The sequence below is a fragment of the Campylobacter sp. JMF_01 NE2 genome, from assembly GCF_027737365.1.
In the GTDB taxonomy this organism is placed as follows: Bacteria; Campylobacterota; Campylobacteria; order Campylobacterales; family Campylobacteraceae; genus Campylobacter_B.
The window spans coordinates 115,344-173,014 of record NZ_JAOVTR010000003.1; the positions used below are offsets into that span (position 1 = coordinate 115,344).

At 39.4% G+C, this 57,671-nt stretch carries 60 protein-coding genes (2 of these 60 cut by a window edge); 47 read left to right on the forward strand and 13 right to left on the reverse strand.

Annotated features, from left to right (window positions below; all coding sequences use genetic code 11):
* The 5 genes in view from OFO01_RS06205 to OFO01_RS06225 are tightly spaced (at most 24 nt apart) and all read right to left on the reverse strand, a layout consistent with a single transcriptional unit that may run on beyond the window.
* Window positions 1–10, reverse strand: the 5' portion of a protein-coding gene (locus OFO01_RS06205) for a hypothetical protein (RefSeq protein ID WP_270859332.1). The gene continues 221 nt to the left of window position 1, outside the view; only the first 10 of its 231 coding nucleotides appear in the window; it begins with the start codon at window positions 8–10; the stop codon falls past the left edge of the window.
* Window positions 11–28: 18 nt separating this feature from the next.
* On the reverse strand, window positions 29–292 hold the full coding sequence (locus tag OFO01_RS06210) for a hypothetical protein (protein WP_270859333.1): 264 nt from the start codon (window positions 290–292) through the stop codon (window positions 29–31).
* A gap of 3 nt (window positions 293–295) precedes the next feature.
* A complete protein-coding gene (gene hisB, locus OFO01_RS06215; protein ID WP_270859334.1) occupies window positions 296–868 on the reverse strand; it encodes an imidazoleglycerol-phosphate dehydratase HisB in 573 nt (190 codons plus the stop codon).
* Window positions 869–892: 24 nt separating this feature from the next.
* Window positions 893–3,289, reverse strand: a complete 2,397-nt coding sequence (gene lon, locus OFO01_RS06220) for an endopeptidase La (RefSeq protein ID WP_270859335.1) — start codon at window positions 3,287–3,289, stop codon at window positions 893–895.
* A 10-nt stretch (window positions 3,290–3,299) separates the two neighbouring features.
* Window positions 3,300–3,947: an outer membrane protein assembly factor BamD gene (locus tag OFO01_RS06225; RefSeq protein ID WP_270859336.1), complete on the reverse strand. Its 648-nt coding sequence runs from the start codon at window positions 3,945–3,947 to the stop codon at window positions 3,300–3,302.
* 189 nt (window positions 3,948–4,136) lie between these two features.
* Here OFO01_RS06225 and OFO01_RS06230 point away from each other — a divergent pair, with 189 nt between their 5' ends.
* The 6 genes from OFO01_RS06230 to OFO01_RS06255 all read left to right on the forward strand — a co-directional run bounded on the left by OFO01_RS06230 (window position 4,137) and on the right by OFO01_RS06255 (window position 10,117).
* Window positions 4,137–4,844, forward strand: coding sequence for a pilus assembly FimT family protein (locus OFO01_RS06230; protein ID WP_270859337.1), 708 nt, complete (start codon window positions 4,137–4,139; stop codon window positions 4,842–4,844).
* A 14-nt stretch (window positions 4,845–4,858) separates the two neighbouring features.
* Complete coding sequence (locus tag OFO01_RS06235; RefSeq protein ID WP_270859338.1) at window positions 4,859–5,866, forward strand: prepilin-type N-terminal cleavage/methylation domain-containing protein; 1,008 nt, start codon at window positions 4,859–4,861, stop codon at window positions 5,864–5,866.
* Window positions 5,866–6,342, forward strand: coding sequence for a type II secretion system protein (locus OFO01_RS06240; protein ID WP_270875521.1), 477 nt, complete (start codon window positions 5,866–5,868; stop codon window positions 6,340–6,342). The genes OFO01_RS06235 and OFO01_RS06240 overlap by 1 nt, the downstream gene beginning before the upstream one ends.
* Window positions 6,343–6,359: 17 nt before the next feature.
* Complete coding sequence (gene hpf, locus OFO01_RS06245) at window positions 6,360–6,902, forward strand: ribosome hibernation-promoting factor, HPF/YfiA family (RefSeq protein WP_270859340.1); 543 nt, start codon at window positions 6,360–6,362, stop codon at window positions 6,900–6,902.
* A 235-nt stretch (window positions 6,903–7,137) separates the two neighbouring features.
* Window positions 7,138–7,962, forward strand: coding sequence for a YihY family inner membrane protein (locus tag OFO01_RS06250; RefSeq protein WP_270861963.1), 825 nt, complete (start codon window positions 7,138–7,140; stop codon window positions 7,960–7,962).
* Window positions 7,963–8,002: 40 nt separating this feature from the next.
* Window positions 8,003–10,117 carry an RNA degradosome polyphosphate kinase gene (locus OFO01_RS06255; protein WP_270859470.1) on the forward strand — a complete coding sequence of 705 codons (2,115 nt, stop codon included), beginning with the start codon at window positions 8,003–8,005 and terminating at the stop codon, window positions 10,115–10,117.
* Window positions 10,118–10,176: 59 nt separating this feature from the next.
* On the opposite strand, the gene OFO01_RS06260 is transcribed toward OFO01_RS06255, so the two are convergent.
* On the reverse strand, window positions 10,177–11,280 hold the full coding sequence (locus OFO01_RS06260) for an FtsW/RodA/SpoVE family cell cycle protein (RefSeq protein ID WP_270859342.1): 1,104 nt from the start codon (window positions 11,278–11,280) through the stop codon (window positions 10,177–10,179).
* Between the two features lie 49 nt (window positions 11,281–11,329).
* Between OFO01_RS06260 and OFO01_RS06265 the strand changes: the two genes are divergently transcribed.
* From OFO01_RS06265 to OFO01_RS06290, 6 genes are read left to right on the forward strand one after another with little or no spacing between them, the layout of a single operon-like run.
* Window positions 11,330–12,352: an RluA family pseudouridine synthase gene (locus tag OFO01_RS06265; protein ID WP_270859343.1), complete on the forward strand. Its 1,023-nt coding sequence runs from the start codon at window positions 11,330–11,332 to the stop codon at window positions 12,350–12,352.
* Window positions 12,282–12,947, forward strand: coding sequence for a hypothetical protein (locus OFO01_RS06270; protein WP_270859344.1), 666 nt, complete (start codon window positions 12,282–12,284; stop codon window positions 12,945–12,947). Before OFO01_RS06265 ends, OFO01_RS06270 begins: the two co-directional genes overlap by 71 nt.
* A gap of 1 nt (window position 12,948) precedes the next feature.
* The gene (trmB, locus tag OFO01_RS06275) at window positions 12,949–14,133 is read left to right on the forward strand and encodes a tRNA (guanosine(46)-N7)-methyltransferase TrmB (RefSeq protein WP_270859345.1); all 1,185 of its coding nucleotides are present in this window, start codon (window positions 12,949–12,951) and stop codon (window positions 14,131–14,133) included.
* Window positions 14,121–14,807 (forward strand): cell division ATP-binding protein FtsE, encoded by a 687-nt coding sequence (locus tag OFO01_RS06280; protein ID WP_270859346.1) that lies wholly within the window; start codon window positions 14,121–14,123, stop codon window positions 14,805–14,807. Before trmB ends, OFO01_RS06280 begins: the two co-directional genes overlap by 13 nt.
* Complete coding sequence (locus OFO01_RS06285; RefSeq protein ID WP_270859347.1) at window positions 14,788–15,612, forward strand: hypothetical protein; 825 nt, start codon at window positions 14,788–14,790, stop codon at window positions 15,610–15,612. The genes OFO01_RS06280 and OFO01_RS06285 overlap by 20 nt, the downstream gene beginning before the upstream one ends.
* Window positions 15,609–16,994, forward strand: coding sequence for a murein hydrolase activator EnvC family protein (locus OFO01_RS06290; protein WP_270861956.1), 1,386 nt, complete (start codon window positions 15,609–15,611; stop codon window positions 16,992–16,994). Before OFO01_RS06285 ends, OFO01_RS06290 begins: the two co-directional genes overlap by 4 nt.
* 84 nt (window positions 16,995–17,078) lie before the next feature.
* Here the strand turns inward: OFO01_RS06290 and OFO01_RS06295 are convergent, their stop codons facing one another.
* The 3 genes from OFO01_RS06295 to mraY form a co-directional block, all read right to left on the reverse strand.
* Window positions 17,079–17,912, reverse strand: coding sequence for a hypothetical protein (locus tag OFO01_RS06295; RefSeq protein WP_270859349.1), 834 nt, complete (start codon window positions 17,910–17,912; stop codon window positions 17,079–17,081).
* A gap of 432 nt (window positions 17,913–18,344) precedes the next feature.
* Window positions 18,345–19,565 carry a UDP-N-acetylmuramoyl-L-alanine--D-glutamate ligase gene (gene murD / locus OFO01_RS06300; protein WP_270859350.1) on the reverse strand — a complete coding sequence of 407 codons (1,221 nt, stop codon included), beginning with the start codon at window positions 19,563–19,565 and terminating at the stop codon, window positions 18,345–18,347.
* Window positions 19,566–19,574: 9 nt separating this feature from the next.
* Window positions 19,575–20,636: a phospho-N-acetylmuramoyl-pentapeptide-transferase gene (gene mraY / locus OFO01_RS06305; protein WP_270859351.1), complete on the reverse strand. Its 1,062-nt coding sequence runs from the start codon at window positions 20,634–20,636 to the stop codon at window positions 19,575–19,577.
* A gap of 148 nt (window positions 20,637–20,784) precedes the next feature.
* On the opposite strand from mraY, the gene gpmI reads away from it, so the two are divergent.
* The 3 genes from gpmI to OFO01_RS06320 all read left to right on the forward strand — a co-directional run bounded on the left by gpmI (window position 20,785) and on the right by OFO01_RS06320 (window position 23,765).
* Window positions 20,785–22,251, forward strand: coding sequence for a 2,3-bisphosphoglycerate-independent phosphoglycerate mutase (gene gpmI, locus OFO01_RS06310; protein ID WP_270859352.1), 1,467 nt, complete (start codon window positions 20,785–20,787; stop codon window positions 22,249–22,251).
* Between the two features lie 28 nt (window positions 22,252–22,279).
* Window positions 22,280–23,023, forward strand: a complete 744-nt coding sequence (fabG, locus tag OFO01_RS06315; protein WP_270859353.1) for a 3-oxoacyl-ACP reductase FabG — start codon at window positions 22,280–22,282, stop codon at window positions 23,021–23,023.
* A 127-nt stretch (window positions 23,024–23,150) separates the two neighbouring features.
* On the forward strand, window positions 23,151–23,765 hold the full coding sequence (locus tag OFO01_RS06320) for a hypothetical protein (RefSeq protein WP_270859354.1): 615 nt from the start codon (window positions 23,151–23,153) through the stop codon (window positions 23,763–23,765).
* 471 nt (window positions 23,766–24,236) lie between these two features.
* Here the strand turns inward: OFO01_RS06320 and OFO01_RS06325 are convergent, their stop codons facing one another.
* Window positions 24,237–25,217, reverse strand: coding sequence for a helix-turn-helix transcriptional regulator (locus OFO01_RS06325; protein ID WP_270859355.1), 981 nt, complete (start codon window positions 25,215–25,217; stop codon window positions 24,237–24,239).
* Window positions 25,218–25,334: 117 nt separating this feature from the next.
* On the opposite strand from OFO01_RS06325, the gene acpP reads away from it, so the two are divergent.
* The 4 genes from acpP to rho all read left to right on the forward strand — a co-directional run bounded on the left by acpP (window position 25,335) and on the right by rho (window position 29,167).
* On the forward strand, window positions 25,335–25,568 hold the full coding sequence (gene acpP, locus OFO01_RS06330; RefSeq protein WP_270859356.1) for an acyl carrier protein: 234 nt from the start codon (window positions 25,335–25,337) through the stop codon (window positions 25,566–25,568).
* 29 nt (window positions 25,569–25,597) lie between these two features.
* Complete coding sequence (locus OFO01_RS06335; RefSeq protein ID WP_270859357.1) at window positions 25,598–26,812, forward strand: beta-ketoacyl-ACP synthase II; 1,215 nt, start codon at window positions 25,598–25,600, stop codon at window positions 26,810–26,812.
* Window positions 26,812–27,747, forward strand: a complete 936-nt coding sequence (gene accA, locus OFO01_RS06340) for an acetyl-CoA carboxylase carboxyl transferase subunit alpha (protein WP_270859358.1) — start codon at window positions 26,812–26,814, stop codon at window positions 27,745–27,747. Before OFO01_RS06335 ends, accA begins: the two co-directional genes overlap by 1 nt.
* A gap of 64 nt (window positions 27,748–27,811) precedes the next feature.
* Window positions 27,812–29,167, forward strand: coding sequence for a transcription termination factor Rho (rho, locus tag OFO01_RS06345; RefSeq protein ID WP_270859359.1), 1,356 nt, complete (start codon window positions 27,812–27,814; stop codon window positions 29,165–29,167).
* Between the two features lie 56 nt (window positions 29,168–29,223).
* Here rho and OFO01_RS06350 read toward each other — a convergent pair whose 3' ends face one another.
* The 3 genes from OFO01_RS06350 to OFO01_RS06360 form a co-directional block, all read right to left on the reverse strand.
* Complete coding sequence (locus OFO01_RS06350) at window positions 29,224–29,847, reverse strand: hypothetical protein (RefSeq protein ID WP_270859360.1); 624 nt, start codon at window positions 29,845–29,847, stop codon at window positions 29,224–29,226.
* 200 nt (window positions 29,848–30,047) lie between these two features.
* Entirely contained in the window at window positions 30,048–30,911 is an 864-nt protein-coding gene (gene ftsY / locus OFO01_RS06355) for a signal recognition particle-docking protein FtsY (protein ID WP_270859361.1), read from the reverse strand.
* Window positions 30,911–31,498: a TlpA family protein disulfide reductase gene (locus OFO01_RS06360; RefSeq protein WP_270859362.1), complete on the reverse strand. Its 588-nt coding sequence runs from the start codon at window positions 31,496–31,498 to the stop codon at window positions 30,911–30,913. The genes ftsY and OFO01_RS06360 overlap by 1 nt, the downstream gene beginning before the upstream one ends.
* An 81-nt stretch (window positions 31,499–31,579) precedes the next feature.
* Here OFO01_RS06360 and OFO01_RS06365 point away from each other — a divergent pair, with 81 nt between their 5' ends.
* The 28 genes from OFO01_RS06365 to pglE form a co-directional block, all read left to right on the forward strand.
* Window positions 31,580–32,197: a 5-formyltetrahydrofolate cyclo-ligase gene (locus OFO01_RS06365; protein WP_270859363.1), complete on the forward strand. Its 618-nt coding sequence runs from the start codon at window positions 31,580–31,582 to the stop codon at window positions 32,195–32,197.
* Window positions 32,130–33,683: a ribonuclease Y gene (gene rny / locus OFO01_RS06370; RefSeq protein ID WP_270859364.1), complete on the forward strand. Its 1,554-nt coding sequence runs from the start codon at window positions 32,130–32,132 to the stop codon at window positions 33,681–33,683. Before OFO01_RS06365 ends, rny begins: the two co-directional genes overlap by 68 nt.
* 19 nt (window positions 33,684–33,702) lie before the next feature.
* Window positions 33,703–34,275 carry a lipid-binding SYLF domain-containing protein gene (locus tag OFO01_RS06375; protein WP_270859365.1) on the forward strand — a complete coding sequence of 191 codons (573 nt, stop codon included), beginning with the start codon at window positions 33,703–33,705 and terminating at the stop codon, window positions 34,273–34,275.
* Window positions 34,276–34,307: 32 nt separating this feature from the next.
* Window positions 34,308–34,871, forward strand: a complete 564-nt coding sequence (locus OFO01_RS06380; RefSeq protein WP_333720325.1) for a DedA family protein — start codon at window positions 34,308–34,310, stop codon at window positions 34,869–34,871.
* Complete coding sequence (locus tag OFO01_RS06385; RefSeq protein WP_270859367.1) at window positions 34,864–35,313, forward strand: ribonuclease domain-containing protein; 450 nt, start codon at window positions 34,864–34,866, stop codon at window positions 35,311–35,313. The genes OFO01_RS06380 and OFO01_RS06385 overlap by 8 nt, the downstream gene beginning before the upstream one ends.
* On the forward strand, window positions 35,313–35,570 hold the full coding sequence (locus tag OFO01_RS06390) for a barstar family protein (RefSeq protein WP_270859368.1): 258 nt from the start codon (window positions 35,313–35,315) through the stop codon (window positions 35,568–35,570). The genes OFO01_RS06385 and OFO01_RS06390 overlap by 1 nt, the downstream gene beginning before the upstream one ends.
* A gap of 81 nt (window positions 35,571–35,651) precedes the next feature.
* Complete coding sequence (gene gap, locus OFO01_RS06395) at window positions 35,652–36,656, forward strand: type I glyceraldehyde-3-phosphate dehydrogenase (protein ID WP_270859369.1); 1,005 nt, start codon at window positions 35,652–35,654, stop codon at window positions 36,654–36,656.
* A gap of 1 nt (window position 36,657) precedes the next feature.
* Complete coding sequence (locus OFO01_RS06400) at window positions 36,658–37,869, forward strand: phosphoglycerate kinase (protein WP_270859370.1); 1,212 nt, start codon at window positions 36,658–36,660, stop codon at window positions 37,867–37,869.
* Entirely contained in the window at window positions 37,866–38,558 is a 693-nt protein-coding gene (locus tag OFO01_RS06405) for a triose-phosphate isomerase (protein ID WP_270859371.1), read from the forward strand. The genes OFO01_RS06400 and OFO01_RS06405 overlap by 4 nt, the downstream gene beginning before the upstream one ends.
* Complete coding sequence (fabI, locus tag OFO01_RS06410; protein ID WP_270859372.1) at window positions 38,555–39,373, forward strand: enoyl-ACP reductase FabI; 819 nt, start codon at window positions 38,555–38,557, stop codon at window positions 39,371–39,373. The genes OFO01_RS06405 and fabI overlap by 4 nt, the downstream gene beginning before the upstream one ends.
* Window positions 39,374–39,426: 53 nt before the next feature.
* Complete coding sequence (locus OFO01_RS06415) at window positions 39,427–40,407, forward strand: 3'-5' exonuclease (RefSeq protein WP_270859373.1); 981 nt, start codon at window positions 39,427–39,429, stop codon at window positions 40,405–40,407.
* Window positions 40,400–41,236 (forward strand): DNA ligase, encoded by an 837-nt coding sequence (locus OFO01_RS06420; protein WP_270875522.1) that lies wholly within the window; start codon window positions 40,400–40,402, stop codon window positions 41,234–41,236. Before OFO01_RS06415 ends, OFO01_RS06420 begins: the two co-directional genes overlap by 8 nt.
* 44 nt (window positions 41,237–41,280) lie before the next feature.
* Window positions 41,281–42,270, forward strand: coding sequence for a UDP-glucose 4-epimerase GalE (gene galE, locus OFO01_RS06425; protein ID WP_270859375.1), 990 nt, complete (start codon window positions 41,281–41,283; stop codon window positions 42,268–42,270).
* Window positions 42,270–43,544, forward strand: a complete 1,275-nt coding sequence (locus OFO01_RS06430; RefSeq protein WP_270859376.1) for a hypothetical protein — start codon at window positions 42,270–42,272, stop codon at window positions 43,542–43,544. The genes galE and OFO01_RS06430 overlap by 1 nt, the downstream gene beginning before the upstream one ends.
* Entirely contained in the window at window positions 43,541–44,911 is a 1,371-nt protein-coding gene (locus OFO01_RS06435; protein WP_270859377.1) for a bifunctional cytidylyltransferase/SDR family oxidoreductase, read from the forward strand. Before OFO01_RS06430 ends, OFO01_RS06435 begins: the two co-directional genes overlap by 4 nt.
* 6 nt (window positions 44,912–44,917) lie before the next feature.
* Window positions 44,918–46,393 (forward strand): lipopolysaccharide biosynthesis protein, encoded by a 1,476-nt coding sequence (locus OFO01_RS06440; protein ID WP_270859378.1) that lies wholly within the window; start codon window positions 44,918–44,920, stop codon window positions 46,391–46,393.
* Complete coding sequence (locus OFO01_RS06445) at window positions 46,390–47,565, forward strand: CDP-glycerol glycerophosphotransferase family protein (RefSeq protein ID WP_270859379.1); 1,176 nt, start codon at window positions 46,390–46,392, stop codon at window positions 47,563–47,565. The genes OFO01_RS06440 and OFO01_RS06445 overlap by 4 nt, the downstream gene beginning before the upstream one ends.
* Window positions 47,553–48,515 (forward strand): glycosyltransferase family 2 protein, encoded by a 963-nt coding sequence (locus tag OFO01_RS06450; protein ID WP_270859380.1) that lies wholly within the window; start codon window positions 47,553–47,555, stop codon window positions 48,513–48,515. The genes OFO01_RS06445 and OFO01_RS06450 overlap by 13 nt, the downstream gene beginning before the upstream one ends.
* A 150-nt stretch (window positions 48,516–48,665) precedes the next feature.
* The gene (locus OFO01_RS06455) at window positions 48,666–49,682 is read left to right on the forward strand and encodes a glycosyltransferase family 2 protein (RefSeq protein WP_270859381.1); all 1,017 of its coding nucleotides are present in this window, start codon (window positions 48,666–48,668) and stop codon (window positions 49,680–49,682) included.
* 27 nt (window positions 49,683–49,709) lie between these two features.
* The gene (locus OFO01_RS06460; RefSeq protein ID WP_270859382.1) at window positions 49,710–50,477 is read left to right on the forward strand and encodes a glycosyltransferase family 32 protein; all 768 of its coding nucleotides are present in this window, start codon (window positions 49,710–49,712) and stop codon (window positions 50,475–50,477) included.
* Between the two features lie 107 nt (window positions 50,478–50,584).
* Complete coding sequence (locus OFO01_RS06465) at window positions 50,585–51,385, forward strand: glycosyltransferase family 32 protein (protein ID WP_270859383.1); 801 nt, start codon at window positions 50,585–50,587, stop codon at window positions 51,383–51,385.
* 137 nt (window positions 51,386–51,522) lie between these two features.
* The gene (locus OFO01_RS06470; RefSeq protein ID WP_270859384.1) at window positions 51,523–53,697 is read left to right on the forward strand and encodes an STT3 domain-containing protein; all 2,175 of its coding nucleotides are present in this window, start codon (window positions 51,523–51,525) and stop codon (window positions 53,695–53,697) included.
* Window position 53,698: 1 nt separating this feature from the next.
* On the forward strand, window positions 53,699–53,950 hold the full coding sequence (locus OFO01_RS06475) for a hypothetical protein (RefSeq protein ID WP_270859385.1): 252 nt from the start codon (window positions 53,699–53,701) through the stop codon (window positions 53,948–53,950).
* Window positions 53,951–55,078 (forward strand): glycosyltransferase family 4 protein, encoded by a 1,128-nt coding sequence (locus OFO01_RS06480; RefSeq protein WP_270859386.1) that lies wholly within the window; start codon window positions 53,951–53,953, stop codon window positions 55,076–55,078.
* Window positions 55,071–55,676 (forward strand): undecaprenyl phosphate N,N'-diacetylbacillosamine 1-phosphate transferase, encoded by a 606-nt coding sequence (gene pglC, locus OFO01_RS06485; protein ID WP_270859387.1) that lies wholly within the window; start codon window positions 55,071–55,073, stop codon window positions 55,674–55,676. Before OFO01_RS06480 ends, pglC begins: the two co-directional genes overlap by 8 nt.
* The gene (locus OFO01_RS06490; RefSeq protein WP_270859388.1) at window positions 55,663–56,250 is read left to right on the forward strand and encodes an acetyltransferase; all 588 of its coding nucleotides are present in this window, start codon (window positions 55,663–55,665) and stop codon (window positions 56,248–56,250) included. The genes pglC and OFO01_RS06490 overlap by 14 nt, the downstream gene beginning before the upstream one ends.
* Before the next feature lie 149 nt (window positions 56,251–56,399).
* Window positions 56,400–56,969, forward strand: coding sequence for a hypothetical protein (locus tag OFO01_RS06495; protein ID WP_270859389.1), 570 nt, complete (start codon window positions 56,400–56,402; stop codon window positions 56,967–56,969).
* A gap of 231 nt (window positions 56,970–57,200) precedes the next feature.
* Window positions 57,201–57,671: the 5' portion of a UDP-N-acetylbacillosamine transaminase gene (gene pglE, locus OFO01_RS06500; protein WP_270859390.1), read on the forward strand. Its footprint extends 624 nt past the window's final position; 471 of the gene's 1,095 nt are visible here — the first part of the coding sequence; it begins with the start codon at window positions 57,201–57,203; the stop codon falls past the right edge of the window.

The window sequence follows — 57,671 nt, forward strand, 5'->3', positions numbered from 1 at the left end:
AATCGCCCATTTTAAAACTTTCCTAAATTTACATATGAAAAATTGGCTCTTGGAATATTAAATTTGTGATATATAAATCAATTGTAATAACTGCACAAATGCAGGTTATAATGGCAAATTTTAAGACTACTTTTTTTAAATTTTGATAATCCAAATTTTCTTTATCGCTTCTTTTTAGCTCAATAAAACCATATAATGAAATGATTAACAAAACTATTGTTATACTAATTGGGATAAATAAAGAATACGAAAGTATCCAAAAAAATTCAAAAAGCCAAAGTAATGTATCCATACGCTACAACACGCCTTTTGTGCTTGGCGTTCCTGTGCGTGAATTTTTGGCGACGGCTCGTCTAAATGCGACTGCAAATGCCTTAAATGTGGCTTCTGCTATGTGATGAGCGTTTTCGCCACGCAAATTTATGAGATGTAGCGTGATACCAGCGTTAAACGCAAGGGCCCTAAAAAACTCAGCGATTAACTCAGCGTCAAATTCGCCGATTTTGCCCGTTTTAAGCCCTTCATAAACTAAATACGCTCTATTTGATAAATCCAACGCACAGCTAGTCGCCGCTTCGTCCATGACAACCACGCTATCGCCGTATCTCTCGACATTTTGAATCGGATAAATCGCTTCTTTTATCGCTTCACCCAGCACGATTCCGCAGTCTTCGACGCTGTGGTGAAAATCCACCTCCAAATCGCCCTTACAAACAAGCTTTATATCCATTAGCGAGTGCTTACACAAAGCCGTTAGCATGTGATCAAAAAAGCCAATTCCTGTGCTAATCTCAGCCTTGCCTGAGCCGTAAATTTCAAGCTCTAAGCTTATGTCGGTTTCTTTCGTTTTTCTAGTTTTGCTTATCATTTCATCTCCTTTACAAGGCTAAATTTAGACCAATGCGATTTTTAGCACATCTTCTATGTGATCGACTGGCGTGATTTGCATGGCGTTTTTGACTTCATCTGGAATCTCGTCCAAATCGCGCTCGAAATTTTTGCGCGGGATTAGGGCGTGGGTGATTTTGGCTTTGTGCGCGGCGATTAGCTTTTCTTTTAATCCGCCGATTGCAAGCACGGCCCCACTTAGCGTAATCTCGCCCGTCATCGCCACATCGAAGTGTACCTTTTTCTCGCTTAAAATCGATGCAATCGCCGTTGCTAGCGTGATTCCAGCACTTGGGCCGTCTTTTGGCGTAGCGCCCTCTGGGACATGGATATGCAGGTCAAATTTGTTATAAATTTGCTCGTCTTTCGCTAAATTTGTGCTTTTTTCAAATTTTAATTTTCCATTATCGATTAGGACTTTTACCACGCTAAATGCGATTTGAGCGGATTCCTTCATCACATCGCCAAGCTGACCGGTAATCGTCATCGCACCCTTGCCCTTGATTTTAATCGCTTCGATTTTTAGGACATCGCCACCCACGCTCGTCCAAGCTAGGCCATTTACAATGCCGATTTGGTTCGTTTTTTTCACGGCGTCGATTTCAAAAACCTTTTTATCCAAAAATTCTTCTAAATTTTTGGTTGTTATGGCAAGTTTTTTAAATTCACTATCTTTTAGAATTCTAACGGCGATTTTACGGCAAATCGCAGCGATTTGGCGGCGCAGGTTACGCACGCCTGACTCTCTGGTGTATTCGGCGATGATTTTTTCAAGCGCAGTAGAGTGAAAGCTGATATCGGCTGGTTTGAGCCCGTGTCGCTCTAATTCCTGCGGGATTAGATAGTTTTTTGCGATTTGAAATTTCTCTTGCGGGGTGTATGAGCTAAGCCCGATAAACTCCATTCTGTCGCGAAGTGGGGCAGGTATTTGGGAAATATCGTTCGCTGTGGCGATAAAAATAATCTTGCTTAAATCGATATCAAAATTTAGGTAATAATCCCTAAATGCTGAATTTTGCTCTGGATCTAAAATTTCGAGTAAAACAGCGGTCGGATCGCCTTTATACGAGGTGGATACCTTGTCGATTTCATCTAGCACGACGACTGGATTCATCTGTTTTGCGCCGATTAAACCCTGCACCAAACGCCCTGGCATGGCGCCTACATAGGTGCGACGATGGCCACGAAGCTCATTGACATCTTCTAATCCGCCAAGCGCGATACGGATCAATTTGCGTTTTAGTGCAGTTGCGATTGAGTTTGCCAGGCTGGTTTTACCCACGCCAGGAGGTCCGTAAAAGCACAAAATCGCGCCGTTATTTACGCGTTTGCCCTCTTTATCCACGCTTCCGCGAAGCTCTAAAAGCTCTTTTAGCGCGAAATACTCTTCGATACGCTCTTTTGGCTTTTCTAGGGAATAATGGTCTTTGTTTAGCTGTTTGCTTACGCTTTGGATTGAAAGTTTTTCCTTTGCCATTTGCTCAAATGGGATTTCCAAAACCCAGTCGAGATAGCTTTGCGAAAGCCCTGCGTCTGCGCTGTCTGGGTGAAGGCGCGCAAATTTGTCGATTTGCTTTTTTATCTCTTTGTAGGCTTCATCGCTGATAAATGGCTTTTTTAGGTCTAGTTTTTTTCTGTATTCTTCGATTTCGACCTCTCTATCGCTATCTGAGCCAAGCTCTTTTTGAATCTGTTTTAACTGCTCTTTTAAAAAATACTCTTTGTTGGTTTGATCGATTTTGCTATGAACCTTGCTTTTGATCTCTTTTTCGAGGCGATAAGATTCGATTTCATCGGCAATGTAGGCGATGAGATCGAAAATTCTTTTTTCTAAATTTAACTGCGAAAAAAACGAATACGCTATCTCTTTTTTGACCCTGAGCGCGCTTAGTGTTAAATCGCAAATTCGCGATGCGTCTGTGTTTTCCTCGATAGTTTTAAGCAGATCGTTTGGGAAAAAGTGCGTTAGGCTACTTAGGGCTTTGACTCTCTCTTTTAAAACATTGATTGATGCGTCGATTTTCGCCTCATCTCCTCGCTCGTCATGGACGATACCGATAGTGGCAAATAGCGGGTTTTGCGAAATTTCGTGCAGAATTTTGCCCTTTGCAGAGCCTTGGAATAAAATTTTAACCCTGCCATCAGGAAGTGGCACTGTGCGCATGATAGTGCCGATTACGCCGATATGATAAATCCCGCCGAAGCTTCTGTCGCCGTTAAATTCGGGCGTCGAGCTTACTACCATTATCATGGATTCGTTTTTTATCGCAAGATCGATGGCTCTTTTGTTTTTTTCATCGCTTATGAAAAGCGGAGTTATCATAAACGGGTATAAAAACAGCTCGTCCTCGACCAAAATCGGCAAATCTGTGGGAAATTTTTTATTTTGTGATAACTGCATTAGAAATTTCCTACTCAAATATCGCGCGATACCATGGGGATTGCGGTTTGATAATCTCGGTGCTGTTCATCGGCGAATTTTCGATTCTGCTTTCATAAATTTTAGCTGATTCGTCCTTACCAGTGCGCTCGTAAAGGTCTTTTATGTCTTTATTGAGCTGGTGTTCGGCTAAGCGAAGCTTGGTCATCATAGTCTCTAATAGCGGTCTATACTGGCTTTGAGGGTATTCGATGATAAATTTGCGAATTTCATCTATGCTATTTAGCATTAATCGCTGATTGCGACCTGGGCGTGAAAATGAGTCGAAATTTGCTCTGATTTTTAGGTATCTTGCATACTCGATTTTTCTCGCGGTGCCGTATCTGCGGATATATTCGTCTAGATATTTGTTTGCTTTTTCGTAATTTTCGTCATCGACGAAGGCTTGTGCCATAATCAGCGTCATTTCTTCCAAAAGCGGTGAAGCGATGTGCTCGCTAGCAAAGCTCGTGTAGTGCGTCTCGGCATCATCGTATGAAAGCGAGTTTAAATCGTCTAGGATTTGCGCATACCATGCTTCTTGGCTGAGGTTAAAAAGTGTGCCATCGCCCTTCGAGCTACAACCGCCGATAAATGCGACAAACAAGGCACAAAGTAGAAATTTGATTAAATTTTGCATATTTTTTCCTTGTGAAATTTTAACCCGCAATTCTATAATATTTAGGTAAATATACACCAAAATTTCACTCAAATTTTAAAAATTTCATTTTGTATGCGTAAAAATAGCAAATTTAAGGTTTTGCGTTGTATAATTATGCGTCTAGCAGTGGATATTGAGTATCCATGAGTAAAATTTAAGGAAGGCGAGATGAAAAAGGGTTTCACTCTGATCGAGTTGGTCTTTACCATCGTAATCTTGGCTATTACTACAATGGCCATACCGCGCATAGTTGCTCAGACGGTAAATTTGAATATGTTTGCCGTGCAACAGGAGCTTGTTTATAGCGCTAAATTTATGGTTAGTCGCGTGCAACCTGCTATTTGGGATAGTGCGTATGATTCTGATTGTGTCAAGGAATGTAGCGAAAATGTGATTCATAGTATTGGTGCTGCAAAGGAGAGTAGGCCAGGAATTCTCAGAGATGGTGCTAATGGCAACAGAAAATTAGACAGTATTACCGATGCGAAACCAACTTCGGAAAGTGATTTTGGTATCGGTGGCAGTTCTGTTCCAACTGTGCGAAATGATGAATATCCGTATGTAGATATAGATGACTATGATGGTTTTGAGCGCACAGAAAAAACTTCGAGATCATATAGAGGCGATAATGTTTTTGATATAAAAACAAGTGTAAATGTTAAGTATGTGCCAGATCCGCTAGTTAGTAAAAATAATGGTCAGATAAATGCAAATTTTGGAATTGCTGATAATGCAACGCCTACTGATGTAAAATTAGTAGAAGTTGAAGCAAAAAATATCGATGAGGGCGATAATGGTACTAGCGTAAAGCTTAGGTATTACACATTTAATATAGGCTCTTCTCGTCCGGAAAGCACTCCGATAAAAGTTAAATAATTAGGATTGCAATCATGAAAAAAGGTTTTACTTTAATAGAATTAGTGATGGTTATAGTGATTTTAGGCATAATCTCTATGTTTGGTGCTGATTTGTATTCGCAGATTTATAAATCTTATGTTCATACTCGTGCATTAAATCAGCTAGAATCAAGGACTCAAAACGCGATTACTTTGATATCAAATAGATTAGAATATCGCGTTTATGGTAGTGTTGTTAGTAGAAAATTGGGCAAGCCTATAAATGAATTTATAAACCTTGCGGCTGCTCCTGTGCAAAATGATGTTGTAGAGTGGATTGGTCAAAGTATAGAGACAAAAGATATTAATAGCTCAAAACCAGGTTGGAGTGGTTTTATGGATATGAGTTCTGTATCTCTTTCTTTTGATAGCACTGATAATAGTACAAATTCTGTTCTTACACAAGGTAGTGTTTTGTCTGCTGTAAGCGGTATCGTTAGTAACTTAACATGTGCTACTAGGGGTTGCAAAAATGGTAGATATAATGATTTTGCTGTGATTTTTGGTAATTTAGCAAATGATTATAGCGGAACAAACATTATCACTGCATATGGATATAAAGGTACAAATAATGATGATGATAAGGTTTATATAGCAAAGGCACGGGTTGGCAATAGTGATGAGAATTTAACTATAACTAGCTATCATTACTATTGGAATGGCACTGAAAATGTTAGAGAATTTTCAGAACAATACTACTTGGTTCATTCTGCGTATGCTATTTATCCTACTGATGTGAAGGATGTGAATTATGGTGGTCAAACTGGTAAAAATTTCAATTTAACGCTGGCTTATAATTATAGACCGTGGGAGGGCGAAACATACAATGGTACGGGTGCAAATGCGCCAAAAGTTTCGTTGATTGCTGAGGATGTATCTACATTTTTGTATAGAGATATAATGGGTTCTATTCAAATGAAATTATGTATGAGAGATAATGGTAGAAATTTCGATCCAGAGCAATTAGATATGATTATGTGTAAATCTCAGGTGGTGTACTAATGAAAAAGATGAGAAGAGCTTTTGGCTTGATAGCCGCAATATTTTTTATCGTTTTAGTTGCCACTACGGCTATTACTGCGCTTTCTATCGCTACGATGACAGCCCGCGATACAAATAACGCTCACAACCGCGAGCAGGCTGTGCTTTTAGCGCAAAGTGCGACAGAGTATGCTATTTTGGAAATGCAAAAGCATCAGTATCCGGTGGATGAAGATGATGGGGCGAATTGTCTAAATAAAATTGACATTACTTATCCTAGTCGCAATGAATCTCTTTTTGATATAAATGTTACAATCAATTATTTGGATGCAAATATGCCTGCTAGGTGCAACAGGGCATCAACAACTGCATTTAGCAAGACGACTGGGAATGCTGTAACTAGCCACGCAGCCATTATTGATGTTGTCGTTACTTCGACACCGGCTCTTGATTCACCACGAATCAGATACCATAGAAGAACAATACAAAAACCTTAATTTCAATGGAGGAAAGAATGAATTTAAGTATAGTAGGAAAACAGTTTGAACTAACAGACGCTATTAAGGATTATATCACACAAGCGTTTGATAGTCTAAAAAAATACAACCTTGACATTATATCAGGTCGTGCTGTCGTATCAGCAGATGAAAAACAAGGTCGCAAGGGCTTCGTCATGGATTTTTCGCTAAATTTAGCTCACCAAGACACAATCGTAGTGCGTGAAAAAGACAAAGACCTATACGCAGCGGTAGATAACGCAACAAATCGCCTTGCAAAAGTGCTTCGTCGCTACCACGACAAGGTAAATTCGCACAAAAATCGCGATGATATGAAACAAAGCGCAGTAGATGAAATCATCAAGGCTAGTGAGCCGAATTTAGACGATAATGTCGATGAAATCGTCCCAACAGAGCTAGATCTTTACAAGCCGCTAGAAATCGACGAGGCGCTAAATAAATTAAAAGAAAGCACCGATCAATTCCTAGTTTTCAACGATATGGACGCTAAAATGCGCGTTTTATACAAACGCAAAGACGGCAAATTTGGATTATTCTAGGATTTGATTTTCTAAATTTTGCCAAATTTCACGGACAGGTTCGCCTGTCCGTTTTTTATGCCAAATTTTTGCAAAATTTGCCATTGCAAACCGCTAAATAAACGCGGAAAACCACGAATTCAAAAATCAAAATTTATAAATTCCACAAATTTAAAGAATTTCAAATTTTGCCAAATTTAACCTTTCTAAATTTCATTTTTACCCAAATTTTTAAAATTTTAGCTAAAATTGCGAAATGAAAAATTTAAAGATATTTTTGGACGAATTTAAAATTTTTATCAAATCCTGGCGCAAGATTTACGACCCGCACCTCATGCACTACGCCTCGTCGCTGAGTTTTCACACTATTTTGGCACTTTTGCCCGTGCTTATGGTATCTTTGAGCGTATTTATGCAGCTGCCTAGTTTCCATGATTATTACGCCAAAATCAAGGCATTTATCTTCTCAAACCTGCTTCCAGCCAACCAAGAAAGCCTGATTCCGTATTTGGAAGAGTTTATGGCAAATGGCCTAAGCCTTGGCGCACTGGGATTTTTGGCGGTGCTTGTAACTTCGATTTTGTTTTTTGATGATTTTGAGGAGATTATCGCGCAGATTTCGCACTCGCCAAAGCGCGGATTTTTCAAAGGCCTTAGCACATATTGGACGCTTATGACACTGGCTCCCGTGGGGCTTGGCGCGTCGTTTTTCATCAGCTCAGAACTTCAAAATTTACTCGATAAAACCGAATTTTCTAGGTGGATAAATTTGCTCTCGGTTTTGCCATTTGTTATCATTTGGGCTATTTTTGCTATCACTTACGCTACGGCGATAAACCGCGAAATTCGCCCCAAAGCCGTGCTTATATCCTCTCTCGTAGCCTCCACATTATGGTGGATTTCTAAGATTATTTTCGCGCAGTATGTGTTTTATAACAAAACCTATCTTAGCATTTACGGCTCGTTTTCGGTAGCGTTATTTTTCTTTTTGTGGATTTATATAAGCTGGATTTTTTATCTAAATGGCGTGAAATTTTGCGTTTATTTGGATAATTGCTTTAAAAATTTAAAGCGCAATTAAATTCCATTAAAAAACACATTTTAATCTTTTTTGAGTTATAATCTTTGTTTTAGTTCAGAAAAAAGGAAATAAAATGGAGCAACAAAGCAAATTTTTAAATAGAGAGTTGAGTTGGCTTCGCTTTAATTCGCGCGTTTTAACTCAGTGTCAAAAGCAAATTCCACCGATTGAAAAATTGAAATTTGTAGCGATTTATAGCACAAATTTAGATGAGTTTTATATGATTCGTGTGGCTGGGCTTAAACAGCTTTTCACAGCCGGTGTAACAGCTAGCGGCGATGATGAGATGACGCCATTGGAGCAGTTGCGCGAGATCCGCTCATATCTCAAACACGAGCAAAACGAGCTAGAAGCGCACTATATCGCTATCAAAGAGGAGCTTAGCAAAAACGGCCTTTTTATCAAAAACTACGACGAGCTAACCCCTGATTTAAAGCTAAGTGCCGATGAGTTTTTCTTCAACCAAATCATGCCGGTGATTATCCCGATTGCCGTAGATGCGACGCACCCGTTTCCGCACCTAAACAACCTTAGCTTTTCGATTGCAGTCAAACTCTGCGATGCAAATGCGCCAGAGGCGATTCATTTTGGTATGATTAGGATCCCGCGCGTGCTTCCTAGATTTGTGCAGGTCGCAAAAAATACCTATGTAACGATTGATTCAATCGTAAATCGCCACGCCGAGGAGATTTTCCCGGGTTATAAGCTAATCAGCTCGGCTGCGTTTAGGGTTACAAGAAACGCTGATATCGTAATCGAAGAAGAGGAAGCAGATGATTTTATGATGATACTCGAAGCCGGTCTTAAACTGCGCCGCAAAGGGGCTTTCGTGCGACTTCAAATAGCCAAAAACGCAGACCCTGATTTGCTAAATTTCTTAAACGAACATCTTAAAATTTTCTATAAAGACATTTTCGAGTGCTCGATCCCGCTCACACTTGACGGGCTTTGGGAGATAGCTGGCAACAAGGATTTTTCCTATCTAGCTCACCCGCAGTATCTGCCAAAAACACTGCCTCCCTTTAACGAAAACACCTCAGTAATGAGTGCAATGGAAAAAGATGATATTTTGATTTTTCACCCTTACGAGAGCTTCGATCCAGTCCAAAAACTCATAAAAGAAGCTAGCAAAGACCCCAAAGTCATCTCAATCCGTATGACGCTATACCGCGTGGAGAAAAACTCTCCAATCGTCCAAAGCCTAATCGAGGCTGCAAGCGATGGCAAACAAGTAACCGTAATGGTCGAGCTAAAAGCTAGGTTTGATGAGGAAAACAACCTGCACTGGGCAAAGGCGCTAGAAGACGCTGGCGCGCATGTGATTTATGGAATCGCAGGATTCAAAGTCCATGCCAAAGTCACTCAAATCATCAAAAAAGAAGACGGCAAGCTTAAATTTTATATCCACTTAGGCACGGGCAATTACAACGGAAGCAGTGCGAAAATCTACACCGATGTGAGCTTTTTTACTTGCGGGGATACTTTTGATAAGGATACGACGAATTTTTTCCACATACTCTCAGGTTATAACAAAAACCGCAAACTAGGCAATCTCTCAATGTCGCCAATGCAGATAAAAGAGAGAATTTTAAAGATGATCAAGGTCGAAGAGAGCAAGGGAAGTGACGGCAGAATCATCGCTAAAATGAACGCCCTCGTCGATAGCGATATGATAAAGGCGCTTTATAAAGCGAGCCAAGCTGGGGTTAAGATCGATCTCATAATCCGTGGAATTTGCTGTTTGCGCCCAGGTGTAGCAGGACTTAGCGAAAATATCAAAGTCCGCTCAATCATCGGCAAATACCTAGAACACGCTAGAATTTTTTATTTCAAACACGCAGAACCATGCCTATATATCGCAAGCGCGGATTGGATGCCACGAAATTTAGAGCGCAGATTGGAGCTTATGACGCCGATTTATAGCGAGGCTTTGCAAAATAAATTAAAAGAAATTTTAAAATTACAGCTTAGCGATACCGAGCTTGCTTACGAGCTTGGAAGCGACGGCGAATATAGCGCAATTAGCGTGGCAAACGAAGCAGAGCGCATTAATAACCACGAGTATTTGGAAATTTTCTTTAACAAAATTTACAAATCTGCGCGCAAACACGATGACGGCGCGATTTTAGCGACGAAACTTTTAAAAGAGAGTTAAATTTATCTGGGCTAAATTTACACGCTAAATTTAGCCCAAATTTAGCCAAATTTTCAAATTTACAGCCTAATACTTATCGTTTTGTAATTGTCTTTGTTTCTAAAAGTTAGCAAATTTTGCAAAATTCCAAACAAAATCATAAATGTGATAAAACTACTCCCCCCATAGCTAAAAAACGGCAGCGGCACGCCCACGACAGGGGCAAATCCGATGACCATGGAGATATTAACCCCGGCGTAGATAAAAATCAGCGTCGCCAGAGCCGAGGTAAAAACCCGTATGAGATAATCACTACCAAAGTCGTAATTTAGGCTAAGCAGGTGCATGATTAAAAGCGCGTAAAAGCCGATGAGCGCGAGTGCGCCGACAAATCCGAAGCGCTCGACCATATAGGCAAAGATAAAATCGCTCGTGGCAATTGGCAAAAATTTAAAGTGAGTTTGGGTGGCTTCTTCTAAATTTTTGCCGTAAATTCCGCCATTTCCGATAGCGATGACGGCTTGTTTGACCTGATAGTTGTGCTCTTCGCTCAAAAAATCCGTAATGCGCTTTTTTTGGTAATCGTGCAGGTTGTTATAAAGCACGGGCGAGCTGACGCTAAAAGCTAGCACCAGCGCAATCCAAATTTTTTTATTCACGCCGATGATAAAAAGCGTCGCAAACCCCATTAAAAAAAGAATTAGCGCGGTTCCAAGGTCTGGTTCTTTGGCGATTAGCGCAAATGGCAAAAGTATATAAAAGCTAAATTTAGCGAAATCCTTCACGCCATAACCCTCGGGCGGTGGCGGATTTTTGTGGATTAGATACATTAGCATTAGCATGCACGCTGGCTTCATAATCTCGCTTGGTTGCAGGGTAAAATGCACAAACGGCAACTCCAACCAACGCTTCGCGCCAAGCTTGCTAATGCCGAAAAATTCCACGCTTAAAAGCAAGGCGATATTTACCCAGTAAAACAGCGGAATCAAATACAAAAATTTGCGAATCGGAAACAAAAAAAAGACCATAAAAACAACAAAACCAACCCCAAAATAAACAAGCTGTTTGTTGCCAAGTGTGGTGTTTGCCTCGCTGATTAGAATATATGAAAAAATAATAATCGGCAAAATCAGCAAAGGTTGAATATAATCAAAATATGATAAAATCTTTTTGTCAAATTTCAAAGTAAGTCCTAATAAATTTTGGGCGATAATAACAAAAAAAGGTATAAATTTGGATAATTTTACAGCAGATTGCGTGGCGAGAATTGATGTTTTTTTAAGCGAAAATTTGGGAATTTCGCGCAATCAAATTTCGAATTTAATCAAATCAGGCAGTGTTTTTATAAACCAAAAAATCATAACCAAATCATCGCAAAAGCTAAATTTAGGCGATGAGGTGAGTGTCGTTTACCCTGCGCCTACTCATAGCGATGAGGCGAAATTTAGCTTTGAGGGCGAGATTGAAATTTTATACGAAGATGATGATTTGCTAGTGCTAAATAAGCCCGCTGGCGTGGTCGTTCATCCAGCCCCAAGCGTCAAAGAAGCCACGATTGTAGAGTGGCTACGCCAAAAAGGCTTTATGCTCTCCACGATAAATGGTCAAATCCGCGCAGGTATCGTTCATCGCCTAGATAAGGGCACTAGCGGAGCTTTGGTCGTGGCTAAAAACAACGCCACTCACCAAGCCCTAAGCGCGCAATTAAGCGACAAAAGCATGGGGCGAATTTACCTAGCCTTAACAGATTTACCCATAAAAGAGCCATGCGTGATAGACCGCCCGATTGATCGCAACCCAAACAACCGCCTAAAAAAGGCGATAATTCCAGGCGGACGCGAGGCAAAAAGCGCGTTTTATACGATTTTTAGCGATGATTGGGGGCAGGCGAAATTTAGCCAGAGTGGAGGCGACAAATTTGGCAAAATCAACCTAATCGCAGCCAAGCTTTTTACTGGGCGCACGCACCAAATCCGCGTGCATTTAAGCTCGATTAATCGCCATATTATCGGCGATTATTTATACGGATTTAAGAGCGAAAAAGATAAAATAGCAAGAATTTTACTTCACGCTTATGTGCTGTATTTCACGCACCCACGAAGTGGCGAGCGTATGCAGATTACGGCGCCTTTGCCGGTGGAGTTTGAGAATTTGATACAAAATCACGATAAAAAGGATGAAATTTATGAAAAAATTTTACCAAGTAGCATTTTGCGCGAGTTTAGCGATACTAGCGGCTGGTTGCTCCTCTCATAGTGTGCCGGGCGGAAATGACGCAAGCTTGCCGCGCGTCGAGGGGATTAAAAGTATCTCTGGCACGAACGAAATCGGCTTAGAGTGGCCAAATTACGGCTCATATCCTAACCTTTTAGGATTTGTGGTTTATCGCGCTGATATGGGCGGTGGCGAAGCGAAAAAAATCGCAACCCTAGCCGATCCATACACTACGCACTTTGCCGATACTCGCTTAGAGCCAAACACATCGTATAAATACACTGTGCGCGCTTATGGCATAAACGGCGTGGGCGAAAGCTCGCCTGCTGCGATCGTAAGCACGACAAAGACGATTGATTCTGTGCCGTTTGCGCAGGCTTACGCATTGCCAGATCGCGTGAAAATCATCTGGCGCCCGCACCCTGATTTGCGCGTGGCAAGCTACACTATCGAGCGCAGGGTAAAAGGCGCTGATTCGTGGAGTGGCGTCAAAGATATCGCGGGCAGACTTAGCGCAGAGTATATTGATTATGTAAATTACACCGCAGGATACGAATACCGCATAATCGCAAAATCGCAAACAGGCATGCTCTCACTTCCAAGCGCGCCAATCCAAGTAAGTCAAATGGCGGAATAAATTGCCAAATTTTATTGCAAAAAGCGTAGAACTACCACGCCTTCCATTTAGCAAGGAGGGCGTGGAGCTTTTGGAGTCCGCTAGCGATGAGAGTTGCACGCTCGTGCGCACAAGGTGCTTTGATAACGAATTTTTCGTTACTCTCAAATACACCAAAGACAAAGTCGTAGTCAAAGGCGAAAAAACCACCAAACCAGCTAAAATCGGTATTTTGCAACGCGCACTTGAAATTTACGAGAGAGAATTCGCAAGAGGTGTGATTTTTAGCGCATTTGCCTTTAAAAGCAAATCCCTAACCCAAAAAACTCCGCTCGTGCTAGATGAAGATGAAATGCTAAATTTACTCAAAACCACGAAATTTAGCCAAATTTTCGTCGAAATCGGCTTTGGTTCGGGCAGACATTTGCTATATCAGGCTCGCACAAATCCGCAAACGCTGGTAATTGGAATCGAAATTTACAAGCCTAGTATCGAGCAGGTCGCAAAACTAGCGATTAAAGAGGGTTTGGAAAATGTCGCTTTGATAAACACTGACGCGCGAATTTTACTTTCGCTAATGCCAGCAAATTTGCTCTCTCGCATATTTTTGCACTTTCCTGTTCCATGGGACGATGCCCCGCACCGCAGAGTCATTAGCGATGAGTTTGTCCATCAATGCGTGCGAACTCTCAAAAAAGGGGCGAAATTTGAGCTTCGCACAGATAGCGATATGTATTTTGAATATGCGCTGGATAAATTTGGCGTAGCGCAAAATGCAGGGCGTGGCGCGATAGAGCATTTTAAAAATAGAGATTTGAGCGTTAGCTCGAAATACGAGGATCGCTGGCGCAAAATGGATAAAAATATCTTTGATTTGATTTTTACAAATAGCGATGAAAACGGCGAGGAACCGGCGAAATTCGATATGAATTTTTCAAATTTTAACCCGCAAAAAATAGAGGCAAATTTCAAAAATTTAACTATCAAAGGCGAGGGATATTTTGTGCATTTTGAGAGAATTTACAAATTTGATGATAGCGATGAGGTTTTGATTTTGACCTCGTTTGGGGCGTTTGACTTCCCGCAACAATGCTTTATTCGCATCGGGGCAAAGACGGAGTATTTTTTAAAAACTCCACTAGCCACAAGCGAAAATTACAAAGCACACAAAAAAATAATGGAGATTTTTGAGTTATGGCAGGCATAGGAGCTGATAATAACATAATCACCGCCGAGGGGCTTACACTGGGATATGATAGCGGTGAGGTCATAAAAAATGCTAGTTTTGGCATTGGCGCAAGGGATTTTGTCGTAATCACCGGCAAAAGCGGAAGTGGCAAAAGCACGCTTTTAAAGTCATTTTACGGCGATATGGATATAAAAAGCGGCGAACTTAATGTTTGCCTGTGTGATTTAAACGGCATTAGTCGCAGTGATTTGCGCACACTGCGCCAAAGAATCGGCATAATTTTTCAAGATTACAGGCTGATTAATGAATGGACGATCGAGCGAAATATCATGCTGCCGCTGATGATTATGGGCTATAATGAGCAAGTCTGCCAAGATCAGGCAAAAAAACTGCTCCGCCATATCGAGCTTGGACACAAAATGGGCAAATACCCGCTAGAACTAAGCGGTGGCGAACAGCAACGCGTCGCCCTAGCGCGCGCTATGGCGCACAATCCGCGCTTGCTACTTTGCGACGAGCCTACTGGAAACTTGGACGATTATTCAAGCGATATTATTTGGAATTTATTGCGCTCGGCATGCGAGGCGTGGAACGCTTGCGTGGTTATCGTAACACACAAAATGCCTAGCACTTTGCGTTTTGCGCATAGACATTTCGAGATAAAGGACTCCCATGTCACTGAGATCGATTAAAACGCATTTTGGGGTTATTTTTTCGCTTGTGGCGCTTTTGTTTTCGGTGCAGTTTGGAATTTTTGTAAATAATTTAGCCAAAAGTTACGAAAAATCTATCCAAAACGAATACAACATCGTCCTTGTCTCAAAAAAGGCGCTAAGCCTAGAAGAGGTGCAGGATAAGGTCAGCGATATCAGCCAAATCATCGAAATTCCAGCTGATAATATCACAGATAGATTAAAGGGTAAAATTTCAGAAGCAGCCTTTGGCGAGCTTAGCAAAAATTTGCCTAAATTTTACAGCATTAAGCTCGAAAATTTCCCAGACAGCGCGCGTTTAGAGGACATAGAGAGCGCGCTAAAAAGCATGGGTTCGCTTAGCAGGGTTGAAATTTTCAAAAAAACCCACGATGATATTTTTAAAATTTTGCTTTTGATTAAAAGCTTGGTTTATGGATTTGCGCTTTTAATCGTGGTTTTAGGCCTCATGCTAATTCATCGCCAAATGCGAATTTGGGTCTATGAGCACAAAGAGCGGATTGAGATTATGGAGCTATTCGGCGCTAGTTTTATGATAAAAAGTGGCAGGCTATACCGCATGGCACTAGCAGATAGCGTGCTAGCTACGCTAATTGTGGTGGCGTTTTATCTAGCGCTTCCAAACTGGCCGATTTTCATGCAAACCGTGAGTCAAATCACAAATTTAAGTGAGACGATTGTTTTGCCGTATGAACCGCTCTTTTTGTTTGGTATCGCTGTGGGGCTGACATTTATCGCAGTTACATTTGTAATGCTAGAAGTAAGTGGTAAAAAATCACAATGAAGCGTTTGATGATACTGTGTGCGCTTGCGTTTTTCGCATACGGCGCACCGACTACGAAGGAAAAAATCGCCCAAAGCAACAAAGAGCTAAAAACCTCTAAACAAGAGGAGATGAGGCTGTCTAAAAAAATCGATGAAATCGCTGATTTAATCGTGCAAGAACAAAACGATTTTAAAAAGCGTGAAAACGAGATAAAAGAGCTTAGCCAAAATATCGAGGAGCTAAAAGAAAAATACGCAAACGAAGAGCAAGAGCTAGAAAATCTCAAAAAACAAAACGCAACCTTGCTTAGTGTGCAAAGCGAGCTAGAAAATAAAATCGTCCAAATCATCTCCCAAGAGCTCTCATTTGATCTCATCAGCGACACAAATTCCAGCGTTACGCCTGATTCTATCGTGGCTAGCGAGGTTTTAGGTGGATTAGAAAGTGTGATGAATAGCGAGCTAAATAAGCTAATGAAGGATTATGAAAATAATAAAAATTTCATCGACGAACAAAACAAAAAAATCGCTCAAATCAACGAAAATATGGAAAGTTACAGCCAAAAAAAGATAAATTTGAGCGAAAAGCAAAACGCACAAAAAGAAAAAGTAGCTAGCCTGCAAAAAAACAAAGATAGCTATATCGCCCAGCTCGAAAAGCTAAACGCCGAGCAAGACGCGATTGCCAAGACCTTGGCTGAGCTTAAAATCATTGATGATAAAGAAGAGCGCGAAAAGGCTGAGCGCGAGGAGAGGGAGCGCATAGCCAAACTAGAAGCGCAAAAGAAAAAAGAAAAAGAAGCCAAACAAAAAGAGCTTGAAGCCAAGAAAAAAGAGTATGAAAAACAAAAAGCCGCCGCCAAAAAAGCTGGCAAAGAAGCTCCGCCTGCGCCTAAATTTGAGCCAGAGCCTGAATCTGAGCCTAGCGAGCCAGCCGATGAGAGAGTTAGCAAAATCAACACTAAGGTCAAACAATACGGGTCTAGCTACCAATCCTCTCGCGTGAAAAAATATACTGGCGCGAAAACCTCTGCACCACTTGACGGGGCGTATGTGAAGCGTAAATTTGGCAATTACAGCGATCCTGTGTATAATATCAAGCTTTTTAACGAAAATATCGTGCTAGGCTCGAAAAGTGGCGACACGCAGGTAAAAGCGGTGCTAGCTGGCAAAGTCGTATTTGCCAAAGAAACAGCCGTGCTAGATAAGGTCGTCATCATCGAGCATGCGGGTGGAATCCACACGATTTATGCGCATTTAAATCAGATCCCAAACACTGTGCGCGTGGGCTCTTCGGTCAAAAAGGGCTACACAATCGGCAGAATTAGCTCGGATTTAACCTTTGAAGTAACGCAACAAAACTACCACATAAACCCGCTGGATTTGATTTCGCTCAAATAGATTTTCTTGCAATGTCTAAATTTGGCATTGCAAGAATTTTATAAAAAATCGAAGCTGTAACAAAAAATTAATTTTTATTAAAATTTAATAAATAACAGAATTTTGTTTTTTGTTTTTTGCAATACCACAACTATTTACTTTTATATATTTGTGTTCAAAGTATTCGTAAGAATTATTTGATTTTGCTCCATTTTTTAGGTAGTCTTCTAAATAGTATTGCAAATCTAAATTTATTCTTTTTTTTAAATCATCCATTTTAACACTTTCATACCCCTTTTTTATATTGCCGTTTGTTATCATATACTCAATATAATTTGGATAATCTGGGTAATAAAATTTATACATTTTTATTTCTACGGACGAATTTTCTTTATGAAAAATAAAAGCGTTTGAGCCATAAATAGAAATTGCACCTTTTCCGTCTTCTATATCAGTATTGTAATCGCCAACAGCTATTGCTGAATTAAGCGGAACATCACTTACAACCCAACGCCACTTTTCTCTTGAAAATGAAACAATACTTTCACTGATATTTTTTAAAGTATAATGCTTATTTAAAGCCTGTAAAATATTTAAATTCTCACTAATAATAACCTTTTTTGTTGCGTCTTTATATTTGTGTTCGATTATTTCTTGGGTTTTATTGGTATCATTTTCCACAATATATTTTAGTTTTTGCAAAATTTCTTGTGTTGTTGGATTTTCCCCGATTAAATAAAATTGTGGTTTAGCATCGGCGTTTTTTGTTTTTTGTAAAAACGAATCTTTAAGAAAATTTTGCACTATTTCTTCATCGCTTAAATTATAGCAGTATATATCGGCTATATTTACTTTTAAATTTAATAAATACAATAAGCATAAATGTATCAACAAAATCATAAATAAAACACTTGATAAAATTTTAACTTTCTTTTTCATTTTTATTTCCTTTTGTTTCCTTGCAAATTCAAATTCAGGTCGTATCTGATAATCATCAAATACGAAATTCTGTTTTTAAATTTGTGATTTTGCAAATTTCGTTGTCATTGCGAGAGTTTGAAAAACTCGAAGCAATCCAGAGAAATTCCGATAAATTTTAATCCACAAATGAATTTTGTTGAATTTTAAATTTTCTCTAAATTTTACTGGATTGCCACGCTCGTTGCACTCGCTCGCAATGACAGCAAATTTGCAAAATTTAAATTTTAAAGTCGTAGATTGCCACTAATTTTGCTAACGCAAAATTCTCGCAATGTCAAACCCGGCGTAAATTTTGCCTAATAATTTGTCATTGCGAGGAGCGAAGCGACGAAGCAATCTACGAGTAAGAAATTTAAAATTTCTAAATTTGCAAAAATTTCGGCGCAGTGTTTAAAGGGCTAAATTTGCCACATACTCTTTGAATAAATTTCCCCGTTGGGCGTAGCTTTTGAACTGATCTAGGCTAGCGCAGGCTGGGCTTAGAAGCGCGACTTCGCCCGCACCAGAGAAATTTTCATCTATTTTGGCGACTGCGTTTTTCAAAAATTCGCACCTAATGCACGGAATTTTAAATTTTTCGCATAAATTTACGAGTTTATCGGTGTTTGAGCCAATCGCATAAATTTGCAAATCATACGGCGCAAAGCTCACAAAGAGTGGCTCCAAATCCACGCCCTTATCATCGCCACCCAAAATCAGGTGTATTTTTTTGTCCTTGTAGCGTTTAAGGGCTTGCGCGCAAGCATCGATATTTGTGGCTTTTGTGTCATTTACCCACATGCGTTTTTTTACATCAAAAAATTCTTCTAGTTTGTTTGCCTCGATTACAAATTCGTTCAAAACCTCCACGCTAGCGCGATCTGTGAGGATTTTTTCGATACAAAGGGCTAAGATAGCGTCTAGCAAAAACGGCGTTTTAAATGAAATTTTTTCAATTTCGATTTCAAATTTGGCCGCCAAATCATTTTCGTCTTCGTAGCAAATCACCCTTGCGCGCGAGTTTTTCACAGCCTCGCTACTGGCATACGCAGCCGGTATTAATGCGACTGAACCCTCGCTCATAGCTAGAAGTGGAGAGAGTTTGACGCGCTCGTATTCAGCAAAACTGCCATGCCAGCTAAGATGATCTGGGGTGATTGGCAAAAGTGCGTAAATTCCGGGGTGCGCAGTGTGTGTGTAGTGAATCGTAAATGAGCTAGTCTCTAATATCCAAATTTTCGCACTTTTGTCTAAAAGCGCAAGTGGTGTGCCCACATTTCCGCCCATAAGCGAGCCATGGCGGGCTAGGAGGTGCTGTGTCATCTGCGTGGTTGTGGTTTTGCCATTTGTCCCGCTAATCCAAATTTTAAAAGGCGCAGTATTTGCGAAATAATCATACTCGCTGATTAAATTCCTAGCGGATTTTATTAGATTATGCTCTTTGGGAAATCCTGGGCTTGGGATTTCTAGCTCACTTTTTGCAGGGTCGAATTCGCACGGATTTAAAAGTGCATTGCCAAATTCGTCAAATTTACTCTCGCCTGCTTTGAAATTATCATCGTAAATGTCCCAACCACCGCTTTTTGCTAACGCTTTTGTAGTGGTGCCATATCCAAAGAGTGATTTTTTCATTTTTTTTCCTTATCTTAATTTTATCGAAGTTAGCGCGATTAAATTTGCCATTAGCGCGATTATCCAAAAGCGAATTATGATTTTGTTTTCGCTCCAACCTTTCAGCTCGAAATGGTGATGAATAGGCGCCATAAGGAAAATTCGCCTTTTAAAGATTTTAAAGCTTCCGACCTGCAAAATCACGCTTAGTGTCTCCATCACAAAGACAAATCCGATTATAATTAGCAAAAATTCATTTTTTGTCACAATCGCGCAGTATCCCAAAAACGCCCCCACGCTCAGGCTTCCGCTATCGCCCATGAAAACTTCGGCTGGGTAGCAGTTAAACCACAAAAACCCAAAAAGTGCGCCGATAAGGGCTGCGATGATGATACTTAGCTCGCCCACACCTGCGATTTTTGGCAAAAACAGGTATTGTGCATAAATCGCGTGTCCGCACAAATAGGCAAAAATACCAAGGCTAGCTAGCGAAAACACCGAGGGAATCGTGGCTAGCCCGTCAAGGCCGTCGGTTAAATTTACAGCGTTTGAGCTCGCGCTGAAAACTATCATCCAAAATACAATGGCGAAAAATTCTAAATTTATTATGTGGTTTTTCACGAAGGGCAAATACAGCTCGCCACCAAGCGGACTGAAAATATACAGCGTAAATGAAATCCCCAAAGCTAGGGCGTTTTGGAGCAAAAGTTTGGTTTGCGGGCTAAGTCCTGCGTGGTTGGAGGCGCCCAAAATTTTAGACAAATCGTCCTTAAATCCTATCGCGCAAAACCCAGCTAGCGTGATTAAGCCACAAGTTGTGAAAATGCTAAATTTCACGCACAAAGCACTCGCCACAATCGCTGAGAAAACAAAGACAAGTCCGCCCATTGTGGGGGTTTTGGACTTTTTTTGGTGCGTTTGCGGGGCTAGGTCATAGATAGGCTGGGAGGCGTTTTTGGCTCTTGCCCAAGATATGAATCGTGGCATTAGATACACGCTTAAAATAAAAGCTATGAAAAACGCGATTCCAGCGCGCGCTGTGGTGTATTGAAAGAAATTTATATTTGTGATTTGGTAGATATAATATAACAAAATTTGCCTTTTGAAATTTATTTTTAAAATCTGCAATTTTAATACTTTATTAGTAAAATTTAGCTTTTAAATTTCAAATTTTGTGATATTTGCTAAAAAAAAGTATAATGCGAAATTTCAATGTCCGCATTGAATTTAGGAGAAAAATATGAAACAAAAAACAATCCTTGTGATAACTGACGGCATTGGTTGCAACCAAAGTGCCGAATTTAACGCCTTTGCCGCAGCCAAAAAGCCGACTTACGATATGCTTTTCGCCTCTGTGCCAAACACGCTACTTCGCACATCTGGGCTTGCAGTGGGCTTGCCTGAGGGGCAAATGGGAAATTCTGAGGTCGGGCACATGACGATTGGAAGCGGTCGCGTGCTGTATCAAAATCTAGTCAAAATTGATAAAATGATTGAAAATGACACCCTAAAAACTGCGCCCGAAATCGTAAATTTGCTAAAAATTTGCCCTAGGGTCCATGTCATAGGGCTATACAGCGACGGTGGCGTGCATTCGCACATGCGCCATTTCGACGCGATTTGCCAGATAGCAAAAGACGCTGGCGCGCAGGTTTTTGCCCACGCTATCACTGACGGACGCGATGTAAGTCCCACAAGCGGGGCAGGGTTTTTGGAAGCTTTGGAAGCGAAATTTAGCGTAGGAAGCGTTTGCGGGCGGTTTTATGCTATGGATAGGGACAATCGCTGGGAAAGGGTGCAAAAGGCCTATGCTGCGCTAATGGGCGAGGGCGAGAAGCAAAAAATCTCCCCAAGCGAGTATGCTCGCAAAAGCTATGAGAAGGGCATTACGGACGAATTTATCGAGCCAGCGATTTTTGGAGAATTTGACGGGATTAAAGAAAATGACGGAATTATTTTTGTAAATTTCCGAAATGATAGGGCGCGTGAGATTTGCCAAGCTTTGAGTATGGAGGATTTCACGGGCTTTGAGCGTAAATTTTGCGTGCGAAATTTAATCACCATGACAGAATACGACGCGAAATTCCCATTTCCAATCATTGTCAAAAAGGACATTTTGCAAAATACTCTTGCCGAGGTCATCGCGGACGCAGGACTTAGACAACTCCACACCGCGGAGACCGAAAAATACGCCCATGTTACATTTTTTTTCAACGGCGGCAGCGAAGAGTGCGTAGAAAACGAAACCCGCATTTTAATCGACAGCCCAAAGGTCGCGACCTATGATTTATGCCCAGCTATGAGCGCGCATGCTGTGTGCGAGGCTGTGATAAAGGGCATTGAAGGGGGCGAGGATTTTATCGTGGTAAATTTCGCAAACGGCGATATGGTCGGCCACACGGGCAACTTCGACGCCGCGGTTAAGGCAGTCGAGGCGGTAGATGAGTGTCTAGGTAAAATTTACGCTAAGGCAAAGGAATTTGATTACGCTTATGTGCAAATTTCAGATCACGGCAACTGCGAGCAAATGCGAGGGGCACAGGGCGAGCTACTCACAAACCACACGACTTTTGATGTGTTTTGCTTCGTAAGCGCGCAGGGCGTGAGTGAGTTAAAGAGGGATTTTGGGCTTAGCAATGTCGCGCCAACTATCTTAAAGCTAATGGGGCTTGAAATTCCAGCGCAAATGGACGAGGCTTTGTTTTAAAATTTGAAATTCAAAGAAAGGATAAAAAATGAAATTTAGTGGAAAAAATGTCTTAATCACAGGCGCAAGTAGAGGAATCGGCGCAGATATCGCCAGAGTGCTAGCCAGCATGGGGCTTAAAGTGTGGATCAACTACCGCTCAAAGCCTGAGTTAGCTGACGCGCTTTTGGAAGAAATTCGAGCTGGTGGCGGCGAGGGCGCTGTGGTGAAATTTGACGCGACAAACGAGGCAGAATTTATCGAAGCGATAAATGCGATAATCGAGTGCGACGGCGAGCTAAGCTACCTCGTCAATAACGCAGGTATCACAAACGACAAACTAGCCCTTCGCATGAAGCTCGAAGATTTCACTCGCGTAATCGACGCAAATCTCACTTCGGCTTTCATCGGCTCACGCGAGGCGCTAAAAGTGATGAGCAAAAAACGCTTCGGCGCAGTCGTAAATATCGCTTCAATCGTCGGCGAAATGGGCAATGCAGGGCAGGTGAATTACAGCGCGAGCAAGGGCGGTATGATAGCGATGAGCAAGAGTTTTGCCAAAGAGGGTGCGAGTCGCGGAGTGCGCTTTAACTGCGTAACACCGGGCTTTATCGCTACTGATATGACAGACGCTCTAAGCGATGAGGTCAGAGCGAACTACGAGGCAAATATCCCGCTTAAACGCTTCGGAAGTGCGCAAGATGTGGCGCACGGCGTGGCGTTTTTGCTTAGCGATTATGCTAGCTATATCACAGGCGATGTGCTCAAAATCAACGGCGGACTTTATATGTAACCAAATTTTGCCGAATTTTCGGCAAAATTTTAAATTTTCTTCTTAAAATTCTACATTTTTATTTTTTGACACAATATGACAAAAAATCCATGTAAAATTGCTCCAAATCAAAAACAAGGAGCAAAAAATGGAAATTTCACTCACAAGAGCATTGGCCCAGATTAAGTTGATTGATAAAAAGTTGCAAGGCGGGGATTACAAATTAGCCAAAGTCGCGATAAACGGCGTTTTGGTAAATGCTAGTAACCAAACTCCGCAAGATTTCTTAAAATACGCCAATGGCGTGCTGGATAGCAGGGCGGATTTGCGCAAGAAAAAACGCGCGCTCAAAGGTGCAGTTGCCAAGGCAAATGTGCAAAACACCATTAAAATCGGCAAAGAAGAGCTATCTATCATCGAGGCTATCGAATACAAGGGCATTGTGAGCGCCTGGATCGATGAATTATCTATGATGATTGCTTACCTTGATGAGGCGGCGAAAATCAAGGAAAAAGAGGAAGCCAAAACCGAGGAAAAGGCGCAAAAAACGCTAGAATCTATCTATGGCACAGCCAAAAACACCTTGCCAAAAGATACTATCGAACAAACTCTAAAAAGCTTCCGCGATGCCTATAAAATCGAGATTATCTCGCCACTTACTTTGGAAAAAGCAATCGCGCAAAAAGACGAGCTAGTCACGCTTTTAAGCGAGATTGATTTGAGTCTGTCTGAAATCAACGCCAAAACGATGATTGAGATCTAACCTCGCGTAGGTTTGCGAAATAGGGCGAAATTTGAGATTTGATACCACCCTAGCGAGCATATCGAAAACGAGCGAAAAAGGAGACCAAGAAAGCGCCACTTGGCAAAAAACGGCGCGCTAACAAACTATAAAGATCTGCTAAATCTTTTAGAGACTGTGTATCTCATCTGGCTCATAACCAGAATCAGGCTTGTTACCTGAGTCGCTTAAAGTGCAAAATTTATAGTTTAAAATGCAAAAATTAAATTTCAAATTTAGTTTTCGCAAAGTTGAAATTTTATGACGCGTGCTAGTTTTGCGCGCCTTAAAGTTATTTAAAATCCTAGGTAAGGTTTTATAAGTTTTTTTCCTTGATCTTGCTTGTTTGGACTAGGCTGATATGCTCGCTAGGGCGGTAGTTTGGGGCAGAAATGAAACAGAATTTTGCCTATTTGCGTAGGGAATTTAGCCTGAATTTGCCATTAAATTTGGCTAGGAATTTGGTTTTTGTGGCGGGAGTTTTTCGTGCGTGTTTGCGTAAAATTCCCTAGCTATGCCCTTTACGATACCTTCTAGTTTGCGCGGGGCTAGGACTTTTATGCGCGGAAGCCACTGCTTGATGATGTTTAAAATTTCGGCGAAATTTGTCACGCTAAATTCGACATTTATGCTCCCGTCATCGTTTTCGCAAATGATTTCTTGAGTGGGGTAGAATTTTTTGAGCCTGAAATGCTTGGCGTGCTCTTGCGGGATTTGCAAAATTACTTTGATTAAATTTGCCCTGAAATTCGGCGAATAGCTCGCCCACGGCGAGTTTATAAAATGCAAAAAATCTAGGTAATTTTGGTCGCGCTTAAACTCTTTTCCGCTAAATTTGACCTCGCTCATCATCGCGATTCGAAAAATCACATGCGCGTGCTTGTGCGGGCGTTTTTGCAGGCCTGCGAGGTAGAAATTTTGCTCCATAAACATTATTTTATACGGCTGGATTGTAAAGTGCGAAATTTTGCCCGCGTTTGTGTATTTAAACGAAATTTCTTTTTTATAAGTGATCGCGCGCTCTAAAATTTTAAACACTTCCCGCCTAGCAAAAATTTCCTCGTAAGGCTTGTGTTTAAAGATATATGGGCTCTCATCTAGGTTTTTTAAAATTTTATCTTGCATGGATTTGCTTAAATTTTTCGAAATTTCTAGGCTTGATTTGTGAGAGAGTTTTATGATTTCTTTAAGCATAAAAAATTCACTTGAATTTAGCATATTTTCAAAAATCGCTTTTTGTGAGCTCTGGTAATTTCCGCCCCCTAAATGCACGAAAATATCGCCAAAAATTTCTTTGATGACCTCCAAATCTCGCCTTAGCGTGCGCTCGCCGACGCTGTATTTATCCGCTAAATTTGCCAGATTTAGCACACTGCCTTTTTGCAAATCATATATGATTTCGATCACGCGTTTGACCGAGCTATCTTTACTCAAAATTTAACTCCAAATTTTATAATGTCAGGGCGCGTATTATAGTAAAAATGTTTAAATTTCGATACTTTAAGCAAACTTATTATAATATAACGAGTTATTTTTTTAAAGGAGTTCCAAATGGCAGCATTTGAAGATGTAAGAGATGTAGTTGTGGAGCAACTTAGCGTTGCACCTGATCAAGTAAAACCAGAAGCAAAAATTATCGAAGATTTGGGCGCTGATTCATTAGATGTAGTTGAGCTAGTAATGGCTTTGGAAGAGAAATTTGGCATCGAAATTCCAGATAGCGAATCAGAGAAATTAGTAACAATCGGCGATGTAGTAAGCTATGTAGAAAGCTTAAATAAATAATTTAAATTTTAAATTTTAAGGAATTGATCTTGAAAAGAGTCGTAGTAACCGGAATTGGCATGATTACAGCCCTTGGCCTTGATAAAAAAAGTAGTTTCGAAAACATTTGCAGCGGAAAAACCGGAGTAGGCAAGATTACACTTTTTGATGCGAGCGAATTTCCAGTTAGCATAGCAGCCGAAGTTAAGGATTTCGATCCTAGCGTGGTTGTTGAAGACGGCAAAGAGATCAAGAAAATGGATAGATTTATTCAACTAGGACTAAAAGCTGCCGCAGAGGCTATGCAGGACGCCAAATTTAGCGAATTTGACGCTGATGAGTTTGGTATCAGTTCAGCCGCTGGAATCGGCGGTTTGCCGAATATTGAGATCAACTCAAATGTCTGTTTGCAGCGTGGTCCTAGGAGAATTTCTCCATTTTTTATCCCGTCTGCACTAGTAAATATGCTAGGCGGATTTATTTCTATTTATCACAATCTCAAAGGTCCAAATTTAGCCAGTGTTACAGCTTGTGCGGCATCTACTCACGCTATCATCGAGGCAGCGAAAACTATCCAAGTCGGTGAAGCGAAAAAAATGTTAGTCGTTGGCGCTGAGGCTGCGATTTGCCCTGTCGGTATCGGTGGATTTGCCGCTATGAAGGCACTTTCTACCAGAAATGACGATCCTGAGCATGCAAGCAGACCGTTTGACGGGGAGAGAAATGGCTTTGTTATGGGAGAGGGCGCGGCTGCGCTTGTTTTAGAGACTTACGAGGACGCAGTTGCAAGAGGGGCTAAAATTTATGGCGAGCTTATCGGATATGGTTCTAGCGGTGATGCGTATCATATCACTTCGCCTACGCTTGATGGTCCGCTTCGCGCTATGAAAAAGGCCTATAAAATGGCTGGCGAGCCAAAGGTTGATTATATCAATGCTCACGGCACATCTACTGCGGTAAATGACAGAAACGAAACAGCAGCTCTAAAAGAGCTATTTGGCGCAAATGTCCCAGCTGTAAGCTCGACAAAGGGTCAAATCGGACACTGTCTTGGTGCAGCTGGTGCGATCGAGGCAGCGGTTGCCCTACTAGCTATGGAAAGTGGAATTATCCCTCCTACAATCAATCAAATTTCAAAAGATCCAGAGTGTGATTTGGACTATGTCCCAAATACTGCGCGCAAAGCACAGATTGATTGCGTTATGAGCAACAATTTCGGCTTTGGTGGCACAAACGGATCTGTAATCTTCAAAAGAGTGAAATAATGGCAAGTTATCTTGATTTTGAAAAATCTATTAAACAAATAGATGATGATATCGCCAACGCAAAAATTCGTGGCGATGAGGACGCGGTTGAGATTTTAAACAAAAATTTAGAAAAAGAGGTCGCTAAAATTTACAAAAATCTTAGCGAATACCAACGCTTGCAACTAGCCCGCCACCCAGATCGTCCTTATGCGATTGATTATATCAGAGCGCTTTTAAAAGACGCTCACGAAATCCACGGCGATCGCGCGTATCGCGATGACGCGTCAATTGTGTGCTACCTAGGTATCATCGGCACACGCAAAATCGTCGTAATCGCAGAACAAAAGGGTCGTGGCACAAAAAATAAATTAAAGCGAAATTTCGGTATGCCTCACCCAGAAGGTTACCGCAAGGCTCTAAGAGTGGCGAAATTAGCCGAAAAATTTAATCTACCTATTTTATTTTTAATCGACACTCCGGGTGCATATCCTGGAATTGGCGCCGAAGAGCGCGGACAAAGCGAGGCAATCGCGCGAAATTTATACGAACTTAGCAATCTACGCACTCCAACAATCGCCGTAGTTATCGGCGAGGGCGGAAGCGGTGGCGCGCTAGCTATTGGCGTAGCTGATAAATTAGCAATGCTACAAAACTCAATCTTTTCAGTTATTTCGCCAGAGGGCTGTGCGGCGATTTTGTGGAACGATCCAGAAAAAAGCGAAGCAGCGACAAAAGCGTTAAAGATTACCGCTGAGGAGTTAAAAGAGCTTAATCTAATCGACGATGTCATTGAAGAGCCTAAAATGGGCGCTCACAGAGACAGAGACGCCACAGCGAAACTGCTAGGAAACTATGTTTTAGCCGAGCTTGACAAACTAGCAAATCTCTCAATTGATGAGATTATCACTCGCAGACAACAAAAAATTCTAAAATTTGGTGCGTTTAAGGAATAAAATTTTATAATTACAGCTACCTTTTACCGCCAAATTTTAAATCTTCAAATTTCAAAGAGGAACAATGGAAAACACTAAGGAAAATTCAACCCAACAAACCCAAACCGCCCCACAAGCACCAAATCACACGAAAAAAGTTCATGCTAAAACTCATGTCCCAGTAGAGGGATACCAAATCGAAGAGCTTCGCGCTATGGATTTAGAAAATCTTGTCGCAATCGCTGATGAGCTAGGTGTGGAAAATTCTCGCGAATTTCGCCGCCAAGAGCTAGTGTTTGAGATACTTCGCATGCAGACAAAACAGGGTGGATTTATTTTATTTACCGGAATTTTAGAGGTTACACCTGAGGGATACGGCTTTTTGCGAGGAATCGACTCAAATCTTAGCGACAGCGCAAATGACGCCTATGTCAGCCTAAGCCAAATTCGCAAATTTGCCCTTCGTGTGGGCGATATCGTCACAGGACAGGTCAGAGAACCAAAAGATCAAGAGAAATATTACGCGCTTTTAAAAATCGAAGCGATTAATTACAAATCAATCCAAGAAGCCAGAGAAAGACCGCTTTTTGACAACCTAACTCCGCTTTTTCCAACTGAAAAATTACAGCTCGAATACGATCCGATGAAGCTAACTGGTCGCGTGCTAGACCTTTTTACGCCGATTGGTAAGGGTCAGCGTGCGCTTATCACGGCTCCGCCTCGCACAGGTAAAACCGAACTTATGAAGGAGCTGGCAAACGGAATTACGAGAAATCACCCAGAGGTCGAGCTTTTGGTGCTTTTGGTAGATGAAAGACCAGAAGAGGTTACCGATATGGAGCGCAGTGTGCGTGGCGAGGTGTTTAGCTCGACTTTCGATCAGCCTGCGTTTAACCATGTGCGCGTGGCTGAACTCGTGATCGAAAAGGCAAAACGCGCTGTCGAAATTGGCAAAGATGTGGTGATTTTGCTCGATAGCATTACCCGCCTTGCACGCGCTTACAACACCGTAACCCCAGCTAGCGGTAAGGTGCTAAGCGGTGGTGTCGATGCCAACGCGCTTCACAAACCAAAACGCTTTTTTGGAGCGGCGCGAAATATCGAAAACGGCGGATCGCTTACTATCGTGGCGACTGCGCTAATCGAGACGGGATCCCGTATGGACGATGTGATTTTCGAGGAATTTAAAGGCACTGGAAACAGCGAGATTATCCTAGATAGAAATATCAGCGATCGCCGAATTTACCCAGCGATTAATATCACAAAATCAGGCACGAGAAAAGAAGAGTTGCTTCAAGGTGCGCAAAATTTACAGAAAATTTGGGCTATTCGCTCTGTGGTTTCTACGATGGACGATGTCGAGGCACTCAAATTTTTATATCCAAAAATCCTAAAAACCAAAAACAATGCAGAACTTTTATCTATTATGAACGAGCAGTAGAAATTTTGCTTTTGCTTCTATGCAAAAGCAAAATTTTTATTTTATCTTCTACAATTTTAATTTATTTCAAAAGTTTTTAGTTTTTTATGGAGTTCGGCATTATGTAGTTCTCTGCAAATGTCTTTATTTTCATTTATATTTTTTGTTTCTATAATGTATTTGCTGCCACTTTCCTTCAAAACCATCTGAGCGCAAAATTCTATTTGCCCCTTTGATTTCAAGCCTACACTATATTCTATTGGTTTGCCTACTTCAAGTTTTTGTTTTAATGCTTCATCTTTAAAATGTCTAACCGTGGTCATAGATTGTAAATCCCTAAATTCTCCACGCAAAGAAAAATCATCTCTTATCTGTTTTAGTGCAGTTTCAAACTCTTGTGAGTAAGCAAGTCCAATTGGTGTTGTTTTTACTTCTTGTCTAGTCATCCCAATGCTAAGCATACCTAGTAGCATTGGTGAAGTAGCAAAGGCGATAATGATTAATATCCAAGAAATAATCGCAACTAATTTTGAAGCAACTCCTTTAACCGCCTTAATCGTAGCAATAATAGCACAAATAAGAGCAAGTGGGACAAATAAAATTCCTAAAAAGAAAATTCCTAAAATAGCAAATACAATAGCCAAAATTCCAGCCGTATTGCCACTACCTTGATTGACAACTATGATTTTTTCATCTGCCATAAAAACTTCTTAGAAAAAATAAAGAGTGATTATAGCCCCCCCCGTTAAAATTTGCTGAATTTAAACTTAATACATAAATTTTACGCGTAGTACTTGGAATTTGGAAAATTATATTAAATTTTTATGGACGAGAAAGCTCGCCCATAAATTTTATTTCGCATTTTTTGCTTTATAAATTTGCAAATTTAAAGTGAAATTTCTTATTCAAAAAATCCATCGACTAGGGTATCGACAAACTCATCTGGGTTAAATTTGATCAAATCGTCCATACTCTCGCCCACGCCGACATACAAAATCGGGATTTCTAGCTCGCGCGCAATCCCAAAAAGCGCGCCACCTTTTGGCGTGCCGTCGAGTTTGGTGATGATAATGCCATCAAGCTTGGTGATTTCATTAAAAGCTTTGGCTTGGATTACGCTGTTGTTTCCCTGCGTCGCGTCAAGCACGATGATTTTGCGATGTGGCGCGCCCTTGCAGGCTCTGGCTGAGATACGAACGATTTTTTCTAGCTCGTTTGCTAGGTTTTTTTGGTTTTGAAGTCTGCCGGCTGTATCGATTAGCACGCGATCTAGCCCCTTGGCGACGGCTGAGCTAATGGTGTCAAATGCCACAGCCGCAGGGTCGTGGCCTTGCGCGGTAGCGATGATAGGGACATTTATGATTTGCGACCAGCGTTTTATCTGCTCGACTGCGCCCGCTCTAAATGTATCGCACGCGCCCAAAATCACGCTATTTCCAGCTTTTTTGTATAAATTTGCCAGCTTTGCGACAGAGGTTGTCTTGCCTGCGCCATTTACGCCAAGGATTAGCTCGACATAAGGCTTAGCAGGGGTGAAATTTTCGTGTTCATACATAAAATATGTCTTCATAACACGCTTCAAATCGCCCTTTTCGACGAATTCGTTAGGCGGGAGATAAAATATAATTTCCTCGATGATTTCATAATCCACATCGGCTTCTAAAAGCATTTCTTCAAGCACTTCTTTTGAAATTTTGCTTTTGCCACGGGCCTCCTTCATAGCCTCGATCGTCTTGCTAAGACCTTTTTTAAAAAAATTAAACATTATAAAATTTTCTCCATTTCGAGTGTTAAAATTTCTTCGGGAATTAAGCCGAAATATTGAGCGCTAAACTTGCCTTTTTTGTCATAAACCACCAAATACGGGATTTCTGAAATGCCTCCAAGCGTGCCTGTGAAAAAATCATTTGCCTCGCCGTAGGCTATTTTAAATTTGGCTTTTACCTTTTTTTCATACTCTTTTAGCTCGTCTAATGAAATCTCATCAGCTATCAAAACAGCCACTACATCGAGCTTATCGCCGTATTTTTCCACGAGCGTATTAAGCGCGCTTGCTTGGATTGTGCAAGCATCACACCACGAAGCAAAAAAGGCAAAAAGCGTGGTTTTGCCGCCATTTTCTATGCTAAAACCATTTTTGTTTTTTTGCATATTTAAAATTTGATTATTTGTAAATGTGAGCGAAAACGGCGCAGTGTAATTGGTGCCAATAGTGCTTTCTGCGGGGATATTTTCATTTTCGGCGCTTTGGGTTATCTCTGGCTCGCTATTTGCGCTTTGCTCGTCCTTTTTCTCGCACCCAGTAAGGACGAAAAAACCCATAAGCAGAGCTAGTAAAATTTTAAATTTCATTTGTTGCCTTGTAAATTTTGATGTGGAATTATACTTAAACTTGCTAAAATAGCCGTTAAAATTTAATACAAAGTTAAAATCGTGGAAAAAAATGAATTTAGGAAAATTTGCAAATCTAGGCTTAAATTTCGTGCCAAAATTTCAGCAAAATGCACTTCGTATATCATTTCTAGGCGCATTGCGAATTTAATCCGCGCTCTTGGTGCGCGCAAAATTTTAATTTTTTTGCCACTAAAATACGAGCCCGAAATTTTGTTTTTGAAAAATTTAATGGGTAAAAAATGCGAATTTTATCTTCCGCGTATAACGGATATTAATTTAAAAATGGTAAAATTTCGACTTCCTTTTGTCAAATCGCATTTTGGGTTGCGTGAAACACTGCCCCAAAACGGCTATTTTGGCAAGGTGGATCTAGCGGTTATTCCAGTGGTTGGAGTAGATGGAAGGCTCGCTAGAATAGGACATGGTAAAGGATATTATGATATGTTTTTTTCAGGTCTAAAACACAAACCTACCGTGGTTTTTGTGAGCTTAGAGGATTGTTTCACAAATGAAATTTTATCTTTGAGCCACGATGTGGTAGGTGATTTTTACATTACTCCGAGCAAAAATTACTTTAAAAGAGGAAAATATGATAGAGATCTTAATCGCCTTGTGCGCTCTTGCGGTGGGCGCTGGCATAGGGTATGGGGTAGCTAGAAAAATCAATAACGCAAACTACGATGTATTGATTGAACAAGCAAAAGCAAAGGCAAAAGCCATAGAATTCGAAGCCGAGGGCGTGCTTAGGGATTCTAAAATTTCAGTCCAAGAGGCTGAATTAGAGGCTAAAAAGAAATACGAGGAAAAGTCAAATCATCTCCAAAAAGATTACAACCAAAAATTCAACGAACTGAACAAAAAAGAACAGGCTCTTTTAACCGAACAAGAGGTGCTTAAAAACAGCAAAGCAGATGTAGAAAATGCGAGAAATGAAGCTAAATTTCTCTACGATGAGGGTGTAAATTTAAAGAAAAATTACGAGGAAAAACTAGCCGAATCACTGAAAGTTTTAGAGCGCGTGGCTGGATTTACGCAAAGTGAGGCAAGAGATGAAATTTTGCGCAAGGTCGAGGAACAATCACGCATAGATATCGCTCATATCGTGCGCAAACACGAGGAAGAGGCGAAAAAAGAGGCTAGAAAAAAGGCAAATTATATCATCGCTCAGGCGACTTCGCGTTTTGCTGGCGAGTTTGCAGCTGAACGCCTAATAAATGTCGTAAATATCAAAAACGATGAGCTAAAAGGCCGAATTATCGGCAAAGAGGGTCGCAATATCAAAAGCTTGGAAATGACGCTGGGCGTAGATGTCATCATCGATGATACGCCAAATGCGATTATCGTTAGCTCGCACAATCTTTACCGCAGGGCTATCGCTGTGCGCGTAATCGAGCTTTTGATTGAAGATGGCAGAATTCAGCCAGCTAGAATCGAGGATATTTATAAAAGAGTTTGCGATGAGTTCGAATCGAGCATTTTAGAAGAGGGCGAAAATATCGTTATGGATCTAGGCATTGGCAAACTGCACCCAGAAATTTTAAAACTTATCGGAAAGTTAAAATTTCGTGCGAGCTATGGTCAAAACGCCCTTGCGCACTCGCTTGAAGTGGCGCATTTAGCAGGAATTATCGCAGCTGAGACAGGTGGCGATCCAAAACTAGCCAAAAGAGCCGGACTTTTGCACGATATCGGCAAGGCTCTTACACACGAATACGAGGGCTCGCATGTGGATTTGGGCGCAGAGGTTTGTCGCAGATATAAAGAGCACCCAGTCGTGATTAATGCGATTTTCGCTCACCACGGACACGAGGAGGCTACAAGCGTAGAAAGTGCCGCTGTGTGCGCAGCTGACGCGTTAAGTGCGGCTAGACCTGGGGCAAGGCGCGAAGTATTGGAGAGCTTCCTAAAAAGAGTTAATGATATAGAGACAATCGCACTTGGCAAAAACGGCGTAAAACAAGCTTATGCAATCAATGCTGGACGCGAAATTCGCGTCATTGCCAATGCAAAATTAATCAACGATGATGAGGCTGTGCTAATCGCAAAAGAGATCGCCGAGGAAATCCAAGACAAGGTGCAATTCCCGGGCGAAATCAAGGTCAATGTCATACGCGAACTGCGCGCAGTCGAAATCGCTAAATAAATTTAACTAAGGATAAAAAATGAGAAAAATCATACTTTCACTTATGCTTTTTGTGGGCGCACTTTTTGGAGAGGACGAGCTTTTGATAAATAGCGCGGGCGCGTATTCGTCTGTGATGAAAAGCAACTCTGCGTATAAATACCTAGCTAATGAGGCCGAGGCTGTGCTGATTTTCCCAAGTGTGAAAAAGCTAGGCTTTATCATAGGCGGAATGTATGGCGAGGGCGTCATCGTCTATAAGGGCGGTCAGGTAAGCGCTGTGGATATTTCAAACGCTAGTATTGGGCTTCAAATAGGCTATGAGGATAATTATTTGGTAATTTTCGTGATGAGTGAAGCAATGATAAATAAAATGCGCAAATCTCAAATCACCCTCTCAGGCGACGCGACAGCCGTGGTTGGCAATTACAGCGCAGATTCTGGCAGACTTGATATGATAAATAAAGATATGTATGTTTTCACTAGCAAGGGTGGATTTTTCGCCGGTGTTAGCCTAGGTGGCTCTGTCATAGAGACCAAAAATAGCGTGGCTTTCGATACTTCCACACAAGAATACAGGCTTTTAATGCAGGTTTTAGGGCGAAATTTTTAGGCTAGATTAAGCGGGTAAATTTCATGGATTCTATGTTTGAAAACCTCCATACTTGGGGATATTTACTACTTTTTTTATACACTTTGGGCGGTGGATTTATCGCCTTGGTGGCTGCTGGAATTTTAAGCTTTACAGGCGAACTTAATATTTGGGTTTGCATAGCCGTAGCCTGCGTGTCGAATTTCTTGGGCGATACGGGGCTGTTTTGGGTCAGTCGCTACAACAAAAAAGATATCATGCCATACCTAAAAAAACAGCGCCGAAATTTGGCTTTGTCGCAAATTTTATTCAAACGATACGGCGATAGAATAATTTTAATCCAAAAATTCATCTATGGGCTAAAAACCTTAGTTCCAATCGCCATTGGTATCACAAAATACTCGTTTTTGAAATTTAGCATTTTAAATGCGGTTAGTTCGCTTGTATGGGCGCTTATCATCGGACTTTTGAGCTTTTATGCTGGGGATTTCGTCCAAGAAATCTACTCTCATATCAAAGAAAAACCTTATATCGCGCCACTAATCCTTGCTTTGGTTGTAGCAGCGATAATTTGCTATTTTAAATTTGCAACCAAAAAAAGAATCAAAAGTGAGTAAAAAATTTCTAAATTTTGCCCTGATTTTCGGGGTTTTAGCACTAGCTTTATTTTTATTTTATGGTAAAAATTCTATTTCGCAAAGCGCGCAAGATAATGGCGCACAAGCGCCAGTAAGCGAGCTTTGCATTAGCAAAGAGTGCGTGAGCGAGCATATCAAAGCGCACGGAAAACTGCCTTCAAATTTCATCACTAAAAAGCAGGCAAACGCTCTTGGTTGGAGCGGTGGCGATCTGCACGCATACGCGAAGGATAAATCGATCGGTGGCGATAGATTTGGAAATTATGAGCGCGCGCTTCCCGCTAAAAAGGGCAGAATTTACACAGAGGCTGATATTGATTACAGGGGTGGTGCTAGGGGTAAAAAACGGCTAGTATTTTCAAACGACGGCTTGATTTTTTACACAAAAGACCATTACAAGAGCTTTGAGAGGGTGCAATAATGAAAATAATCACAATCGACGCAGCCAAAGTAAAAAGCAAAGTCGGGCTTTATAAATTTATTGCCAAACGCCTAAAATTCGAGCCTGATTACATTACAAATCTAGACGCACTTTATGACGCGCTAACCGAGAGAAACGACGCTGAATTTATCATAGAAAATGGCCAAATTTTAAAAGATAAATTTGGCGAATTTTATGAAATTTTGCTAAGTGTTTTCGAAGATAGTGGCGTGAAATTTAGCGTCAAAAACAGCTAAATTTTAATCCATTTTACCGTTAATTAACCCAAATTTTTGTAATATTATAAGATTTTTAAAATTTCATTTTAAGGAAAAATTATGGCAACAAAAATTGCAATTAACGGCTTTGGACGCATCGGCAGATGTGCAGCCAGAATCGCGCTAAATCGCGATGATGTAGAGCTAGTGGCTATCAACGATACCGCTAAACGCGACCTTACTAGATACTTGCTTCAATACGACACAGTTCATGGGGAATTTAATAAAAAAGTTGAAATCATAAACGACGATTACATCGCAGTCGATGGCAAAAAAATCAGAGTTTATAGCACCAGAGACGCTAGCGAGCTCGATTTCGCGGGGCTTGGCGCAGAAGTTGTGCTAGAATGCACGGGAGCATTTTTAACCACAGAAAAATGCAAACCATTTTTGGATAACGGCATTAAACTTGTCGTTATGAGCGCCCCTGCTAAGGACGATACTCCGACTTATGTAATCGGCGTAAATCATGAAAGCTACGCAGGTGAGAGCGTGATTTCAAACGCTAGTTGCACCACAAACGGACTTGGTCCTGTGGCTAAAATTTTAGACGATGAGCTAGGTATCGAAAAGGGCTTGATGACCACAATCCACGCTTATACAAACGGCCAAAGCCTAGTCGATGTCAAAAGCCGTGATTTCCGCAGAAGCCGTGCGGCAGCATGCAATATCATACCGACTACGACAGGCGCAGCCAAGGCAATCAGCCTGATTTTGCCTCATCTTAAAGGCAAAATGCACGGACAAGCTGTGCGCGTGCCAGTAGCAAATGTCTCAATGGTAGATTTAACCGTATCGACCAAAAAAGAGACCACAGCTGACGAGCTAAATGAAATTTTTAGAAAATACGCTAATGGCGCAATGAAGGGAATTTTAGTCGTCGATGATGACAAACGCGTATCAAGCGATTTTTGCACTTCGACATTTTCGACAGCCGTGGCGAGCGATTGCACGCAGGTGATTGGCGGAAATTTAATCAAAGTGCTAAGCTGGTATGACAACGAGTGGGGTTATAGCAACAGATTGGTTGATTTAGCTGTTTTCGCAGCGTCAAAAAGGGGTTAAAATGAGCCAAATTTTAGATATTAAGGATTTGAATTTCACAGACGGCGCGAAAGTTTTTATCAGATGCGATTTTAATGTGCCTATGGACGAGTTTGGCAATATCACAGACGATCGCAGAATCCGCTCATCAATCCCTACGATTCGCTACTGCTTAGATAATGGTGGTTGCGTGATACTAGCTAGTCACCTTGGCCGTCCAAAAAACGGCTACGAGGAGAAATTTAGCCTTCGCCCTGTGGCAAAAAGACTTGGCAGATTGCTTGATCGCGAGGTCAAATTTGTCGATGATATCGTAGGAGAGCGCGCTAGCAAGGCAGTTAGCGAGCTAAAAAAGGGCGAGCTTTTATTACTAGATAATTTGCGTTTCGAAAAGGGCGAAACCAAAAACGATACTGAATTAGCCAAAAAATTAGCTAGTTTTGCCGAATTTTATGTAAATGACGCATTTGGCGTATGCCACAGAGCGCACGCAAGCGTCGAGGCTGTGACGAAGTTTTTCGACAATGAGCACAAAGCGGCTGGATTTTTGCTACAAAAAGAGATTAAATTCGCCGCTGATTTGATCAAACGCCCAGCCCGTCCTTTCGTCGCTGTAACTGGCGGTAGCAAGGTAAGCGGAAAGCTTCAAGCCTTGCATAATCTGCTCCCAAAAGTCGATAAACTCATCATCGGTGGCGGTATGGCTTTTACATTTTTAAAGGCTGTCGGATACGATATCGGAAATTCGCTTTTAGAAGAGGATTTGATCGAAGAAGCAAAAAATATTTTGCGCAAAGGCAAGGAATTAGGCGTTAAAATTTATATTCCAGTCGATACTATCGCGGCACCTGCTTGCTCGCAAGATTCTGTTATGAAGCGCGTAACGGTCCAAGAAATCCCAGCTGGCTGGATGGGGCTAGATATCGGACCTGCGACCGTGGCGCTTTTCAAAGAGGCGCTTGATGATGCGCAAACTATCTGGTGGAACGGCCCTATGGGCGTGTTTGAGATCGATAAATTTGCGCGCGGAAGTATGCGTATATCGCACTTCATCGCCGATAGCGACGCTACGACCGTCGTGGGCGGTGGCGATACAGCCGATGTGGTCGAAAGAGCCGGAAATGCCGATGATATGACATTTATCTCCACAGGTGGTGGGGCTAGCTTGGAGCTAATCGAGGGTAAAGAGCTTCCGGGTGTGAAAGTCCTAACTATCGAGGATAGCGAGCAATGATACTAGCCGCAAATTTAAAATGCAATCACACTAGGGCTAGTTTCGAGCGTTATTGCGAAATTTTAAATGCAAATTTAGGCGATGAAATTTTATCAAAGCACGAAATTTTGGTATTTCCGCCGGCTGTGGCTCTGAATTTGGGAAATCACAAATTTATCCAAGGCGCACAAAATTTCTATCCATGCCAAAACGGCAGTTTCACAGGCGAAATCGGCAAGGAAATGCTGGGCGAATTTGACATTTCTTGTGTTTTAATCGGTCATAGCGAAAGGCGTGAAATTTTAGGCGAAAGTGATGAGCTAATCGCAAAAAAATTTGAATTCGCAAAAGCAGAGGGCTACAAAATCATCTTTTGTATCGGCGAAAACGAGGCTGTGTATAAAAGTGGCAAAACCAAGGATTTTCTAGCTTCTCAGCTTGAAAAAATCGATTTAGATTACCAGAATTTAGTTATCGCTTACGAGCCGATTTGGGCGATTGGCACGGGAAATACAGCAACTAGCGAAATTATTGATGAAATTTTAAGCTTTTTGCGCACCAAAACAAAGGCGCCTTTGCTTTATGGCGGAAGCGTAAATCTCAAAAATATCGCCGAAATTTCGCAAATTCCAAGTTGCAACGGCGTTTTAGTGGGAACGGCTAGCTGGGAAGCAGAAAATTTCATAAATCTAATCAAGGAAGCAAAATGATACTAAAAGGCAAAAAAGGTCTAATCGTCGGCGTTGCAAACAACAAATCTATCGCTTATGGCATTGCGAAAATTTGCCACGAGCAGGGAGCGGAGCTGGCTTTTACATTTTTAAATGACGCTTTGAAAAAGCGCGTCGAGCCGATTGCGGCAGAGCTTGGAAGCGATAAAATTTATGAGCTAGATATTAACAATGACGAGCATTTGGCGAATTTGCGCGCGAGTTTAGAAAAAGATTTTGGCAAATTTGATTTCGTGCTTCACGCCGTGGCATTTGCCCCACGCGAGGCGCTTGATGGCAAATTTATAGACACTACAAAAGAAGCTTTTAATATCGCTATGCAAACCTCGGTTTATTCGCTGATTGCGCTTACAAACGCAGTCGAACCGCTATTAAATGACGGCGGAGCGATTTTGACATTAAGCTATCTTGGTGGCGTGAAATTTGTGCCACATTACAATGTCATGGGCGTAGCAAAAGCAGCGTTAGAGAGCTCAGTTCGCTACCTAGCGCATGATTTGGGTGAGCGTGGAATTCGCGTAAATGCGATTTCTGCTGGACCAATCAAAACTCTCGCAGCTAGTGGAATCGGCGATTTTCGCCTAATCCTAAAATACAACGAAAAAAATGCCCCACTCAAACGAAATGTGGATATCTTCGAAGTCGGCAAAAGTGGTGCGTATTTGCTTAGCGACTTTGCCAGCGCAGTTACGGGCGAGATTCACTATGTCGATTGCGGTTATAACATAATGGGCATGGGCGACATCGCTACCGATGATGAGGGCAACACAATCCTAGCGATTGATAAAAACTAATCCTTTTATCCGCCGTTTTGGCGGATAAACTAGCTTGATTTTATGGAAAATTTATGAATAAAAAACAATCTTACATTTGCGTTTTTGACTGCGAAACTGTGCCTGATACTGCGGCTTTGCTTCGAATTTTAGACAAAGAAATCATTGATGAGTGCTATGATGAATTTGACAAAAAAAAATATGCCAAAATTTTGCTTGCTGGAATTGATGCGAAAATTCAGAGCAAAAACGATAGCATCTCAAATACTCTGCCTAAAATTTACGGCGATGAGCCGATTTTTAACGATGATAAAAGCAAAATTTTAAACCACAAAAAGCTTTCAATCGCGGCAATGGCGCATTTCAAGGAAAAAACAGGAAGCGAGTTTTTGCCTATAAATTTCCACAAAGTCGTAAGTATCAGCGCGGTTTTGGCTGATGAATTTGGCAAATTTGTGCGTGTAAGCACCCTGCAAGCGGGCGATGAAAAGGGCAAAATCAAAAAATTTATTGATTTTATCAACTCTCACAATCCGCGCCTTGTAAGTTTCAACGGGCGTGGCTTTGATTTGCCGATGATTATGGTGCGCGCAATGGTGCATAATATCAGTGCCAGCGAGTATTTTTGCACCGATGATAAGCTTGCAAACAAGGATAAATGGACGAATTATCGCTCGCGATATGACGGGGTTTTTCACCTTGATTTGCTCGATCATATTTGCGATTTTGGCTCTGTTAGGGGGCTCAAACTCGACTTTTTGTGCGCGTCTTTGGGACTGCCTGGCAAATACGATGTGCATGGTGATCAGGTTTTGGAGCTGTTTTATGACGAAAAAGGCGATAAAATCGACGAATACTGCCAGAGCGATACGCTAAATACATACTGGCTTTTCCTAAAATACGAGCTTTTGCGTGGTAAAATTTTGCTAAATGATTATTTGGATAATCTAAATTTGATGAGCGAGTATCTGCAAAAACACTGCGCCGATATGGGATATAGTGAGATTTTTTGCGAATTTATCGCGCGCGAGATTGAGAAATTTAAAAATGAATAAATTTGCAAAAACGCTTTTTTGTATTTTTTTATTTTTCGCAAATTTGGCTTTTGGCGATGAATTTCGCCCAATGCTACTGAAAGAATACAAAAAAGGCATGGATATCTCAGGCTGGGTCGTAAGCGAAAAACTCGACGGAATCCGCGCCGTATGGGACGGCAAGACGCTTCGCTCGCGTAAGGGCAAAATTATAAATGCTCCCGAATCTTGGACAAAAGGATTTCCAGATTTTATGATTGAAGGCGAGCTTTGGAGCAGGCGAGGCGAGTTTGAAAAAATCGCTTCGATTGTGAGCAAAGGCAGCCCAGATGAGCGTTGGAGCGAGATTAAATTTTATATTTTTGATATGCCAAACGAGAGAAAAAATTTGTTTGAAAAGATGAAAATTTTATCAAATTTCATTGAAAAAAACGGCGTGCAAAATTTAGTCGTAATCCCACAAACTCCGGTTAGTTCGCACGAACAAATCGAAGAAATGCTAAATTTAGTCGTAGAAAACGGCGGTGAGGGGCTGGTGATCCGAAATCCATACGCGCTGTATGAGAGCGGACGCAGTGCAAATATCCTAAAATACAAAAAAATGCGCGATAGCGAGTGCAAAATCACGCACATAAACCCGGGATATGGCAAAAACAAGGGCAAAATGGGCTCGGTAACTTGCGTGGATATAAAAAGTGGAGTGAAGTTTAAAATAGGGTCTGGTTGGAGCGATGAGTGGCGCGCAAAACCCCCTAAAATCGGCACTATTATCACTTATCAATACCAAAATTTAACAAGTGAAAAAAAGCCTAGATTTCCTACATTTTTGCGCCTTAAACCCGCAATTTAACAAATTAGGGTATAATCAAAAAATTTTTTTAAAAGGAAAATGATATGAAAATTTTAGTTACAGGTGGCGCTGGATACATCGGCTCACATGTTTTAAAGCAACTTTTAGAATCAAATCGCCATGAAATCGTGGTTGTCGATAATCTTTGCAAAGGCTCAATGAAGGCAATCGACGCGCTTAAAAGCGTGGGCGAGTTTGAATTTATCAAAGAAAATTTGGAAAATTTGCCAGTAATCGAGGAAATTTTTAAAAAAGGAAAATTTGACGCGATTATCCATTTCGCGGCATTTATCGAGGTTGCTGAGAGTGTGAAAAACCCGATAAAATACTATCTAAACAACACCGCAAACGCGATAAATTTAATCGCGCTTTGCCAAAAATACGGCGTGAAAAACTTCATTTTTAGCTCCACAGCAGCGACTTATGGCGAGCCAGAAAACGGCAAAGTAACCGAGGAAAGCCCGCAAGCTCCGATAAATCCGTATGGCAAAAGCAAGCTTATGGTCGAGTGGATACTAAAAGATACAGCCGCTGCGAACAAGGATTTTAAATTTGGAATTTTGCGCTATTTCAATGTCGCGGGCGCGTCAAGCGACGGACTAATCGGTCAAAACTATCCAAACGCCACTCACTTAATCAAAATCGCAACCCAAACAATCACTGGCAAACGCGATAAAATGTATATTTTTGGCGATGATTACGATACCAAAGACGGCACTTGTATCAGGGATTATATCCATGTCGAGGATCTCGCGAGCGCGCATTTAGCGGTGCTAGAATACTTGCAAACCAACGACAGCAATGTCTTTAATGTGGGCTATGGCACTGGATTTAGCGTCAAAGAGGTCATCAGCGAGGCCAAAAAGGTAAGTGGAGTGGATTTTGCGGTCGAAATCGCGCCACGCCGCGAGGGCGATCCAGCTTGTCTAATCTCAAATGCTTCAAAAATTCGCTTCCAAACAACATGGGTTCCATGCCATGAGGATTTAGACGAGATAATCCAAAGTGCGCTAAATTGGGAAAGAAAGATTTGATGAATAGCATCAAGCGTGCTATTGTAAAGTTAATGCCAAAATCATTTTGGGATAGTGAGTTATATTTAAAATATTGGCAATGTTTTAAACTATTTGTTACGCATAAACATTACGAAAGTGTTATAGAAAATTTTAAAAAGTGTGAAAATAAAAAAATTCGCTTTGGTGTTTATGTTGCTTACGATAGCATGTTTGGTGGGAAAAGGCTTTGTGAAATCATAAACCAAGATAGTGATTTTGAAAATGCAAAATTTGTGATTGTCCCAAATACTTCTCGCCCTAAAAAGCAGATGATACAAACATATAACGCAACAAAAAAATTTTTTACAGACCACTACGGAAACGATGCCGTAATCGACGGCTACGATGAAAAAACGGGCGAATTTTACGATAGAAGTGAAATGTTTGATGTTGTTTATATCGTATCGCCATATGAAGTAGACAAACACGAGTTTCACTCGCCGTTGTATTTATCAAAACAGAATTTATTGCCGTTTTTTATACAATACGGAATTTGTAATGTTAAATTTGGTACAAAAGCAATTGCTTCCATTCTTGGTATAAATTTTTTATGGAGAGTTTTTCTAAATAATAAATTTGATTATGACGGATTTAAAAAATATGGTTTTGCAGACGGTAAAAATGCCGTTATTAGCGGGTATGCGAAAATGGACGATTTTGTAAATTCAAACAAAACAAATAGTAATAAAAAAAGGATTATTATTGCGCCGCACCATTCTATTAAAGGCTCAGCATTAGAAATTTCAAATTTTTTGTATTATAGCGATTTGCTTTTGGAACTTCCAAAAATGTTTCCAAATGTGGAATTTATTTTTCGTCCGCACCCGCATTTGTTTGTAAATTTGCTAAATTTCGGTTTTTGGAGCGAAAATCAAATTAGTGAATATCTTGAAAAAATAAAAAGCATTATGACATATTCTGTTGGTGGCGATTATTTGGATATTTTTGCAAATGCCGACGGAATCGTGCATGATTGTGCTTCGTTTATCTCCGAGTGGCTTTATAGTGAGAAAAAAGGTTGCTATGTTTCATTTGACGGAAATATTTTTAATAAAATTTCCGAACTTGGCGAAATTTCGCTTAAATTTTATGATATTGCAAAAAATAAAGATGATATTATTTCTTATATTAAACGCGTCGAAGATGGCACAAATGAGCCTATAAATTTGAATAATGTAAAGAAAAATATTATGGTAAATTATCCAAATGCTTCGCAATTTATCGTAGATGAAATCAAAAAGGCACTTAAATGAAAAACATCGCAGTTATACTAGCAGGTGGCGTTGGAAGCCGTCTAAATTTAGGAAAACCAAAGCAGTTTTTAAAGGTTGCCGGTCGCACGGTATTTGAACACACTGTTGAGGTTTTTTCTAAACATAAAAGCATAGATGAAATTTTTATAGTAATGCACCAAAACTTTATAAGCGAAGTAGAAACTATGGTGCAAAAAAATGGCTGGAAAAAGGTTAAAAAAATCCTTGGTGGCGGAAGCGAGAGATATAAATCTAGCCTTGTAGCTATAAATTCATGCACCGATGAAAATGCGAATTTGGTTTTCCACGATGCCGTTAGACCGCTAATCAATGATAGAATAATCGATGATTGCTTACATGCTTTGAGCGAATTTGACGCCGTAGATGTGGCTATTCCTGCTGTGGATACCATTATAGAGCTTGATGAAAGCAAGGAATTTATAAAAAATATCCCAAATAGAAATTATCTATTTCGTGGTCAAACACCACAAGCTTTTAAATTAAAAACTATAAAAAAAGCTTATGAAATCGCTTTAAAAGATCCAAATTTAAAAACAACAGATGATTGCGGTATCGTAAAAAAATATCTACCTGAAACGAAAATTTTTGTCGTAAAAGGCGAAGAGAGTAACATAAAGCTAACATATCCAGAAGACATTTATCTGCTAGATAAACTTTTTCAACTAAAATCAACAACACTTAGTAAAAGAATAAATTTGAAAAATTTAAAAGATAAGGTTATGGTTGTATTTGGCGGAAATAGTGGTATCGGCATGGATATGATAAAAATCGCTAAAAAACATGGCACAAAATGTTACTCTTTTTCAAGAAGCTCTACAAATACTGATATAAGCGATATAAAATCAGTAAAATCAGCCTTAAAAAGTGTTTTTGAAAAAGAAGGCAAAATAGATTTTGTCGTAAATTCGGCTGCCATTTTAAACAAAGAACCGATAAATCACCTAAACATAAAAACGATAAAACAGATAATCGATATAAACTATGTCGGTATGGTAAATGTAGTTTTGGCTAGTTTTGAATATCTAAAAGTTACAAAAGGGCAAATTCTAAATTTCACTTCTAGTTCATATACTAGGGGCAGGGCAAATTATGCTTTGTATTCATCGACTAAATCAGCCGTTGTAAATTTCACACAAGCCATAGCCGAAGAGTGGCAAGATGACGGCATAAAAATAAACTGCATAAATCCACAACGAACAAAAACGGCTATGAGAATTTCAAATTTTGGCATAGAACCAGCAAATACCTTATTGAAATCCCAAAAAGTGGCTGAAATCTCGCTAAAAACTTTGCTTAGTGAATTTAGCGGGGAAGTTATAGATATTAAGATAGCAGAAAGCTTTTAAATAGCCGTGCAAGAGAATATAATTCAAAAAACTAAATTTGGAATTTTATGGAATTTATTTGAACGCTTTGGGGTTCAAGGGCTTGGTTTTATTTTCGGCATTATATTAGCTAGAATTCTATCGCCAAATGATTATGGAACTATTGCACTTTTAACGGTTTTTATCGCGCTTAGTTCCGTTTTTATTGAAAGTGGTTTTTCTAAGGCTTTAATACAAAGACAAGACAGAGATGAATATGATTTTTCAACTGTTTTTATTTTTAATGTAGTTGTTGCAATAGTATTTTATTTAATTTTATTTTTTGTTGCTCCATTTATCGCAGAATTTTATAAAATTCCGGAACTTACAAATTTGGCAAGAGTTCTGTTTTTGGTTTTGATTTTACAATCGCTGCGTATAGTGCAAACGGCAAAATTTCAAATAAATGTTGATTTTAAGAAAATCGCTTTTATAAATTTAATCTCTATTATTATCGGTTGTCCTTGCGGGTTAATTTTTGCATTAAATGGATTTGGTGTTTGGTCGCTTGTTTGGCAAAACATTATATCGCAGAGTGTAGCAGTAGCGTTATTTTGGTATTTTGGTAAATGGATACCAAAAACTGGATTTAGCAAAAAATCTTTTAAAAAATTATTTGCGTTTAGCTCAAATTTGATTGTAATTGGAATAATTGGAATTGCGGTAAATAGCGCCTACACGCTAATTATTGCTAAATTTTATTCTACAAAAGATTTAGGGTTTTATAACCAGAGTGAAACTTGCACTAGTAATATTTTTGGCGTGATAACAGGAGCTATTGTAGGAGCCACTTTTCCACTGCTTTCATCTTTGAAAAATGATAAAGATGAGCTTATAAGAATATTTAAAAAACTTCTTAAAACTATCTCTTTAACTACAATTCCTGCAATGTTTGGTTTTGCTATGATAAGCGAAAATTTTATTTTAGTGCTTTTGACGGAAAAATGGCTAGCCGCTGCTCCTTTACTATTTTGGTTTGCTCTATCTTTTATCTTTACGCCACTAAATGGAGCAAATTTAAATTTGCTTGCAGCAATCGGTAGGTCTGATTTGTTGCTAAAAATTGAAACAGTAAAGATGATTTTAACCTTTTTGATGATGGCTATAACATTTCCAATAAGTTTAAAAGCGGTTGTCATAGGCAGGGCTGTGCTTGGATTTATAGCCTTTTTTATAAATACATATATCATTGGTAAATATTACGACTTTGGTGCTTTTAGACAGATTGGATATATTTGGAGAAGCTTTGTAGCGTCTTTTGTTATGGTTTTTGTAATCTTTTGTATTGATTATTTCATATCAAATCCTTTATTAAGTTTGATTTTATCGATACTAATTGGCACAATAGTTTATATTTTTACTCTTTGGATTTTAAAAGAAGAAGAATTTTTTATATATTTTGGTAAAATAAAACCTCTTGTAAATAAAAAATTTAGTAAGTTTTCAAATTTGGGAAAAAAATGAGCAAAATTCTGTTTTTTGTGAAATTATGCTTTAATCTGTTTTTATATTTTCTTGCAAAAATTACGCCAAAAGATGAGAAAATTTGGCTATATGGTGCCGTAAATGGGACAAATTTTAGTGATAATAGTAGGTATTTTTTTGAATATATGATAAAAAATCACCCCGAAATTAGAAGTATTTGGGTTACAAAAAATAATGCCGTTGTAGAAAAAATGCAAAATTTAGGTTATGAGTGCTATAAAGCGTATTCGATAAAAGCTATATTTTTTGGGCTTAGAGCCGGATTTTTCATAACTTCGCATGTGGTTGATCAAGCATTTATGGGAAATACTGCCACAAAAATCATAAATCTTTGCCACGGCGTTCCACTCAAAAAAATCGGTGGCGATGATATTTATAATTCAAGTACTCATAAAACCATAAAAAACTGGCTAATAACTACTTTTTTTCCATTTACCGTGGTAAAAAATTCTTTGATTTGCGCCAGTGGAGAAGAAGATAAAAAGCACTTTTTTAGCGCATTTAACTACAATTATTTCAGTGTAAAACTTGATGATATCGCAATCACGGGTTATCCAAGAAATGATATTTTGCAAAGTATAAAGCCAAAAAATTCGCAAACGCAGGTTTTGTATATGCCTACTTTTAGAAGCGCAGGAAGCGATGAAATAGACCTTTTTAGCGATTTTAAAGCGTTGGAATTTGATAAGATTTTTAGAGAAAAAAATATTAAATTTATCATAAAAATTCACCCATTCAATCGTCCAAATGAACAAATTTTAAACACGCTTAAAGATTGTAAAAATATCGAATTTGCACCTATGATAGACGCTACCGAGCTTTTATGCAAAGCCGATATTTTAATCACGGATTATTCTAGTTGTTATATTGATTTTTTGCTAACTTTGCGTCCTGTGGTTTTTGCGCCGTTTGATTATAACAAATACATCGCCACTTCAAGACAACTTCATTATGATTACAACGCCGTTACACCAGGGGAAAAGTGCAAAAATTGGGATGAAATCATCGCCCAAATACTAAATATGATTAACGGAGCTGATGAATTTAAAAATGAGCGTAAAAAAGTGCGTGATTTTTTCCATAAACACAATGACGCAAAGGCTTGTGAGCGTGTATATGAAGCGATAAAGGAGAAATTTTGCAACCAGTAGTTTCAGTTATAATCCCAGTTTATAATGTAGAAATTTATCTAAAAGAGTGCCTAAATTCCGTGATAAACCAAAGTTATAAAAATTTAGAGATTATCTTAGTTGATGATGGAAGCAAGGATAAAAGTGGAGAAATTTGCGATGAATTTGCAAAAAATGATAGCCGTGTTAAGGTATTTCATAAAGAAAACGGCGGTGTAAGCAGTGCTAGAAATTTAGGACTTGATATGGCAAGTGGCAAGTATATAGCCTTTGTAGATAGTGACGATTATATAAAAAAAGATTTTATTTTATCAATGATAAATTCTATTTTGAAAAATCATAGTGAAGCCTGTATCGTCCAAAATCCTAAATTTAGCATTGAAAAAGAAAATTATGATTCTAAGGATTTGTTGGAATTTATGATTTATGATTTAGAAAATCGCCGTTTTACATGGGGCATACTAAACAAAATGTATGATAAAAATTGTGTTAATGATATTAGATTTTCAATGGATGAAAAAGTCGGTGAGGATTTTAGCTTTTTTGCTGATTTTTGTTTAAAAGATAAAAAAATAAGTGTCGTCTCAAATGATTTTTATTATTATCGCATCGACAGTGAAACATCTGTAATGCACAATGAATTTAATGCTGATAAATTTAACACTGTTTTTTTGGTTTGTGATAGATTTATACAAAAGGCAAGGAATTTAAACGATAAAAATTTGGAAAATAGTGGATTTTGGTATAAAACTTATTGGCTTATTTATTTGTATTATAGGACTAGAAACGAGATAAAAGATAAACAAAAAAAAGAAAATTTAATGAAACAATATTCGGAAAAAATGCGAGAAGTTTTTCCTAAAATAGCTTTTAATGGTAGAATAAGATTAAAAATTAGGATTTATATATTTTTGCTTGGATACTGTCATGGTTTTATCAAATTTACTCGTAAAATTCGTAATATAGATTAAAGTAAATTTAAAATGAAATTTCTATGCTTTTTGCACTCAAATTTTTATTTTTTATTATATGCGCAAAGCGTGATAAGAGAAAAATTTAAAAACAAATTGTAGTATAATGCTAAATTTAAAAATTAAATTCAGAAAGGGTAGTTTTATTTTATGAAACCAAAAATTTCTGTGATTATTCCTTGTTATAATCTTGGAGAAAAAATCAAACCTTGTCTAAATAGCGTTATAAATCAATCGTTTAAAGATATAGAGATTATCGTTGTAAATGACGGTAGCACTGATAATTCGCTTCAAGTAATTCAAAAATTTAAAGATGATAGAATTGTAATCGTAAATAAAGAAAACGGCGGTTTGCCAAGTGCCAGAAAGGCTGGTTTTGATGTAGCAAAAGGCGAATACATAAGCCATATCGACGGCGATGATGAGATTGTGCCAAATTTTTTAGAAAGCCTATATAAAGGCGCTAGCGAAAATAATGCAGATTTGGTTTTAAGTGATGCTATTTTTATACGAGACGGCGTAGAGAGTATCCACAAAGATAGCTTGCAAAGTGGCATTGTAGATAAAAAAAAGTATTTAGATGATATATTAAATGCTAGATATGATAGAGTTTTAACTTCGGTTGTCAATAAATTATACAAAAAAACTTTGCACGATAAGGTCGAATTTCCTGTTGATATTAGATTTTACGCAGAAGATAGGTGCATAATCCCAAAAATAGCATTTTTTGCAGAAAAAATTTACAAAGTAGATGATACATTTTATAGATACTATCTAAATCGAAAACAGATGACATTTTTAAAGCTCAAAGATAATTTTATCGTAAATGAAAGCTTGACGAATTTTTTCACTAAACAAGGCTTTAACGACGCAAAAACAATATTTTGTAAAGATAGTATGAGAGTTATGTTTCACTATTTTTTCATCTCTACCCCTTTTGATAAAAATGACATAAAACAAACTTTAAAAGAGTATAAAAGCAAAATTTACGAGATAACAAAAAGTAGCGAATTTAAAGATTGTAGTTTGGAAAAATATAAAAAATTTATGCTTTCTATTTTGATAAGATTGCCAAATTCTGTTATTTTAAGTATTTGTGCCATGTCAAAAACTTTGGCGAAATTTGCTATTTTTGCTAGAAATTTATTTTTAAAGATAAAAAAGTAATGAATAAAGATATATAAAGGACTAATTATGATACCAAAAATTATACATTATTGTTGGTTTGGCGGTAAGCCGCTACCACAAATGGCACTAAATTGTATCAAAAGCTGGAAAAAATACTGCCCAGATTATGAAATCAAAGAGTGGAACGAAAGCAATTTTGACATAAACGAACTACAATACACAAAAGAAGCATACGAAGCGAAAAAATATGCTTTTGTTGCCGATGTAGCAAGGCTCAAAGCTTTGTATGAATTTGGCGGAATTTATATGGATACCGATATGGAACTTTTAAAAAATATCGATGAATTGTTAGATAATAAAGCGTTTATAGGCTTTGAAAGCCCAGAATATGTAAATTCTGCGATTTTTGGTTGTGAAATGAAATCGGATTTAGTAAAACAGATATTGAATTATTATAGCAGTCATAAATTTATGCTAGAAAATAATCAACTAAACACAACAACCATTGTAGCAATAGTAACAAATATACTATCTAAATATGATTTGAAACAAAATGGCGAGTTGCAAACGGTAGCTGGTTGTAGGGTTTATCCGAGTGATTATTTTTATCCAAAAAATTTTGATACTAATAAAATTAATTTTACAAATAATACTTATGGTATTCATCATTACGATGGCAGTTGGCTTGATGAAAAAGAAAAATTTAAAATAGAACAAATGTATTATTATATAGATAAATTTGGAATTGTTTTTGGTAAATTTATTTATATTTTGAAACAAGATGGCATAGGTGGGATATTTGCGTTAATCAAAAGAAAACTAGGACTCAAATAATGAAATCATATATAATTAGCGTTATAGCCCCGATATATAATGTCAAAAAATATATCGCCAAATATGCCACAACACTATTTGAACAAGATTAGATTAAAGGACTAATTATGATACCAAAAATTATACATTATTGTTGGTTTGGCGGTAAGCCGCTACCACAAATGGCGCTAAATTGTATCGAAAGCTGGAAAAAGTATTGCCCAGATTATGAAATCAAAGAGTGGAACGAAAGCAATTTTGACATAAACGAACTACAATACACAAAAGAAGCATACGAAGCGAAAAAATATGCTTTTGTTGCCGATGTAGCAAGGCTCAAAGCTTTGTATGAATTTGGCGGAATTTATATGGATACCGATATGGAACTTTTAAAAAATATCGATGATTTGATGAATAATAAATTTTTTCTTGGTTTTGAAAGTGCCGAGTGCGTAAATTTAGCAATCTGTGGTAGCGAAGCAAAATCAGATATATTGCAAGAAATGCTAAATTATTACAAAACACACAATTTTATGCTAAAAAACAATCAACTAAACACAACAACTATCGTAAAAATAATGACAAATATATTGGTCGGGCGAAATCTTAAACTAAACGGCGAACTTCAAAAAATAGATGATTGCGTTGTTTATCCGACCGATTATTTTTATCCAAAAAGTCTTGAAACAAACACGACTAAATTTACAAACAATACATACGCAATCCACCATTATGACGGCAGTTGGCGAAGTGAATTAGAGACAAAAATATTTGAAAAAAGAGCGTGGTTTATAGATAAATTTGGAAATAAATTTGGCAAATTTCTGTATTATTCTTATTTTGTGATACAAAATATAAAAACTTACGGAATAAAAGAAGCTTTTAATAAGAGTATAAACAAATACAGAGCAGCCAAAGGGATATTTTAATTTTTTGCTTATAAAAAACTAAAAATTTGTAAAAATTTATGAAAAAAAGGCTAAAATAAGAGCCACTTTTTTTGACAAAAAAAAGATAAGCAAAGATTTAATCTTAAAAATTGAAGAAATCGACAAAGGATATAGGGGTGAATAATAGCGCACAAAACACGCAAAATGAGGCAAATTTACCAAATAAGCCAAAATTTGGCGTTTTTAAATTTATTAAAAATTTTGAACTCTCCAAACATTTGTTAATTTTGATTGTTTTAGCTTACGGCGTGAGTGTGATTTTTAGGCTGTATTGGGTGCAGTGGGCGAGTGGATACTCTCACATACTTTCGTGGAATAATCAAATCATGATCAACACAAATGACGGCTATGCGTTTGCTGAGGGGACGAGGGATTATTTGGCTGGATTTCATCAGCCAAATGATTTAAGTTACATTGATTTTCCCTTAGCTAAGCTAACCGCGTTATTAGCGCAGATTACGCCATTTTCGCTAGAAACCCTATTTTTGTATATGCCGGTTGTTTTTTCATCGCTTATCGTCGTGCCGATTTTGCTCATTTCGGCTGAATTTCGCGCCCTTAGGGCTGGATTTATCGGCGCGCTAGTTGCTTGTGTGGCAAACAGCTACTACAACCGCACAATGGCTGGGTATTATGATACCGATATGCTAAATATCGTCTTGCCGATGTTTATCTTGTGGGCGTTTATTAAGGTCTGCACCAAGGGCGATGCTAGGGCGCTGTTTTTTACAGGCGCATTTGGGATTTTTTATCTGTGGTGGTATCCATCTAGTTTTTCGCTAAATGCGATGATGTTAGGCGCGCTAGTGCTCTACACGCTTGTTTTTGCGCGCAAAAATTTGGTGAATTATGAGGCGATAATTATATTTTTACTAGCGATTTGTTTTTATTATTTGTATATTAAAATTTTGCTTTTTTTGGCGATTTTTTATCTTTTTGCTTACAAAAAAGAGCTTGTAAATTTTAGAATTTTGCTTGGCGTGGGAATTTTAGTTTTTGCGATTTTTATTTATTGTGGCGGATTAAATCCGATTATTTTCCAGGCTAAATTTTACATTTTCCGCTCACTCGCGGACAATCCTGACACGATTTTTCACTTTTTTAATGTCAATCAAACTATCCAAGAAAGCGGTCTCGTGCCAAAAGAGGTCTTCATGCGCCGAATCAGTTCGAGCGTGATTGTCTTCGTGGTGGCGTGCGTAGGGTATGTGGTGCTGTGTTTTAGGCACAAAGAGTTTTTGCTCTCACTGCCACTTTTGCTTTTGGGCTTTGCGGCAAACAAAGCAGGTCTTAGATTTACCATTTATGCTGTGGGCGTAATGGGGCTAAGCTTTGGGTATATTTTGTATTTTTCGGTAAAACGGCTAAATTTGCCAAAATTTGCCGGTCGCATTATCTTGCTAGCCTTAACTATTTTGGCGCTTTATCCAGCGTGGCAACACATCAAAGCATACACCGTCGAAACTGTCTTTTTCAAAAGCGAGGTCGAGGTTTTAGACAAGCTCAAAACTATCGCCGATCGCGAGGATTACGCGCTTGCGTGGTGGGATTATGGCTATGTCATAAGGTATTATTCCGATGTCAAAACCCTAATTGACGGCGGCAAGCACCTGGGCAATGACAACTACCCGGTAAGTTTCGCGCTTTTGGCTGATCAATACAGCTCAGCGCACATGGCGCGCGTAGATGTCGAATACACAGAGCGAAATTTCACCGAGAAATTTCCAAATAAAATAAAGCAAATTTTAGCTGATTACAAGCTCGATGATTTCAATGCGTTTTTGCTAAATTTAAGTCTGCCAGATTTCAAAACACCAGCCAAAACGCGCGATATTTATTATGTCTTGCCAGATCGCATGATGAGCATACTCTCGACCGTGTCGCAGTTTTCGAACATCGACATAACCACAGGCAAAATGAAAAAAGATAAAATTTTCATCGCTAGTGAGAGGTTTTGGCAAGATGAGAGCGGTATAACTATGGATAATGGTATCAAAATCGCAAATAACTTGCTTAGCATAGAGGCTGAGGGCAATAAATTTCCGATAAATACATTTTTCGAAACCAGTCGCAGCGCTAGTGGCAAACTCGAAGTCAAAGAGATCAAAGTCGATAGCTCGGCGCAATTTTCGATAATTTATATGAAGGATTATGGCAGATTTTTGCTGCTTGACCCTGAAATGCTAAATTCGACCTATATTCAGCTTTTTGTGCTAGAACGCTATAAAAGCGATCTTTTCGAGCCTGTGGTCATAAGCCCAGCTGTGAAAGTTTATAGATTAAAGAAATAAAATGGCGAAATTCGGGTTTTTATCTCACTCTGATATGAGCAAGGCGAAAAGTCGCAAACTGCTTTGCGACGAGCCGCAGCGAACGCCGCAGTCGCGTTGTGGTGTAGCCACAGCGACAAGGCGGGGGTTGGCGAAGTTTTTGGTAACCAAATTTTACGCTATTGCAAAATTCTTTAAAAATTATGAAATTGCAAACTTCGCCAACGGCTCATATCGTTTTGCAACTTTATCTTTAATTTTAAAGGCATATTAAATGGCGAAATTTGGTTTCCTTTCACACTCTGATATGAGCATTTATTTTTTCAGAGCGCCCATTATGCGGGAGTTACAGCGTCTTGGTCACGAGGTTTTTGCGATAGCGCCACGCGGAAATTATACTAAGGATTTGGAAAAAGAATTTATTAGCGTAACTTACGATTTAGACAAAGCTAGTCTAAATCCACTCAAAGTATCGCAAAATACGGCAAATTTGGCTGGAATTTTAAAAGAGCTAAATTTGGATTTTTTGCAAACTTCGGCGCACAAATCAAATGTTTTTGGCACATTTGCGGCCAAAAAGGCTGGAATTTCGCGTGTGTTAAATTTAGTCGAGGGGTTAGGAAGCTTTTATATCGACACTGACCTTAAATCTCGCATGGTCAAATTTAGCATTGAAATGCTCTATAAAAGGGCGTTTGCGCAAAGTCAGGGTTGCATTTTTGTAAATGACAGCGACCCTGATTATATGCTCTCTCGCGGACTTATTAGCGAGAATAAAATTTTTCGCATTAAAAGTGTCGGTGTAAATAGCGAAATTTTCGCTGAATTTGCTCACGAGCGCGCGAGCATGCCTGAGATTACAAAGGGCAAAAAAATCGTGCTAATGAGCGGTCGTGCGCTTTGGCATAAAGGAATAGCCGAATTTTACAAAGCCGCTGAAATTTTAAAAGAGCGCAAAGACGCTTGTTTTGTCTTCGCAGGCGATGTTTTTGCAGGGAATAAAAGCTCGGCTGATGAGGCGTTTTTGCGCTCAGGAAATGTCGTTTGGCTAGGGTGGAGAGATGATGTAGCGGCGCTTTATAAGGCGTGCGATATTTTCGTGCTTCCAAGCTACAAAGAGGGCTTTCCGCGCACTGTTTTGGAGGCTATGAGTATGAGTAGGCCTTGCGTGGTAAGCGATGTCAGCGGGTGCGTTGAGGCTGTGCAGGACGGCGTAAATGGGCTAATCTGTAAGGTTAGAAACGCGAGCGATTTGGCTAGAAAGATTGAAACGCTACTTGATAATGAGAGTTTGGCGCGCAAAATGGGGCAAGCTGGGCGCAAAATGGTGGTCGAAAACTACGATGAGAAAATCATAGCGAAAAAATATATTGAAATTTACAGGAAATTTATCGATGTATAGGGCATTTTTCAAACGATTTTTGGATTTTTTTGGCGCACTTTTTTTGATAATTTTGACTTCGCCACTTATGATTGTAACATATTGTCTAATCCGCAAAAACATAAGCAAAAGCGCGATTTTCACGCAATCCAGGCCAGGGCTTGACGAAAAAATTTTTAAAATTTATAAATTTAAAACCATGAGCGACGAGCGGGACGAGGGCGGCGAACTTTTAAGCGATGAATTGCGCCTGAACGAATACGGCAAAAAAATCCGCGCCCTAAGCCTTGATGAGCTTCCGCAGCTTTTCAATGTCCTAAAAGGCGATATGAGTTTCATCGGACCTAGACCTTTGCTCGTAGAATACCTGCCACTTTACAGCGAAGAGCAAAAACTTCGCCACAGCGTGCGACCGGGCATTACAGGTTTAGCGCAAGTAAATGGGCGAAATGCCATTAGTTGGGAAAAAAAGTTTGAATTCGACACGCATTACGCTAAAAATTTAAGCTTTTTGCTAGATCTTAAAATCGCACTTTTAACCATAAAAAAAGTTATCAAAAAAGACGGCGTTAATAAAGAAGGCATGGCGACAACGGAGAAATTTAATGGAAAAAACTAAAATTTATATTTACGGCGCGAGCGGTCATGGCAAAGTCGTGTGCGATGTCGCAAAAAGCGCAGGTTATAAAGAAATCGTTTTTTTAGACGACAACGGCGAGTTGAAATTTAGCCCTGATTTGCCGAAATTTCCCGTTATAATCGCAATCGGCGATTGCAAAATCAGAGCAAATTTGCAAAAAAAAGTTAGCGAAGCAGGTTTTGAGCTAGCCACGCTTATACACGAAACTGCCGTGATTTCAAGCTCAGCTAAAATCGGGCGTGGTGTGGTCATCATGCCAAATGTCGTGGTAAATGCGGACGCGATTATCGGCGACGGGGTGATTTTAAATTCAGCGTGTGTAATCGAGCATGATTGCGTAGTGGGCGAGTTTAGCCACATTTGCCCGCGCGTGGGCGTGGCTGGAAATACCAAAATCGGGCGTGGCGTGTGGCTTGGGATCGGCTCGTGCGCGATCCAGGGCATAAATATCGGCGAGGGCTCATATATAGGGGCTGGAAGCGTCATTATCGGCGACATCGCCCCATTTAGCCTAGCTTATGGTAACCCAGCGAGAATAATCAAGAAAATTTGAAATTTAGTTTATTGGTATTGAAGTTATCGCAGAGTTGGTATCCTTGCCTACTGCAAAATTTGACAAGCTTATGGTGGGCAAAATGCCGTTTTGCGGTGTTAGCGGAATTAGTAAAAATGCTTATGTTAAAATTTTATTAGGATAAAATAATGTTTTCACAAGTTATAAATTTACTAAAAAATAAAAATATTAAATTTGATAAAGGTTTAACAGAGTTAGAGATTTTAAAAATCGAAAGCATATATAATTTTAATTTTCCATATAGCTTAAAAATATTTTTAATGGAAAATTTGCCTGTATCTGATGGATTTTATAATTGGCGTGATTTTTCCGATGAAAATATCTTTAAAATTAAAAAAGTGATGAACTATTTTTTTGAATACATAAAAAATACACCTTGCGATGAATATCTTCCAAGTAGTGCTTATTGGGTAGAAAAATGGGGTAAAATGCCTGAAAATTTACAAAAAAGACAAGAGATTGTTATAAATGAATATCAAAAAGCACCAAAAATAATACCAATATATTCTCATCGTTTTATGCCAGATTTAAAAGAAAAGTTCCCGCCAATTTTATCAATACATTATGCGGATATAGTGTATTATGGTAGAAATTTAAATGAATATTTTATGTGCGAATTTGGAAATTTTGAAATGCCAAAAAATATGCAAGAATATTTGTATGTTCCTTTTTGGACTGATTTAATAGAGAATTGGTAGCCCGCAGTTCTTATCCTTGCCACCGCAAATTTTAATAATTACAACAAATTAAACCCAAATTTAACCAAAAATTTTCGACAAATTTAAAACCAAAATTTTGCAAAAAATAAAATCATAAATTTATTTAAAAGTGGTAAAATAACGGCTTTTAAATTTTTAAATTTGCAATTTTTTGGTTGCAAATCGCCTAAAAATTAGGCTAAATTTATAAATTTCATCGAAAGAGAGAAAATGGCAAGAATATTTTTAAGCCCCCCAAATATGGGCGGAAACGAATTGGAATACATAAAAAAAGTTTTTGAAAGCAACTACATCGCGCCACTTGGCGAGTATGTTAATAGATTTGAAAAATCAGTTTGCGATTACACTGGCGCGAAATCAGCTCTCGCGCTAAATGCTGGCTCAGCCGCACTTCATTTAGCCCTACGAACGCTAGGCATAAAAGACGGCGATGTGGTGCTTGGTTCTACTTTTACCTTTATGGCGAGCCTTAATCCGATCTTTTATGAGCGTTGTGTCCCTGTGCTAATCGATAGCGACGAAAGCTGGAATCTAAGCCCCGAGCTTCTAAAAAAGGCAATCAAACTAGCGCCCAAAAAACCAAAAGCCCTAATCCCGACCCACCTTTACGGACAGGCAGCGAAAATGGACGAGATAATGGAGATTTGCGAAAATGAAAATATCGCCGTTATCGAGGACGCA

What these genes read in the sequence shown, in the direction of transcription:
- OFO01_RS06210 (WP_270859333.1), bottom strand. Translation starts at nt 292, where the DNA reads ATGGATACATTACTTTGGCTTTTTGAATTTTTTTGGATACTTTCGTAT.
- hisB (WP_270859334.1), bottom strand. Translation starts at nt 868, where the DNA reads ATGATAAGCAAAACTAGAAAAACGAAAGAAACCGACATAAGCTTAGAG.
- lon (WP_270859335.1), bottom strand. Translation starts at nt 3,289, where the DNA reads ATGCAGTTATCACAAAATAAAAAATTTCCCACAGATTTGCCGATTTTG.
- OFO01_RS06225 (WP_270859336.1), bottom strand. Translation starts at nt 3,947, where the DNA reads ATGCAAAATTTAATCAAATTTCTACTTTGTGCCTTGTTTGTCGCATTT.
- OFO01_RS06230 (WP_270859337.1), top strand. Translation starts at nt 4,137, where the DNA reads ATGAAAAAGGGTTTCACTCTGATCGAGTTGGTCTTTACCATCGTAATC.
- OFO01_RS06235 (WP_270859338.1), top strand. Translation starts at nt 4,859, where the DNA reads ATGAAAAAAGGTTTTACTTTAATAGAATTAGTGATGGTTATAGTGATT.
- OFO01_RS06240 (WP_270875521.1), top strand. Translation starts at nt 5,866, where the DNA reads ATGAAAAAGATGAGAAGAGCTTTTGGCTTGATAGCCGCAATATTTTTT.
- hpf (WP_270859340.1), top strand. Translation starts at nt 6,360, where the DNA reads ATGAATTTAAGTATAGTAGGAAAACAGTTTGAACTAACAGACGCTATT.
- OFO01_RS06250 (WP_270861963.1), top strand. Translation starts at nt 7,138, where the DNA reads ATGAAAAATTTAAAGATATTTTTGGACGAATTTAAAATTTTTATCAAA.
- OFO01_RS06270 (WP_270859344.1), top strand. Translation starts at nt 12,282, where the DNA reads ATGAAAAAATTTTACCAAGTAGCATTTTGCGCGAGTTTAGCGATACTA.
- OFO01_RS06280 (WP_270859346.1), top strand. Translation starts at nt 14,121, where the DNA reads ATGGCAGGCATAGGAGCTGATAATAACATAATCACCGCCGAGGGGCTT.
- OFO01_RS06285 (WP_270859347.1), top strand. Translation starts at nt 14,788, where the DNA reads ATGTCACTGAGATCGATTAAAACGCATTTTGGGGTTATTTTTTCGCTT.
- OFO01_RS06290 (WP_270861956.1), top strand. Translation starts at nt 15,609, where the DNA reads ATGAAGCGTTTGATGATACTGTGTGCGCTTGCGTTTTTCGCATACGGC.
- OFO01_RS06295 (WP_270859349.1), bottom strand. Translation starts at nt 17,912, where the DNA reads ATGAAAAAGAAAGTTAAAATTTTATCAAGTGTTTTATTTATGATTTTG.
- murD (WP_270859350.1), bottom strand. Translation starts at nt 19,565, where the DNA reads ATGAAAAAATCACTCTTTGGATATGGCACCACTACAAAAGCGTTAGCA.
- gpmI (WP_270859352.1), top strand. Translation starts at nt 20,785, where the DNA reads ATGAAACAAAAAACAATCCTTGTGATAACTGACGGCATTGGTTGCAAC.
- fabG (WP_270859353.1), top strand. Translation starts at nt 22,280, where the DNA reads ATGAAATTTAGTGGAAAAAATGTCTTAATCACAGGCGCAAGTAGAGGA.
- OFO01_RS06320 (WP_270859354.1), top strand. Translation starts at nt 23,151, where the DNA reads ATGGAAATTTCACTCACAAGAGCATTGGCCCAGATTAAGTTGATTGAT.
- acpP (WP_270859356.1), top strand. Translation starts at nt 25,335, where the DNA reads ATGGCAGCATTTGAAGATGTAAGAGATGTAGTTGTGGAGCAACTTAGC.
- accA (WP_270859358.1), top strand. Translation starts at nt 26,812, where the DNA reads ATGGCAAGTTATCTTGATTTTGAAAAATCTATTAAACAAATAGATGAT.
- rho (WP_270859359.1), top strand. Translation starts at nt 27,812, where the DNA reads ATGGAAAACACTAAGGAAAATTCAACCCAACAAACCCAAACCGCCCCA.
- OFO01_RS06350 (WP_270859360.1), bottom strand. Translation starts at nt 29,847, where the DNA reads ATGGCAGATGAAAAAATCATAGTTGTCAATCAAGGTAGTGGCAATACG.
- ftsY (WP_270859361.1), bottom strand. Translation starts at nt 30,911, where the DNA reads ATGTTTAATTTTTTTAAAAAAGGTCTTAGCAAGACGATCGAGGCTATG.
- OFO01_RS06360 (WP_270859362.1), bottom strand. Translation starts at nt 31,498, where the DNA reads ATGAAATTTAAAATTTTACTAGCTCTGCTTATGGGTTTTTTCGTCCTT.
- rny (WP_270859364.1), top strand. Translation starts at nt 32,130, where the DNA reads ATGATAGAGATCTTAATCGCCTTGTGCGCTCTTGCGGTGGGCGCTGGC.
- OFO01_RS06375 (WP_270859365.1), top strand. Translation starts at nt 33,703, where the DNA reads ATGAGAAAAATCATACTTTCACTTATGCTTTTTGTGGGCGCACTTTTT.
- OFO01_RS06380 (WP_333720325.1), top strand. Translation starts at nt 34,308, where the DNA reads ATGTTTGAAAACCTCCATACTTGGGGATATTTACTACTTTTTTTATAC.
- OFO01_RS06390 (WP_270859368.1), top strand. Translation starts at nt 35,313, where the DNA reads ATGAAAATAATCACAATCGACGCAGCCAAAGTAAAAAGCAAAGTCGGG.
- gap (WP_270859369.1), top strand. Translation starts at nt 35,652, where the DNA reads ATGGCAACAAAAATTGCAATTAACGGCTTTGGACGCATCGGCAGATGT.
- OFO01_RS06400 (WP_270859370.1), top strand. Translation starts at nt 36,658, where the DNA reads ATGAGCCAAATTTTAGATATTAAGGATTTGAATTTCACAGACGGCGCG.
- OFO01_RS06405 (WP_270859371.1), top strand. Translation starts at nt 37,866, where the DNA reads ATGATACTAGCCGCAAATTTAAAATGCAATCACACTAGGGCTAGTTTC.
- fabI (WP_270859372.1), top strand. Translation starts at nt 38,555, where the DNA reads ATGATACTAAAAGGCAAAAAAGGTCTAATCGTCGGCGTTGCAAACAAC.
- OFO01_RS06415 (WP_270859373.1), top strand. Translation starts at nt 39,427, where the DNA reads ATGAATAAAAAACAATCTTACATTTGCGTTTTTGACTGCGAAACTGTG.
- OFO01_RS06420 (WP_270875522.1), top strand. Translation starts at nt 40,400, where the DNA reads ATGAATAAATTTGCAAAAACGCTTTTTTGTATTTTTTTATTTTTCGCA.
- galE (WP_270859375.1), top strand. Translation starts at nt 41,281, where the DNA reads ATGAAAATTTTAGTTACAGGTGGCGCTGGATACATCGGCTCACATGTT.
- OFO01_RS06430 (WP_270859376.1), top strand. Translation starts at nt 42,270, where the DNA reads ATGAATAGCATCAAGCGTGCTATTGTAAAGTTAATGCCAAAATCATTT.
- OFO01_RS06435 (WP_270859377.1), top strand. Translation starts at nt 43,541, where the DNA reads ATGAAAAACATCGCAGTTATACTAGCAGGTGGCGTTGGAAGCCGTCTA.
- OFO01_RS06445 (WP_270859379.1), top strand. Translation starts at nt 46,390, where the DNA reads ATGAGCAAAATTCTGTTTTTTGTGAAATTATGCTTTAATCTGTTTTTA.
- OFO01_RS06455 (WP_270859381.1), top strand. Translation starts at nt 48,666, where the DNA reads ATGAAACCAAAAATTTCTGTGATTATTCCTTGTTATAATCTTGGAGAA.
- OFO01_RS06460 (WP_270859382.1), top strand. Translation starts at nt 49,710, where the DNA reads ATGATACCAAAAATTATACATTATTGTTGGTTTGGCGGTAAGCCGCTA.
- OFO01_RS06465 (WP_270859383.1), top strand. Translation starts at nt 50,585, where the DNA reads ATGATACCAAAAATTATACATTATTGTTGGTTTGGCGGTAAGCCGCTA.
- OFO01_RS06475 (WP_270859385.1), top strand. Translation starts at nt 53,699, where the DNA reads ATGGCGAAATTCGGGTTTTTATCTCACTCTGATATGAGCAAGGCGAAA.
- OFO01_RS06480 (WP_270859386.1), top strand. Translation starts at nt 53,951, where the DNA reads ATGGCGAAATTTGGTTTCCTTTCACACTCTGATATGAGCATTTATTTT.
- pglC (WP_270859387.1), top strand. Translation starts at nt 55,071, where the DNA reads ATGTATAGGGCATTTTTCAAACGATTTTTGGATTTTTTTGGCGCACTT.
- OFO01_RS06490 (WP_270859388.1), top strand. Translation starts at nt 55,663, where the DNA reads ATGGAAAAAACTAAAATTTATATTTACGGCGCGAGCGGTCATGGCAAA.
- OFO01_RS06495 (WP_270859389.1), top strand. Translation starts at nt 56,400, where the DNA reads ATGTTTTCACAAGTTATAAATTTACTAAAAAATAAAAATATTAAATTT.